The organism is Candidatus Electronema sp. PJ (assembly GCF_048287395.1).
Taxonomy (GTDB): domain Bacteria; phylum Desulfobacterota; class Desulfobulbia; order Desulfobulbales; family Desulfobulbaceae; genus Electronema.
In genome coordinates this window covers 1-44,461 of sequence record NZ_JBLWEO010000069.1, presented here as the reverse complement: position 1 = coordinate 44,461, position 44,461 = coordinate 1, and the positions used below count along the sequence as shown (strand labels likewise).

Genomic DNA, 44,461 nt, shown 5'->3' with positions numbered 1-44,461 from the left:
GTCACCGAGTCGTTTTTTGGAACTCTGAAGCGAGAGCTGGTTTGTCACTCTTCCTTCAGGGCTAGAGCAGAAGCACAAAGCCGAATCGGTACATCGAAGGCTTTTACAACCGACAACGGCGGCATTCGGCGATCAGTTATCAGTCGCCGGACAACTACGAGCCGCTCTTCTTCAAAAGGGCTACTTAGGGAATAAAACGTGTCCGCTATTGCGAAGACAGGTCACAGCAAACGCATCCAACCGGAATCCAGCCTGATCAAACGGCGGCTCTGCCAAGGAGAACTTGGCGGCCAGCAGCGGCAGAAAAAGACTTGCGCTTTCCCCAAGCGGCGGGTAGATATTTGGCACTGGGCAGCAACGAGATGCTGATAGAACAAGCAGATTCGAGAAGTGGACGGAGGAAATTCATGCAGGCCGCAGTACAGCATTTCATCACGGAAGAAGAATATCTTACAGCTGAACGCCAGCAGGACGAGAAGCACGAATGGCATCTAGGGGAATGCTTTGCGATGGCTGGCAGTATGCGCTGGCATAACTTGCTCTCCAGCCGGATATTGGCAGAGCTGGTGCAGCATCTTGATGGCAAAAAATGCACGCCGTACATGGCTGATCTCAGATTATATATTGAGGCGCATCGGCATTATGTCTATCCTGACGTGATGGTGATTTGCAATGAAGCTGCCTATCTTACCGATGACATGGCGAAGGATGCAGAAATCATTGTTGAGGTGCTTTCAGCAGGGACGGAATCATACGACCGGGGGCAGAAATTTCTGCATTATCAGTTTGTGCCGTCGTTGCGGGAATATGTGCTGGTCAGTCAGGATGTGATGCAGGTTGAGATATATCGGCGGCAGGATGGGAAATGGGAGTACGAGCGGCTGATGCGCCCGGAAGATGTGCTGCTGTTTGAGACGGTTGGCTGCACTGTTACGCTGGAGATGTTGTATTGTGGGATTCCTCTCGAAAATTCCTCCTTATCTCGGTCTATTCAAAAATTAAAGAGGCACAGCTTATGAATATCGTAGCAAAACTTATAGAAGAGTTTGATCCGCAGCATCCTACGTTTCGCTCAACTGCAATATACAACGAGGGCTGGTTATTAAGATGTCTTCTTTATCACTTCTCCAAGGCAGAAGTCAGCCATTTTCCACTTACTTTTCACTCTGATTCCTCGTGGGTTTCAGAAGCAATTTTACCGACAGCATTCAAAGCCGAAAAACGAGGGGATGAATCCGCTGAAACAGGAACAAATGCAGACGGTGTGATTGGGCATTTTCGTTTCAGAGATGGAACAAAAGCAGGGTTTGAGTTACTTTCTGATGCAAAACAGTTTGTAGTTATCGAGGCTAAAATAAACAGTTCTCTTTCTGGCAGAACCAAGAATGCGAAAAATTTTGATCAGGCTGCCGGAAGTGTGGCTTGTATGGCAGAAGTTCTAAAGCGAGCAAATATTCCTCCTGCAAGAATCGAACAGATTGCTTTCATAGTTCTTGCGCCAGCAATTAAGGATTAATTCTGGAAAGTTTGCAAAGGAAATGACAAAAGAATCAATACGTAATAAAGTTCAAGGGAGGATGTCTAACTACAACGGCGATCTTCATGACTGGTATCAGGAATATTTTGAACCGACCTTAGATGTGATTGATTTACACACATTGAGCTGGGAGAAGGCCATTGAGGAGCTGAGTAAAAAAAACTCTGATGCCGCAGATGAACTTCTGAATTTTTTTAAACTTTGCTTGCAATTCAACTGAATTGGGAACCAACATAACTGTAAATAGATCTCTATGATCCGATCACAACTGAAAAACCTTCTTGACCACTGCTTCCAGCAGGGCGTAGAGCAGAACCTCTGGTCTGCCGCTGCCGCTGGTCTGTACAATCTGGAATCTCCTCGCCATGAAGGCCAGGGTGATTTCGCCACCAACTTCGCCATGATTGTTGCGGGCAAGGAGCGGCGCAAGCCCCGCGAGGTTGCCGAACAGCTTGCAGCGATGCTCCGGCGCGATACCGATCTACTTGATAAAGTAGAAATCGCCGGGCCGGGCTTTGTTAACCTTTTCGTCAACCCGGCAATCTGGAGTTCCGTGCTTACGCCGATTGCCGAGAAGGAAGATAAGTTTGGCCTCTGCGATCTTGGCAAGGGCATGAAGGTGATGGTCGAGTTTGTCAGTGCCAACCCGACCGGCCCCTTAAGCGTCGGGCATGGCCGCAATGCCATTCTCGGTGACAGCATTGCCCGCTTGCTTATCGCGGCGGGCTACGATGTTACCCGTGAATATTACTTCAACGATGCCGGACGGCAGATGCGTGTTCTTGGCGCGTCACTCAAGGCGCGGTACCTGGAAAAGCTCGGCCTGCCGAACGAATTCCCTGAAGATGGCTATCAAGGCGGCTATATGTACGATATCGCCGAGAGCATAATTACTGAAGCGGGTGACGGATTCAAAGACGCGGATTTGGATTTCTTCCGCAAGCGGGCGCAGGAGGCGATTTTCGCTGATATTGATGCCACGCTCAAGCGCATCGGCATTGTCTTCGATTCCTACTACAACGAGCATGACCTTTACGAGAAAGGGCTGATTGACGACGTAGTGACAACGCTTCGCGCTAAAGGGCTAGTCTATGAGCAGGACGGCGCAACCTGGTTCAGAACCACCGAATTCGGCCAGGCGCAGGATCGGGTGATCATTAAGAACACCGGCGAACCCACCTACCGCCTACCAGACATCGCCTATCACCGCGAGAAGTTCCGCCGGGGCTTTGCTTGGATGGTGAATATCTTTGGCTCCGATCATATCGCCACTGTGCCCGATGTGTTGGCTGGAGTCGAGGCTTTGGGCTTTGACAAAACCAAGGTGCAGATAATTATGCACCAGTTTGTCACCCTGCTGCGCGATGGCAAGCAGGTCAAAATGTCCACCCGCAAGGCCACTTTCATTACGGTTGATGAGCTGGCCGATGAAGTGGGCACGGACGCGCTTCGTTTCTTCTTCCTCATGCGCAAGCCGGATTCGCAGTTGGAATTTGATCTGGAATTAGCCAAGGCACAGAGCCAAGAGAACCCGGTTTATTACGTGCAATATGGCCACGCCCGCCTCTGCTCCATTGAGCGGCTGGCAGCAGAGCGCGGCATCACTGTGCCAGAGTTGGCTAACGTGAATTTGGACTATCTGCGTGAGCCAGAGGAATATCAACTCCTCAAGACACTAGCCGCGTATCCTGGTTTAGTGGCCGAGGCCGCTGCTGATCTTGCCCCGCACCGAATCATCTTCTTCCTGATGGATTTGGCCGGGCAGTTCCACGCCTTCTACAATAAGCATAAGGTAATGACTGAAGACCCGCAGCTAACAGCGGCTCGGCTCTGTCTGTGCAGAGGGATTAAGACGGTCTTGGCGAATGGGCTAGGGCTGGTTGGCGTGAGTGCGCCGGAAAAGATGTAAGTACGCCCGGAGCAACCATTCTTTCCATCTCTTGACAGCAGGCAGTCGCAGGTCTATACTAGCGCACATGATCGCCGAATCTCGCTACGGCGGGAGCGGGGGACCCAGTTTTCAGGGGCGAATCGCAAATTTTGCGTAGGGCTAACTCTTCGGCCCGAGTCCGTCAGCTAACCTCGTAGGCGTCGAAGGGGCGAACCTCTCTTTGACCACGGGGGCTTATCTCCTTTTTTCGATAACACGTGGTCGTGCAAAAGGAGGTTTGCCATGCCGCAAGCCAAGTTGTCCGGTTCAGATCTGCCCGGCAAGGGGGAACTTTTGTCCAGCGAAAGCAGTTTCCTGCATCGTCTCTGGCGCACCCTGATTGGTGCGCCGCGCGGTCTTGGTGACAAGTCGCTCTTTCATCATCTCTCGCTGATCCCCTTTCTCGCCTGGGTGGGACTGGGTGCCGACGGCCTGTCGTCTTCATCCTATGGCCCGGAAGAAGCCTTCCGGGCCCTTGGCGAGCATCCCTATCTGGCAGTGCTGCTTGCGTTGATGACGGTCGTGACCGTCATTGTCATTTCAATCGCCTACAGCCGGATTATTGAAGCCTTTCCCAGCGGTGGCGGCGGTTATTTAGTGGCAACCAAGCTGCTGGGGCCGAGAGTCGGCGTGGTCTCAGGCTCGGCTCTCGTAGTCGATTACATTCTGACCATCACCATCTCGATTGCCGCTGCCGGTGATGCCCTGTTCAGCTTTGTGCCGCTCCATTTTCATCACTGGAAGCTGACGGTTGATGCCATGCTCCTGCTCGGCCTGGCCACGCTCAACCTGCGCGGCGTGCGCGAGTCAGTAGTTGCCCTGACTCCGGTCTTTATCGTCTTTGTCCTCACACATCTGCTCCTGATCAGCTACGGCATCATCGGGCATAGCGAGGAATTACCGAAGATGACGGCCAATATCTGCAATGGTTTTTCGCAAGGGATCTCTGATATCGGGGTGTTCGGGCTGTTGCTGATCCTCCTGCGTGCTTTCTCCCTTGGTGGCGGCACCTACACCGGCATTGAAGCGGTTTCCAACGGCCTACCGATCATGCGGGAACCCCGTGTACCGACCGCCAAGCGGACTATGCTCTACATGGCCTCATCCTTGGCCTTTACTGCTGCCGGGCTGTTGCTTTGCTATCTTCTTTGGAACGTCAGCCATGTGCCGGGCAAGACCATGAACGCAGTGCTGGCCGAGCGTGTGGCTGCGCAGCTTCCTTTCAGCAGCACCTTTGTCTTCCTGACCCTGTTTTCTGAAGGCGCACTGTTGATTGTAGCCGCGCAAGCAGGCTTTATAGACGGGCCGCGCGTTCTTGCCAACATGGCCGTGGACTCTTGGATGCCGCACCGCTTCTCTGCTCTTTCTGACCGCTTGACCACCCAGAATGGCATCCTCCTGATGTGCGGGGCTGCGCTTGGTGCGCTGCTTTATACGCACGGCAATGTCAGCGCGATTGTCGTTATGTACAGTATCAACGTCTTCCTGACCTTTTCGCTGTCCATGCTCGGCATGTTGAAGCACTGGCTCGACCGACGCACAGAGCAACACTGGCGACGGCAGGCAGCCCTATTCGCGGTTGGCTTGCTGCTCTGCCTCTCCATTCTGGCGGTCACGGTCTGGGAGAAGTTTTTTCTCGGCGGCTGGATGACCGTGGTGATCACAGGCGCACTGGTCGGGCTGGCCTTTATCGTGCGGAAGCATTACGGTATGGTGTATGCCAAAATCTCCGAGCTGTATCAGGAAGACATGGTGGAACTGGCCCATGTTCCGGCAGGTGAGGAGGAGAACAGCCGCCCTCTGGATCCCAGCCAACCGACCGCCATTCTCTTGGTCGGCTCGTACAGCGGTCTTGGCATCCATACCATGCTCAATATCTTCCGCATGTTTCCTGGCTATTACAAAAATCTCCTCTTTGTCACGGTTGGTGTGGTAGATTCCGGCGTGTTCAAGGGTGAAGAGACGGTTGAGGCCCTGCAACAGGAGACGGAGAAAATGTTAGATCGGTATCTGCGGCTGGCAAAACGGCTCCGCATTCCCTGCGAATGCGATTATGAGCTGGGCACGGATGCTGTGGATGAGGCGGAGAAACTTTGCCGCAGGCTGCATCGAGAATTCCCCAAGGCGACCTTCTTTGCGGGCAAGATTGTCTTCCGCCGCGAACGCTGGTATCAGCGGCTACTGCATAACGAGACGGCCTTTGCCATTCAGCGGCGGCTACAATGGAGCGGCCAGACGATGGTCATCATCCCCGCTCGGATGGCGTAGGTTTTTCAGTAGCTTCCAGTCGTATTTTCTTCACTGCCTCGGCGTAGTTGCCGGGGCAGTCTCTTTTTTACTCTCACAAGGAGGTCTATCATGTATGCACATCTCTTTTCTGCGCTGAAAATTGCCGACATCACCTTGAAAAACAGGGTGATAATGGTGCCGCTTTATCTTGCCTATGGCCATGAAGACGGCACGGTCAGCAATTTGCTGCTGGAGCATTACCGGCTCATGGCGCAAAGCGGAGCGGCAATGGTAGTGGTTGAAGGCGCAACCATAGATTATCCGGCTGGCATCGGGGCAGGCAGAATGTTGCGGGTAGATACGGATGCCCAGCTGGAAGGCTTGCGGCAGCTGGCCGAAACCATCCGCCAAGAAGGAGCTATCGCCTGCCTTCAGATCAATCACGCTGGGCGTTTTGCCCTTGCGCAGGAGCCTGTAGCCCCTTCTGCGGTTGCAGCCTTCGGCAGAATGCCCAGGGCATTGAGCACAGCGGAAATCAAAACCCTGATCAGGCAGTATGCAGAGGCTGCTTTGCGGGTGAAAAACGCTGGCTTCGACATGCTAGAGCTGCACGGAGCCACTGGTTATCTGTTGGCCCAGTTTATCTCGCCAAGAACTAACCAGCGCGAGGATGAATACGGCGGCTCCTTTGAGACTCGGCAGCGTTTTGCCCTTGAAGTGCTGGCGGCAGTTAAAGAGCAAGTGGGCAATTTCCCCATTGGCTATCGCTTCATGGCTGATGAGTTGCTGCCAGACGGTCTCCAGCTGGCTGAAGCGGTGCAGTTTGCCCGGTCGCTTGAAGCCGCAGGCATTGCCTATCTTTCGGTCACGGGTGGAACCTATGAGTCCTTCCATCTGCCGCATATTGTCAGCAAAGCAAAAGAGTGCGGTTATATGGCTGATCTTGCCGCAGCGGTTAAAAAGGAAGTCAGCATTCCAGTTATCGCTGCTGGCAGGATAGCAACTGGTTCGCTGGCAGAAAGCATCCTTGCGGCAGGAAAAGCAGATGGCATTGGCTTGGCACGAGTGCTGTGGACAGATCCAGCCTGGCTTGATAAGGTACAACACGGCCAAGAAGACCAGCTTATTCTTTGCAATCCCGACTGCGGCGATGCCTGCGTCAAGTGGATCATGCAGAACAAGCCCGCCATCTGCGCTCGCTGGTCTGCTGAGAAGATGAAGGAATGGAAAAACAAGATCAGCTAACCGCTAGCCAACAACTCAACATCTGCTTTCAACCTTTACCCAGGGATTCCTTACATGGATTTTCTTCTCAAACTCGTTGATTTCACCCTCCACGTTGACACCTATCTCGCAACCATCATTGCTGAGTATAGGGGATGGACGCTGGCCCTGCTTTTCCTCATTGTGTTCATGGAAACAGGCTTTGTGGTCACGCCTTTTCTGCCTGGCGACTCGCTGATTTTCGCTGCTGCCACCTTTGCCGCCCGTGGGGAGTTAAATCCCTGGCTGCTCTTCTTCCTGCTCTCCATTGCCGCTGTGCTCGGCGACACCGTGAACTACTGGATTGGCCATCGCATCGGAGCCAAAGCCTATACTGGCGAGGTCAAATGGATCAAAAAGGAATACATGGAGCGCACGCATGTCTTTTTTGAGAAGCATGGCGGCAGGACGATCTTTCTCGCCCGCTTTGTGCCGATCATCCGCACGTTTGCGCCCTTTGTTGCCGGGGTAAGCAGGATGCCTTACGGCTTCTTCATCCGTTGGAACATCATTGGTGGCGTTGTTTGGGTGGCGGTCTTCACTTTGCTGGGCGTTTTTTTCGGCAACATCCCCTTTGTCCAGAAGCATTTTGAGCTAGTGATCATCGTCATCATTGTCATCTCGGTTATCCCGGTGGTGATTGAGGCTGTGAAAGCACATCGGGAGTTCCGCAAAGAGAAAACCGAAAGTTAGGAGGCAGGTTCAATGAATATGAACGAGTGGATTGAGCCTCTGAAGCACCCGCTGGTGCTGGTTGGATTCGCCCTGTTTATTTTTGCCCTGGTTATCAAGCCGCTGTTTCTGAACAGCAAGAAGCTCTCCGGCCCGTTAATCGCGCCGCTGCTGCGCTGGGGGATGATTTTGCTTTTCATCCTCGCTGTAATAGCGGTTGCGGGCGGGATTGCTCTGAATTGGAAGGAAACTCCTGCGCCTGCCAAGCAACCTACTCAGCCGGCTAAGGAAGCAAATGAGCTGCGTTACAGGCGTGATCTGGAGATAAAGGAAAAAGCCCTGGGCAAAGAACATCCTGATACGGCAGAGAGCCTAACCAATCTGGCTGTATCGTATTATCAGCAGGGGAAATACGCTGAAGCGGAGCCACTGTACAAGCGTTCGCTGGAGATATATGAGCAAAAGCTCGGCAAAGATCATCCTTATGCGGTAAATACCCTGAACAATCTGGCCTTTCTGTATAATGCGCAAGGGAAATATCATGAAGCAGAGCCGCTGTACAAGCGTTCGCTGGAGATCAAGGAGAAAACGCTCGACAAAGACCATCCTGACGTGGCAACCACCTTGAACAATCTGGCTTTGCTGTATAAATCGCAGGGCCGATACGCAGAAGCGGAGCCGCTGTACAAGCATTCGCTGAAGATAGTGGAGAAATCTCTTGGGAAGGAGCACCCAAACGTGGCGGCAAGCCTGGATAATCTGGCTGTGCTGTATGGAACGCAAGGCCGCTACGAGGAAGCGGAGCCGCTGTACAAGCGTGCTCTGGATCTCTATGAAAAAACGCTCGGCAAAGACCATCCTGACGTGGCAACCACCCTGAACAATCTGGCTATCCTGTATAAATCGCAGGGCAAATACGTGGAAGCCGAGCCGCTGTACAAGCGTGCGCTGGAGATCAGAGAACAGAAGCTCGGCAAGGAGCATCCACATGTGGCTGCTACCCTGAATAATCTGGCCGAGCTGTATCTGGCGCAGAGGAAATACACAGAAGCGGAGCCGCTGCTCAAGCGTGCGCTGGAGATTTGGGAACAAACGCTCGGTAAAGACCATCCTGACGTGGCAACCACCTTGAACAATCTGGCTTTGCTGTATAAATCGCAGGGTAAATACGTCAAAGCCGAGCCGCTGTACAAGCGTGCGCTGGAGATCAAGGAAAAAGCCCTCGGCAAAGATCATCCCTTCGTTGCAACCACCCTGCACAATCTGGCAGGGCTGTATAAGGCGCAGAAGCGGAGCCGCTGTATCAACGTACCATTGCCATCATGAAGGCGAAGTTCCCCGGCGGCCATCCCAATCTTGATCTTGTTCAGAAAAACTACGATGGCCTGAAACGCAAGCTGGCAGGGCAGTAGTGGCGTTTCGCGAAACATCCTTGCAAGGCGGTTTGGCAGGTTCCGGCCCGGTTTTCCCTCGTTTCCCAGCTGCTGATAAACGTTTGTAGCTCAGTGAGACTTCTTTGTTGCTTGGCCAGAAAGGAGTTGAAGTCGGCAGAAGAGGAGTTCTGCCTAGCCAAACTCCTTTCCTGTTTGGCCACAAAGGAGTTTGGCCGACTAAAACTCCTTTCTTAATCGGCAGAACTCCTTGCCAAGTCGGCAAGACTCCTTTGCGGCTAACTCGAACTCCTTTGTTACTCGGCCAAACTCCTTTCTTGCCGAGTACAACTCCTTTCTTAGTCGGCAGAACTCCTCTGTTGCCGAGCCGCAACCTTTTTTCAGCTGGTTCAGCACGTCCGCAAGCAGAAGATAGTCTGTATGAGAGACCTTATGAATGATGTAAAATTAGGTGAAAACCATCCTGATGGCACGCACAGCCTGAACAATCTTGCCAACTTGTATTCTGAGCAAGGGAGGAATGTTGCGGCGGAAGCACTCTATCAGTGCGCTTTGTCCATCATGAAGGTGGAATTCCCTGGCGGACATCCGAATCTTGATATTTTTCAGAAGAACTACGATGAATTGAAACGCAAGCAGGCCGGGCAGTAAGGGCGTTTCGCAAAACGCCCCTGCGAGGGGATTGGCAAGGAATCATCCCTGCGTCAGCAAGGCCGCAACGCTACCATCCTGGAATTTTGTTTTGTTTCTTTGGGAGAAAATGGTAAAAAACAACAAGCACTCAAGCAACGATGCCGCTCCCGGCAACCTTTGCGCCTAAAGCCTGAACCCAGACTCCACTAGGGAGATATCATGGCACAGATTGATTCGTATTTCAGCCAGATGAAAGAGCGCGGGGCCAGCGACCTGCACATGGTCATCGGCTTTCCGCCCCTTCTCCGGCTGCGCGGCGAGCTGGTGCCCTTAGACGAGCCAGTGCTGACTCCTGAGAGCAACAAGCGCATCCTGTTTGAAATCCTTGACCAAGATCAGCAGGCAGTGCTGGAGAAGAACCGCGATTTTGACAAGGCCTACGCCTTAGAAGACGTGGGTCGTTTCCGCTGCAACTTCCTTTATCAGCACCGGGGCATCGGCGCAGTCTTCCGTATCATTCCCACGAAGATACTCACCGTCGATCAGCTGGGAATGCCAGATGTAGTCAAGAGCATTGCTGAGTATGTGCGGGGCATGGTCTTGGTTACTGGCCCGACTGGCAGCGGCAAATCAACCACAATGGCCGCGATTATCAACCTGATCAACGAAAAGCATCCCAAGCACATCATCACCATCGAAGACCCGCTGGAGTTTGTTCACCCAAATAAGCAGTGCATCTTCTCGCAGCGGGAAATCGGCAGCCATGCCAAGAGCTTTGCCAAAGCCCTGGGGGTTGCCAACCGCGAAAATCCTGATGTCATCTTGGTCGGCGAAATGCGCGATCTGGAGACGATCTCTGCGGCCCTGTCTTGCGCCGAGTTGGGTATCCTTGTTTTCGGCACCTTGCACACTAACAGCGCAGCTAAGACCATTGACCGGATCATCAATGCCTTTCCAGCGGAAGAGCAGGCCCAAACACGCACCATGTTAGCCGATGCACTCAAAGCGGTCATTGCCCAACAGCTTCTCAAGACCAAAGACGGCAAAGGCCGCTGCGCCGCATTGGAAATTTTAATCGGCTCAAACGCCTTGGCCAGTATTATCCGGGAAGGTAAGATCAACCAGATCGAGTCAATGATCCAAACCGGCACCTCTCAAGGGATGCAGACCATGGATCAGTGCCTACAACGGCTAATTGAAGAGGATAAAATCACCGTTGCTGCCGCACGGGAGAAGGCGATCAACAAGAGCCTGTTCCCCTTGCCAGACGATGCGATGGGAGCGTAAACAAATGATCGGGGCAATTGCGGGTGACATCGTAGGTTCCGTGTATGAATGGCACAACATCAAGTCCAAGGACTTTCCGTTCTTCACGGAGAAATGTTTCTTCACCGATGACTCGGTGCTGACCATTGCCTTGGCCGATACTCTTCTTACAGATACGCCGTATGTTGAGAATCTGAAGAAGTTCTATCGGTGGTATCCCGATGCTGGTTACGGCGGTAGTTTCCGCAAGTGGGTGCAGAGCAGTCAATCTGCACCCTATAACAGCTGGGGCAATGGCGCAGCGATGCGGATTAGCCCAGTTGGCTACGCATTCGATGATTTACAGACTGTGCTCAGGAAGGCAGAGGAGTTCACGGCAGTCACACATAATCATCCAGAAGGAATCAAAGGTGGGCAGTCCACCGCAGCTGCTATCTTCCTTGCTCGCACCTGTAAAACCAAGGAAGAAATCCGTCACTACATTGAATCCCAGTTTGGTTATGACTTGAGCCTGCATGTGGATGAGATTCGGCTCACCTACACCTATGATGAATCCTCGCAAGGAACCGTTCCACAAGCTCTGCGGGCATTTCTTGATTCCACAGACTTTGCAGACGCGATCCGCAACGCAATCTCTTTGGGTGGCGATTCAGATACTCTCGCCTGTATCACCGGCGGCATTGCTCAGGCCTTCTATGGCAGCGTGCCTACCTGGATCCAGGAAAAGGTCTATTCCATCTTAGATGAGCGGCTTCGAGCTATCACGCAACAGTTTGTCGCCCGATACTGCTAGCAATGAAGAGCGAACAGCAGAGACCTACAACCTACTGAGTTGGACTTTCTGAGTGTTGCAGCTAGCCCAGGTTATTCCCGGTGTTGGATGCGGAGGAGTGAGTTTTGAAAGCTCAAAAAACTGATCGTACTGAAAGGCAAGGAATTGGCATTGCCATAGACATTTTTGAATCTCTGGGATTTGCCTTTCGAGAACAAGCAGAAAGTGACTATGGTATCGACGCTCACATCGAACTCATCCAGGACGAACGACCAACAGGTCAGCTTCTCGCTCTTCAGATCAAATCAGGTTCAAGCTATCTATTGGATAAAGATGAACAAGGATTTGTATTTCGTACTGATGAGAAGCATACTAATTACTGGCTAAACCATTCTTTGCCTGTACTTATCTGCCTGTGTGATATAGACGCTAAAAATATTTATTGGCAAATCGTGAATCACGAAACAGCTGTATCTACTGGCAAGGGGTACAAGTTTATAATCCCATCAAGCCAGCGTGTTGATTCCTTATCTGTCGAGTCGTTACGAAAACTGCTGACTCCTGTTGTCCCTGCAAGTCGTTACACCATCTTTGAGTTCGATGATACCAGCAATACCTTTATAAAATGTTTCTATATCAAAGTAGTTATCAATGGAAGTGCTACAAGAGCAGAAATCGCTGCAATTGTGCGGCAGGTCACTCTTAAGGGTATAAAAAGCAGATATTCTGGAAGCCATTTACTTCAGGAACGGTGGGGTGATTCAGATGCCCATGTTGTTCGGATATTTGTTTATCCAACAGCAGAGGACTATAGTCGTAATCTTTGGATTTGCCGAAGCATTTGGATAGATGACGAGCTGGATGAGCAATGGAGACCTGCTGGATTTACGGGCGAGAATGTAGGTGATGGTATAACAGTAGATTGGAATGCTAACTATCATGAATGGTCTCATCTTCTCTCAGGGAGAACTGGATCAAAAGAGGAATATTTATCAGAAATTCTCCCGAAGGCTAAAGAACCAAAAGTGTTGTTTGATAAAATTGAAAAAATGCTAAGGAAATACAAAGAGACCTGTATTAGCGAGGAGGAATTTATTGTATTGAGCAAAGAATGCCTAACTCGTGTTAGCCATCTTTATCGCGAGAGCACAAACCTTCCATTCTCAGCGCCATTTGAATGTCGTGATGTCAATCAGAAATTTCACAGTTTCATCTCATCACTTGATAACATTTGGATACATTACGCCGAAGAATCCCGTAACACTTGGAGCAAAGAAAATAGGCTCTATTTATCTCTTCAGCATAGTTCAGAGGCAAAAAGAAAATTACAAGAATTTGAATATGAATTATCTAAGATAAAAGCCGGAGTTCAACTTGTCTGATTTGCTCTACCGCATCTCTATCGCCATTGCCCCTCGGCTCTACGTAGTTCTCTCCTCGCTCTGGTTCGGCACCTGTCGCTTGGAGGTACGCGGCCAGGAGAACATGGACAAGATGCTGGCGCACGGCGCAGGGGTGGTTCCTTTCTGGCATTATTCGGTGTTCTACATGATTTACCACCTGCGCCACTATTCAGGCGTGGCCATGGTCAGTGCCAGCAAAGACGGCGAATACCTTGCCCGCGTGGTGCGCCTACTCAACTTCGAGACTGTGCGCGGCTCATCAAACCGCTTCGGGGTTAGGGCACTGAAAGGCATGGTGGATCACGTCAAACAAGGTAAGAATGCGGGTATCGTCGCTGATGGCTCACAAGGGCCGCCGCTCAAGGCACAGCCAGGCGCAATCCTCCTGGCTGCTAAATCCGGCTCGCCAATTGTGCCTGTTGCCTGGGCAGTCAAATACGCCAAGGCCTTCAATTCCTGGGATCGCACCCTACTGCCTCTCCCGTTTAGCCCGATGATCTTGCAGTATGGTGAGCCGATCTGGGTTGAGCCAGAACTGACCGCAGAGACAGTGGAACAGTACCGCCAGCAGCTTGAAACCGTGTTGAACACGATGTACCGGCAGCTTTGGGGGGAGTTTGGCAGAGAGGGGCATGGGAAAGAGAACGAAAAACCGAAAAGGTCAGGATGAGAAAGGCTGAGGCTTGGATCAATGAATAACTCGACCCGCTGCATCGTCATCGCCGGACTGAGCGGTGGCTCTGGCAAATCTGTGGCTGCGGTCGCGCTAGCAGCCGCCTTGCAGCGGCGTGGAAAGCGGGTTATGCCGTTTAAAAAAGGGCCTGACTACATTGACGCAGGTTGGCTGACGGCTGCAGCCGTGCAACCGTGCTACAACCTCGACCCCTTCTTAATGAACGCGGAGGCGATCATTGCCTCGTTCCAGCAGCACGCAGTAGGCGGGGATTTAGCCCTAATTGAGGGCAATCGTGGCTTGTATGACGGGGTTACTGCGGAGGGCGAGTTCTCCACAGCAGAGTTAGCCGTGCTCCTTAATCTGCCTGTGCTGCTGGTGGTTAATTGCAGCAAGGCCACGCGGACGGTAGCAGCCATGGTTCTCGGCTGCCGCGAGCTGGATAAGCGAGTCCGCATCGCTGGGGTTATCCTTAATCAGATTGCCTCATCCCGGCACGAGCAAGTTGTCCGCCAGGCAGTCGAGCAGGACACAGGCATCCTTGTTGCTGGCATCATTCCCCGCCTCGAGAATGACATCTTCCCGATGCGGCATCTTGGCGTAGTTCCCCATCAGGAATACGGCGACAATAATGCCGAGGTAGCGGTCAGCCGCTTGGCAGCCTTAGCTGAGGCGCATTTTGATCTGAAGCTGATGAGCCAACTGGCCGAGCCACGTTGCTTCTCTACCCTGCCTGTTGCTCAGGTGAGCAACGCCGCACCAGTGACTATCGGCATCCTCCGCGATGCTGCCTTCCAGTTTTATTATCAGGAAAACTTGGATGCCCTGCGGGCAGGCGGCGCAGACTTGATGATGATCAACGCCCTGACCGCAGACAAGCTACCTCCGGGCTTGGACGCGCTGTATATCGGGGGTGGCTTTCCTGAAACCAGTGCCCAGCAGCTGGCCGCGAATGTTTCCTTCCGGGATTCTGTTCGGCAAACCGCAGAGCAGGGCTTACCTATCTATGCAGAATGCGGCGGCCTCATCTTTCTTGGGCGTTCAATCCGGGTCGATGACCAAGAATACCCGCTGGCCGGGGTTTTCCCCGTCACCTTTGTCATGTCGCGCAAGCCGCAGGCGCATGGCTACACCATCTTCACGGTTGAACAGGAGAATCCCTTCTATCCACTCGGCACCCAGGTCAAAGGGCATGAGTTTCGCTACTCAGTGGTGCAGAGCTGGGAAGGTCAGCCAGAAAAGGACTTGGCTTTGCGCATGGAACGGGGCACAGGCTTTCAAGGGAAACGGGATGGACTCCAGAAATACAACGTCCTGGCTCTTTATACCCATGTTCTCGCCCCTGGTGTACCAGCCTGGGCCGCAGGCATCCTGCAAGCAGCCAGGTTGTACCAAAAAAAATAGGCAGGCCCTCGGTTACGGAGAGCCTGCCTTTAGGTAGAGAACAGCTGGTTACTTGTTGAGTACGTCCTTCCGCACGCTGTTGGCGACCTCAGCGGCTTTGGCAATCAGTTCATCCTTCACCTTCAGCTCTTTCAGGGTTGCGCCCAGGTGTTCAATGATGATGTCAAAATGTTTATCGCCCAAACCCTTCTGTACCAGGTGCGCATGGGCTGTCCGCAGGTCACGGCCAGCGTAGGCATTTGGGCCACCAAAGGCGAAGGTCAGGAAGCCCTTCTGCATTGCTCGCTGGCGATCCATGTCAACCCCTTTGAAGAAGCCGTTAACCCGGTCATCAGCCAGCACCTTCTTGTAGAACAGATCAACAGCCGCCTCAATGGCCTTCTCACCACCGATCTGCTCATAGAGTGATGGTTCAGCTGGTTTTGCCGCTTCGGTGGCAGCAGGGGCCTCGGTCTTAGCTGCCTCAGCAGGGGCGGGCGCAGCTTTGTCTTCAGCAAAGACAGGATACCCAGCAGCAACGGTCAGAAAAGCAGCAGCGGCAGTTGTAAACAGAATAGTTTTCTTCATAAAACAAAGCTCCTGTATTGGCTAGTAAGAGAGTGTGAAGCAATTAAACAGGCCTCCTGCTTCTACGGGAGGCATATCTTGGTATGACAAGATTGTAGGGCTAGGTGAGGAGGAAGGCAAGGAGATTTTTTGCCCAGGTCAGACTGAAAAGATGCGCAGCAAAAGTGGCAGCCCTGCTGATCCAAAAGGAGGGAGCGCACCGGTTATTGCTCTGCGCCAAGAATAACCAAAAATTCTCCAGCGAGCGACTTCTTTGCCCCTGGATTGCCAAGAAGATTAACTCGTTTTTAAAGAAAACAAAGTCGGTAGAACTCCTTTTCGAGTAAACAGAACTCCTTTGGCAGTCGGCAAGACTCCTTTCTTGCCAAACAGAACTCCTCTTTGGCCGAGCCAAACTCCTTTCCGGCTTAACTGCAAAGGAATGCGGCCAGACAAAACTCCTTTTCTGCCGAGTAAAACTCCTTTCCAAGTTGGCAGAACTCCTCTTTGGCCGAGTACAACTCCTTTGCTACTCAGCCAGACTCCTTTTCTGTTTAGCCAGAAAGGAATGCGGCTGGACAAAACTCCTTTCTAAGTCGGCAAGACTCCTTTGTTGCCGAGTATAACTCCTTGCCAACCAAAGCTACCAACGAGTGTTTCGCCCTTCTTTACCACCCACCTCTCGTCACAATTCGACCGCAGTCACTTTTCATTTGACCCTCATGAGAGAAACTCGTAGAATTCGACTGGGGTCAAAATCGACCAGAGTCGTTATTTCTTTTTAAGGACAAATTATGGCAGGATTGCGGGAGCAGAAGAAGCGGGAGACCAAGGCAGCCATTATGGAGGCGGCACTCACCCTTTTTGGCGAACGGGGTTACGAGAATACCAGCATTGCCGCGCTGGCGCGGGCAGCTGGAGTCGGTAAGGGCACGATTTACTCCTATTTCAGCTCGAAAAGCGAAATCCTGCTGGCCTTCTGCGAGGAGGAACTGACCTGCCTGCATCTCGAACTCCAGCAAAAAGTTCCCTCGGATGCGCCGCTGGAGGAAAAACTGTTGCTTATCTTCATGTACGAGTTCCGTTACGTCACCAAGAACAAAGGTTTTGGCCGTACTCTGATGCGAGAAATCATTTTCCCCAAAGAGCTGACCATTGAGAAATCCCAGGAGATTGAAAGCCAGTTCATACATCTCTTTGTCATCATGTTTAAAGAAGCGCAGGAAAAAGGTCAACTGCGCTGCGACATCGAATTGACCATGACCTGCGGCCATTTTTACGCTTTGTACTTAATGGCCCTTTCTGCTTGGTATTCTGGTCGCCTGCACAGCGAGGAAGATGTTCAAGCTACTCTCCAGGTCATGTTTAGCCAAGCCCTCAGTGGCTTACGGCCCAACAATGCACTCCAGTAAACAATCATGAATCACCCTGAACCCAAAACACTACGGGGAAAAATCCTCTGGTTTTTCCTGAACAATCTCCTCGGATTTCTTTTCATCCTGCTGCTGCTCGGTGTGGCTTTGTTTCTAGGCGAGAAGATCAAAGCGAAAAAGATCTTGCTCGAAGAAGAACTTAAAGCTGCTTCAGCAGGCAGCGTGCCAGCAATCAATGTGGTCACACTCAAGCTCCAACCAATCACGCTCAGGGATAAAATTAACCTGCCTGGCATCGTTGAACCGTGGACGCGCTTAGAGGTGAAAGCTCAGGTCGCGGGCAAAATTGAGGAGATCTTTGTGCAAGAAGGCGAGCAGGTAAAAAAAGGCCAGCTCATCGCCCGAATTGAAGCCAAAGACTACCAAATTACCCTTGATTCAGCCAAAGCAAACTATGCCTTGGCCCAGGCCAATCTTGCCCGCAACGAAAGTCTGCGCAGCAAGGGCATTTCCACGCAGGCGAACTTAGAGGAACAGCAGAACCAGCTCCGGCAGGCCAAGGCATCCTTAGAGCAGGCAGAACTCCAGCTTGCTCGCTGCCAGATTACCGCGCCAATGGCCGGAGTGATCAGCCGTCGTGACGCTGAGGTCGGCCTTCTACTCAATGCGTTAGCCCCAACTCCGGTTGTGGAAATCCTTGCCCTTGATCGGGTCAAGGCTGTGATCGCCATTCCTGAATCTGATGTCGCTGCCGTGCGCAAACTGAGCAAGGTGGAAGTAGAAATTCAGGCTCTTGACCAGGAAAAGATCATGGGCAGCCTCCATTTCCTGGCTCCAGCCCCGGAATCGCAGGCCCAAGCCTACCGCCTGGAGCTGGCTTTAGATAACCCGAAGCAGCGGATTCTGCCCGGCATGTTTGTCCGGGCCAATTTGATCAAAACAGTGCAGGAACAGGCCCTGGCCGTGCCGCTCTATGCGGTTATTTCGCGCAATAATGAGCAGTTCGTCTATGTAGAAGAAAAGGGTATCGCCCATAAAAAAGCCGTGAAAATCGGTTTCATGGAGGGTTGGCAGGTCTTGATCACCAGCGGCTTAAAGGCAGGCGACAAAATCATCCTTGAAGGCCATCGCAGCGTGGAAGAGGGCCAGGCAGTCAAAGTGGTCAAAGCTGTCGCGGATATCAAGGAGCTTCTGCCATGATTATCTCTGATTTTGCAGTCGAGAACCGCATTACCGTGCTGGTTTTATCAGCCTTGATTCTGATCATAGGTACCTATAGCTATCTGACTCTACCGAGAGAAGCCGAGCCAGATGTGAGTATTCCCTATGTTTTCATTTCAACAACCTACCGGGGAGTGGCTCCTGGCGATGTAGAAACGGCGATCACCATCAAGATTGAAAATAAGCTCAAGGGACTGAACGGGGTCAAGAGCCTGAAATCGGTCAGTGTCGAAGGGCAATCCCAGATTGTGGTGGAATTTACCACGGGTATCGACATTGACGATGCCTTGCGCAAGGTTAAAGACAAGGTTGATGAGGCCAAAGGCGAGTTGCCGAGCGATCTGGAAGATGATCCCTCAGTTTTTGAGGTGAATCTCTCGGAAATGCCGATTCTTGTCTTTTCGCTATCCGGTACCTGCGGCCTAACCTGCCTTAAGGAGATTGCCGACAAACTTGAAGACGAGCTTGAAGGCGTGCCTGGTGTACTTGATATCGAGATCACTGGCGGGCGGGAGCGGGAAATTCGGCTTGAGGCGATGCCGGAGAAGCTGTCTTATTACGGCCTGACCATCAACTCCTTCCAGGGGGCGGTGAAAGGCGAGAACAGCAACACCTCCGGCGGGGTTATTCATCTTGGCGACGGCAAATTCCAGGTCAGCATTCCCGGCGAATTTGCCACCCCGGAAGAGTTGTACGGTCTGGTTCTGACCACCTATAAAGGCGAGCCAGTGTATCTAAAAGATGTCGCCAAGGTGCTGGACAGCTTTAAGGAAGAGTCGAGCCGCTCCCGTTTGAACGGGATGCAGGCCGTCAATATTGCGGTGAAGAAGCGGTCAGGGGAAAACATCATCGCCATTGCCCAGCTGGTGGATGAGATCATCAAAAAACGGCAGCCCGGCTGGCCCAAAGGCACCGCGATCACCAAAATTCTCGACAAGTCCAAAGACATCGACTTGATGGTGGCAGACTTGGAGAACAACATCTTAGCTGGACTGGTGCTGGTGCTGCTGGTGATCCTTTTTTCGATGGGCTTCCGTGATGCCCTGATGGTCAGTTTAGCCATCCCCTTTTCCATGCTCATGGCCTTTACCATCCTCCAAATGCTGGGGGTCACGCTGAACATGGTTGTCCTCTTCAGCCTGATCTTGGCCCTGGGAATGCTGGTCGATAATGCCATTGTCATTATCGACAATATCCACCGCTTCATAGAGCAGGGCGTGGGCAAGGTGGAGGCGGCGATGAAAGCCACCTCGGAAGTGGCGATGCCAGTCATTGGCTCCACCCTGACCACCGTAGTCGCCTTTCTGCCTATGCTTTGGTGGCCGGGCATTATGGGCGAATTCATGGGCTATCTGCCCCTGACCCTGATCGTTACCCTATCTGCCAGCCTCTTTGTCGCCTTGGTGATCAATCCTGCCTTGGCTGCTTTGTTCATGAAAAGTCCGAGGAGAAAAACGATCATCGCCGCAGACATGTCTTGGGAAAAGCCCCGCGAAATAAACGGGCCGGTGCTGCGTTCCTATGCTGCATTGCTGAGATTCTCTCTCCGGCATCCCCTGGCTCTGGTTGCCTGGTCTGTGTTTCTCCTGATCTTTATGGTGCAGGGCTGGCTCTTGGTGGTGGGTCTTAAAACGCCGGTGGAATTCTTCCCGGCCACTGACCCCAAGGGCATTTATGTCAATGTCGATTTCCCAGAAGGGGCGGATCTTGATTATATGGACCGCATTCTCCGCCAGATTGAGACAGCAGTGGCAGGTGACGAGAAAGGGCCAATGGTCAAGAAGCAGCACGGAAAGAATGGCGAGGTCTTTACTGGGCCAAGCGATCTGCGCAACATCAGCATTATCTACACTAAGGCGGTATCTTCCAGCGTTGGCAGCTCGGCCTTTGAGGCCAACACGCCTAATTATGTCGGCGTGCGCTTTATCGACATGGCTCAACGGCTTGAGTCCAGCAACGCCACCGTTGAGGAGATCAGGAAACGGATTGCCAATATTGCTGGAGCGAAGATCACCGTGGCTTTAGAGGCAGAAGGCCCGCCCACTGGCGTGCCGATCAACATCGAAATTGCTGGCGACAACTTTGCTGTGCTCGGCACCCTTGCCAAGGAGATCAAAAATGCCTTGGCCAAGCTGCCCCATGTCGAAGACATCCGGGATAATTATGTCGAAGGCACGCCTTCGGTGCGGATCAAGGTTGACCGGCAGAAGGCAGCCCTGTTCGGCGTGAACACCGGCATGATTGGCTTTGCCCTCAAGACCGCCTACAACGGCCTGGCCGTCTCCTCCTTCCGGGACGGCAATGACGACTACGACATCACCGTGCAGTTGTCAGACAACAACCGCCGGGTGGTTGATGTGCTCCGCGAGCTGATTATTGCAGTGCCGGGTGGCATGTCTGTGCCGCTTTCCACCTTGGCCACACTTGATTTCACCGGCTCCATCGGCAATATCAACCGGATCAACAACGAGCGGGTGGTAACAGTCAAGGCCAATGTGGATGAGACCAAAGTACCTGGCCCAGTGGTTAGGGAGCAGGCCGAGAAGCTGCTCGCTAAAATGCCCTTGCCGCCTGGTTACAAGGTCAAGTTCACCGGTGAGAACCAGGATCAGCAGGAATCGCAGGACTTCCTCAGCAAGGCCTTTGCCGTGGCCTTGCTCTTGGTCTTCCTCGTGATCGTGGCCCAGTTCAACTCGATCAGTCAACCCTTCCTGATCATGAGTTCAGTCATCTTATCAATGGGCGGGGCGTTCTTCGGCATGATGGTTTACAAGATGCCCTTTGGCATCATTATGACGGGCATTGGCGTAATCTCGCTCGCAGGCGTAGCAGTGAATAATGCCATCGTGCTGATCGATTATACCAACAAACTCCGGGAACGAGGCTTTGCCCTCAAGGAAGCCCTGGTTGCTGCTGGGGCTACGCGGCTGCGTCCAGTCTTTCTAACCGCAGTCACCACCATCCTTGGCTTGGTACCGATGATCACCGGCGTTTCTTATGATTTCCGCAGTTTTTCTATCTCCTGGGTGAGCGAGTCTGGTCAGTTCTGGAAATCGATGGCTGTGGCAGTCAGCTTCGGCCTCTTGGTAGCAACCTTTCTGACCTTGGTGGTCGTGCCCACGCTCTATTTCCTCTTGGAGCGGAGTAAGGAGGGCTTGGCCGAAGGCTGGCAGTGGCTGGAGAAGAAAAAGGTGGAGGCGTATCGAGCGATGGTGAGGGAATAGGGAACGAGGGAAATCAGGGGCTGATGCTAGTTTTCCGCTGTACCGTGTAGCTACCGTCTCACCTGGCAAAAGGCAAGACGGTATCTCCTCATTCCTCTTCCGCACAGGCCTCGGCAGAACACGTTGCGCAATCGCCGGAGCAGGAATCGCAACTACCTGCGCTGCCACAGTGAAAGGAGAAGTGTTCGCCATTGATACTGAAGCCGCCATTCCGCCCGCTGCATGGGCAATGATCATGTTCTTTGGCGAAATCAACCGTGATGCTGCCGCATCGCGCCGAAAGCTCTTGAGCAACGAGAAAGGTCAGGCCGTCAAAAGAAAAGATCAGGTCGTTCAGCTGTAGCTCGCCGAGAGTGAAGCGCAGATTCTCGCCGCTACAGCTGCCATGCAGCATGGCAATGCGAATTGCGGAAGTAATATTCCGCTCGTGCAGGTGTTCTTTAAGGGCAGCAAGAGCTGCTTGGGTCACAGTCAGCATGTTGTTCTGTCTCGCTATCAAGAATGAGGCGGAATATCCCACTACGTACCAGCGCGGCAGAATATACCTAACATTTTTTGGAACGAGAACAAAAATTGTTACTCCGCATCAAAAAAAGCGCATCATTAAACCAAGACAGCCAAGATCTGCAACACCATTGTGTCGCCTGCTCCAATGCCAGATTTACTGAACAGTAGATTCGGTTTTGCTGAATACTGTTTCGTGGCAGCTGACGGCAAGTTTACCTCGGTTCTCGTTGGCCCTGCTTTCAGTTTTCGGCCAAAGAACGAATGAACGGGCCAACTGCGGCTGCGCCTTCACGATCAACCAGCTTAATGGTAGCAGTGCCAATCACGGCCATGTCAGCTTTGCCTTCCAGCAAGGCCACATCCTCGCGGCTGGCAATACCAAAACCTACAGCTAAAGGCAAGTCTGTGGCCTTGCGGCAACGAGCAAGATAGTCGGCAAGACTGGTGTTCACCTCAGTGTGCTGGCCAGTCACGCCCTTGCGAGCCACACAATAGATAAAGCCACTGCCCTGCGCGGCAACTTCTCGCATCCGCGCCTCTGTGGAAGTGGGCGTAAAGAACATGATGACTGCCAAGCCGTTTTCTTTGGCAAGACGCAGGTATTCACCGCCTTCTTCTGGGGGTAAATCAGGAATAATACACCCTTTCATGCCCATATTTGCTGCGCGTTGGAGAAAACCTGCCAAGCCATAACGGAAAACTATGTTGTAGTAAGTCATGAAAAGGAAATGTACCTGCGGAAAAGCAGCAACCATCTCTGCGGCAAAAGCGAGGCAATCCTGCACCTTGATGCCAGCAGCCAAAGCCTCCTGATTAGCCTTGAGAATCACTGGCCCATCAGCCATTGGTTCGGAAAAGGGAATCTGGAGTTCAATGCAATCAACTCCATTCTCTGCCATTTGCCGAATTACCTCCCGATTAACGGCCAACGAAGGATAACCAAGCACCAAATGGGTCATTAAGAGCACAGGCTTCTGGCGAAGACGCTGCTGCAAATCGTGCTGCATATTCATAATAAGCTGTTCCTCGATGAAAAAATAGCCCTCTTGCAGAAGTCAACAATGAGGTTGAAGCGGAGAGCAAACCGGTTTCTTCTGCGGCGGTGTTTTTTACGTAACCCTGAGTTAATACTCCTTTCTTGCTCGCTTGCCAAGCAGTTCTATTCGGCAGAAGAGGAGTTCTGCCGACTTGGCAAGGAGTTGGAGTCGGCAGAAAAGGAGTTTGGCCGAGTAGCAAAGGAGTCTGGCCAAGCCGCAGAGGAGTTTTGCCGACTAGCAAAGAAGTTTGAGTCGGCCAAACTCCTTTGCTAGTCGGCAGGAAAGCAGTTTGGCCAAGCCAAACTCCTCTGTTACCGACTACAACTCCTTTCTGGCCGAGCTAAACTCCTTGCTCAACGAGCAGGACTCTTCCCTTGCTTATTGGCTCATCAGAAAGGGAATTTTGATAACCTTGATTTCATGTCGTGATACCACGTGGATTGGCTCACGATCAGGGGTAATATGTAATCTGGCGATGATTTCGACAGGGTATTTCCCAGCTTTATCTGCTGATATCTCCCAGTGATAGACAGCAGGTAACGAGCTGAGTTCATATACCTGAACTTGCTCGCCCGTAATGTGTAGGCCTGGAGCGTGGAGTTCTATTGCCAGCGAAGGGCAGGATTCATCATTGCAGTAAATAAAATTGCTCACGCTGCCGCATTCATCGTCAGCAGCTTGCAGCGGCCTTTGCCAAGGAAAACTCAGGGTAAGCTGGGTAGAAGGGGTACCAAGATACAGCCGAGTTGGTATTTTTCCACCGACTATGCCCGCGTAATGCGGAATTTTGTAGCAGCAGCTCATGCTGGAAGAAAATATTTTTTTACCCTTCCTCCAAAACGACTTGGGCAGACGGAAAAGGAGAAAGAGCGGCAGCTCAAAGAAGAGGTTGAACTGGCGTTGACGCTTTGCCAATTGAATTCCCTCTGTGCCGCCCTTGTCGGTCAGTTCAAAGAGTTCGCAAAAGATGTACTGCGGAAATGCAATCAACCAGAACAGCAAGGCAGCTGCGCTGACAAGCAGGAGCAAGATGGTGAGCTGCATAATCAAGGTTGTTCACTGTACAGCAGCTCCAAACAGGCGGCTTTCAGCGGCGTAAGTTTGTTCTGCGCAATATCCCAGACCATCGGCACACTCACGCCGAAATATTCGTGAATCAGAATATTCCGCAGGCCAACGATCTTGCGCCATTCAACAGACGGAGCATTTTCCCTGACAGCATCAGGCACTTTTCCGGCAGCCTCGCCGATGATTTCGAGGTTGCGGATGACGGCATCCTGCTTTTCTTCATTCAGGACGAAAAATTCCTGACTCTGACCTTGGAGATATCGTTCTATTTTCTCAACCGCAGCAATGATATCTTCAAGATATACTCGCCAATCTCTATACATAGACCGCTTCCTGCTGAATGACGGCTTGCAGACGTTTTTTCACTGTATTTTCCAGCACCAGATCAACCCGGCACCCCAACAGCTCTTCGAGATAGAATTTCAGCTCCATGTAATGATCAAAGGTCGGCTCAAGCAAGGAAACCAGAATATCAATGTCGCTGGCCTCATGCGCATCGTCACGGACATGCGAGCCGAACAACGCAATATTGCTCACGGAAAAATGATTTTGCAGATATGCCCTTTTTCCTTTCAATACGGAAAGAATCTTTTCTTTACTCGCCATCGCTATCTCCACTTCGCCGGAATAATTTTGTCAAACTTGCTGTCAACCAAGGCTTTCGTGGCCGGATCAACATCCAGCACCTCGGTGTACCACGGCTTCATCCGGCAGTCAAAGACGATGGGCGGAGTCAGGCCGACATGGAAGCGGCGTACCTGCTGCTCGTTAGCGTGGATATCTGCGGCTGGCTCAAAGCGGGTGAAGAACGTCCAGAGGAATTCCTGCAAATTCTCCGTCGCGGCGGCGGTTGAATCCACCAGCACCACGACTGGCCATTCGGCAAGGCCGGGCCAATTCGCCAGCGTTGCGCCCAGCTTCGGCTGGTCGGCATAGCTTTCCCCTTGCACCACTAGTGTTCCGGGCAGGAAAACTTTGGCCGGGCCGCAATCCGGCGGCAGACTGCCATTGAACTCCCTCGGCAAATCGTGCCGCTGCTCGCCCAAGCCCAGCAGCATCGCCTTTGAGCCTTTGTTCACCGACGGGCCGGTGTAATCCAGCGTGTCCTGCGAGACATTGGCAAAGACGAACAAATCCCGCTCCCATTGGATGCGCTCCAGCACGTGCTGCCAGAGCTTGGGGAAATCGGCGACATCAAGGCTGCCATCCGTGATGATCAGGAACTTGGTCAGAGAAAGCTGTCCTTCGCCGAGAATGCGCAGCCCGGCGGCGAACGCCTCGCGGGAATAGCGGTTATAGACTTTGGCCGCCGCCAAGCAGTGAAAGCCGGTCTCGCCGAAAGTTTTAAGCTGGCGCACGCCGTTCAAGGCCAGCGGGAAGATCGGCGAGAGCAAATCTTGCAAGAAATCGCCGATGAAATAATCTTCCTGCTTGGGATGGCCGACCACCGTGGCCGGATAAATCGCGTCTTTGCGGTGATAGAGGTGCGTTGTCTGGAAGACCGGGTAGTCGTGCGCCAGCGAGTTGTAGCCGTAGTGATCGCCAAATGGGCCTTCCGGCTGCCGCAGCTTGGGTGGCACTATGCCTTTCACCGCAAACTCCGCCTCCGCCACCAAGCGGTGGCCGCCGAACGGATCAGTAGCCATCGCCAGCCTGCTGCCCTGAAGCAGCGAGGCCAGCATCAGCTCCGGGATATTCTCCGGAAGGGGCGCGATGGCGGCCAGCATCAGGGCAGGCGGCCCGCCGATGAACAGGGTCATGGGCAGGCTCTGGCCGCGCTGCTCGGCCTCGAAGTAATGGTAGCCGCCGCCCTTGTGAATCTGCCAATGCACACCAGTCGTGTGATCATCGTTGCGTTGGATGCGGTACATGCCAAGGTTGTGGCCGCGCCCGTCCGGGTGTTCGGTGTACACCAGTGGCAGGGTGACGAACGCCCCGCCGTCGCTGTGCCATGAAGTGAGCATGGGCAGGCTGCTGAGGCGGGCGGGCTTTTGCAGCCGCTCCAGCACGGGCGCGTCGCTGCGGCTGACGTTTTTCAGGCCGACCTTGAGGGCTTGCAGGCCGACTGAGCGAGACTGCCAGAGCTTGCCGAGTGTTGGCGGCATGATCTCTTCCGCCAGGCGCACCAAATCGCGGACGAAATCCAGTGGCCTGCGGCCAAAGGCCAGCTCCAGCCGCCGGTTGGTGCCGAAAAGATTAGTGACCACTGGAAAGGTTGAGCCTTTGACCTTGGTGAAGAGCAGGGCAGGGCCGCCCGCAGCGATCACCCGGCGGTGGATTTCCGCGATTTCAAGGTACGGATCAACCTCGGCATCAATAACGAGAAGTTCGTTTTCCCGGCGGAGGATGTCAAGGAATTGACGGAGGTTGGTGATAGGAGGCATGGAATAACTTTTGCGCAATATTTTTTACCGCCGCCAGCGGCTGACAGCCAGCTCCAGCGTTTGCAGAAAGACTTTCAGCTCTGGAGAAGCGTTGAGCTGAAGCAGCCTGCGTGCAACCAAACGAAGGAAATCTTCTTCTTGATAATGAAATTCACGGGCCAAGTCATACATCATATTTTTATAGATGTTGCTTTGTTTGTCCGCAGCATTAGCATACGCTTGTTTGATTCGCTGCATTATGCTGGAAATCATATCTCCAGACTCACCACGTTCCAGCAAATCACCAAGCTGATGCTGATTGGTTTCCAATGCTTTCCAGAGAAATGGTTCAGGTCCAGATTCACCGGGAAGAAAAAGTGGCTCAAGCGGAATACCAAATTTCAATGCTTCCGCCTGTAGAGACTCTTTTAAATCGCGGGCATCACCATCTAAAACGAAAAGTGTCCCGTCTAACTGCTGCACTTTGCCGAATGCTCGGATATGTTCAGCAAACTGATTTTTTCCTGTGTCTGTTCCAATCAGAATATCATTGGTGGGCAGGCCAAGTTTTGGCATCAGCACATCCAAGCAGCCGTGCAGCACAGCTTTGGCCTCCGAGTCCTCGCAAATGATGCTGAGTTTGTTCAGAGACTGACCATACAGCACACGTTGCAGCACATCTTGATAGGCGGGCTTGCTTACGACATTTCGGTAATCGCTGCTGCGCTCCAAAAAAATGCGGGCATCTCTGGGCACCGACTCCAGCACCGCCGGACTGTGAGATGTGACTACGATCTGCAAATCGTTGCGCAGGGCAAGACGTTGCAGTTCAAGCATGAGCTGCTGCTGAGTGTAAGGATGCAGACCAGCTTCCACTTCGTCAATCAGAACCAAATTATTTTGGAGATTTGAGAGCTGCATGGAAAGCCGCAGGATGGCCCGTTCGCCTGATGACATGTGAAACTCGGAATAGCGTCCGCTGGCATCTGACCGTTCAGCCACCAGCAGGTCGCGTCCTCCAGAAATTATTTTGCTCATCCGCACATATTTAAAAGGCAGCACGTTTTGGGCAAACGCTATCAAATCTGCAGTCACCTCCTGAACTTTTTCATATCTGGCACCTATGTTCAATACGCTTCGCACTTCGGCGGGATTGGAGAGATTTGCCAATGTACGTACAATTACTTCACGTTTAGGTTGTTGGACTCCTTTTTGCCCCTGAAAATTTGGATTCCATCCTCCCTTTGTCAGCCGCCGCCAAGTCATCGGCAGCGGTCCCAATGAGGTATTGAACAGGTAGCTGATTTCAGCATTGGTTATTTGGTCGTCCAAGTCTTCCCCGGCATCTGTCCTCCTGTTCCTGAAGTTTGGAAAAAGCGTGGCAGGCTTAAAATCACGTAACCCGGCACTCGGCACATCATACGCGCAGGCTAAAGCCATCAGCACGGTCGTTTTGCCACAGGCATTAGGTCCTGCTATCACGGCAACAGGATAATTAAATTCAACGATCAGATCTTCAATGCCGCGCAGATTTCTAATCCGCACCTGCCGGAGCATGTCCTGCTGCGGACTTCTTTTTCCTCTTAGCTGCTCCCAAATTTGCTCCAAATTGCGCTGCAAAGAAGACATGACTGTTTTCTCCTATGATTCATTTTTTCCCTGCTCTTGATTGACACACAATTCTATATTCACAGCATCCCTTCCCTCGCTCCAGCAGCGTAGGAAGGGGTGTCTAATACAGGGCCTCCTTCAGACTCTGCTTCAACTGCCTCACAGCACCGCCGTCACCGTATTGCTCGGATTACTCTCGCCCGCCTTGTTCACCGCGATGACCCGGTATTCATACTCCTTGCCGCGCTCCTGATCGGTCAGCATGACCTCGACTTCAAGGGCTGTGCCGGCCATAGCCCACGTCCCGCCGGGCAGCTCGCGCCGCTCAATCCGATAAAAGGCTGTCTTGCCGCCGTCGGTCGCCTTCTTCCAGTCCAAGAACAGCCAGCCCGGCCCCTCTTTGGCCGTCTCCAGCGAACGGGGCTGGCCCGGCACCTGAAGCGCGGTCGGAGATGCCGTGCCGCCCCAGCCCAGCGCGGCTAATTTGGCATCATTGCCGTTGACCGCATCTTCGGCATAGTGCAAATCTTTTTTCATCGCCGCAGTCAGCTGGTCCAACTTGGCCTGTTTGGCCTCGGTGGCCTGCTGCGCAGCCGCCTGAGCCGCACGTTGCGCGCCATCCAAGGCGTTGAACTCATCCAGCAATTGTTTCAGCTCGTTCTCGTTGACCGGCGGAGCGGGAAAATCTGGATTGTTGTGCAGCCCGGCAATCATGTTTTGGGCTAATGCCTTGATGTCTGCCTCACGGCGGGGAAAGTTCGCCATTGCAAGCTCCTTGGTTGGTGTTCCTGCCCTTTTTCAGACCTGCAACGCCTCATCGTAGATCAACAATGCCTTATGTGCGGCCTGCATCGAGGCGTTGCAGACTGACAATGCCACGATGCAGACTGAACATGGGGCATTGTCAGTCTGCAATACCGTGTTTCCGGTCTGCAATGTCTCGTTGTCAGCTTGCAACGCCTCGATGTAAACCGCATCTGACCTGCTGGCGACTGACAACGCCATAGTGCCGATCAGCAACGCCGCATATTCAGTCTGCTCTGCCCCATTGTTAGTCGTGAATGCCTCGTTGCAGGCATTCAATGACGGCATCACAAATGACGACATCAGTGATGATGCCCGTAATCGCCAAGAAACAGCTCGTGATATTCCTTTTCCGTCAAATGGTTGCGTAAAAGGCCGGTGAAGTAATCAACCAAACCGCTAATTTCCTCATCCGCAAGACGAGATACCAGCACATTCAGCAGCTCGTCGCGGCTGAAGAGGCGGAGAAAAAGGGCCAACGACCGCTCATCGGTCGCCCGGTTCAAGCCAAAGCAAATCTGCTCAAAGCCGGTGTCCGGCGGCTGCGCGCTCATCCGGCCAGTACTTTCCAGAACACCTTGCGGCTTCTGGGGCCGTCGTATTCACAAAAAAAAATGTGCTGCCACGTGCCAAGCCGCAGCTCACCCTTGGTGATGATCACCGTGACTGAGCTACCGGTTAGCGTTGCCATCATGTGCGCAGGGGAGTTGCCCTCGGCGTGGCGGCAGGGATAGGACTGAGGGAGCATTTTGCGGAAGAGTCCGAGTATGTCCTGCTGCACCGCCGGATCGCAACCCTCGTTGATGGTCAGCCCGGCAGTGGAGTGCGGGTTGAAAAGACAGAGAATGCCCTCATCAGTCCCTGCCACTTTGACTACTTGCCTGGCCTGATCGGTGATATCCACAAACTCCGCTGCGGAGTTTGTGGACACTGAAAAGCTGCCTGAGCGCATTAATCACCCTAACAGCTTACTGAAGCTGCCATTGGCCGTTTATGTCCCGGCAGGCGGTGCTGTAGGTTCGCTCGGTCTTGCCGTCAATGACCGCAACGATCTCTGCCTTGCGGCAGGGCTGATTATTGGCACTGGTGTAAGCGGGCTGCGGGATTACCTGATACTGATTGTGGCTGTCCGGGTTCGTCCAAGCAACCGGCTGACCAGAGGGAGCACTCTCATAGGCCCTTGTCAGCTGCTGCTGGTCGAATTTGTCCATCTCATTGCCGACAATATAGCCCAACATTCCGCCAACTGCTGCGCCGATCAGAGTGGACTCGGTGTTGCGACCGATAGCCTGTCCGGCAAGAGCGCCTGCGGCTACGCCACCTGCACCGCCCATCTGCGCTTTATTGGCAAGACAGGAAGAGAGCAGAAGAACAGAAAGAGTTGCCGCCATAAGATGTGTTTTTTGCATGATATCCTCTAGGTATTAGTTCAGTGAGCGCAGCAGACCGCCCACTGCGGGGCGGGTAGGGAAATCTGCTGATGATTGGCGAGATTATACCCTATGCAGTCTTTCCTTTTCAATCTCAATACGTTTTTTCTGCCGACCAAGTGCTACAGTTGGAAAAAAAAGTTTAACTAGTGCCCGTTTTAGGCTAATCTGAGAGTCTGCGACGAACGGAAAAACAGCCTGGCTGATTTTTCCCGCCGCTCGTTTTCATTCCGGCCAAAACCATGGCCAGCGCGATGCAAGGAGGCAACTGTGAGAGTAGGGATGGAACCCTTGTCCTTTGTCAGCTCCGCCTTGGCCGGACAGCTGCTCAAGCGGCTAGGCCGTTTGGCCGGAGACCGGGCGCAGGAACTCAATCTGCTGCGGGACGAATTTGGCGATCATGAGGAGCTAGTCAGATTCTACGTTGAGCCGCATCTGCAAGAACGCAATCCAGCGGCCCGGCGCAGAGGGGGCTTTCAGCCGGTGCCGCAGCAACCTGCCTTTGCCCTACTCAACCGCTTTCTTGACGGTGGTCAGCCGCGCAACCGGGACGGCAGCCATCAAATGTTCCTCATTGCCGATGCAGGCGCAGGCAAGACCTCCTTACTGCTGATGGTCAAGCTGATGCAGCTTGCTGGATTCTGGCCTGTGGGTTGCCGTTGCGAGCTATTTCGGTTAGGCCGGGACACCTTGGCCCAAATCGCGGCGGTGGACGGCAAATCCGACACAGTTCTCCTTCTTGACGGTCTGAATGAGGACTGCACAGCCCGGAATCGGGTTGGCGCACGCTTGCTGGAGATACTGGAAGCAGGCTGGGAATTCCGCCGGGTGATCATCACCTGCCGCACGTACTTTTTTCCAGATGTAATCTCTGTACCAGCAGGTCACATGATTATCCGGGGCCTGGCTGGATACAACTGCCCGGTGCTGCATCTTTCGCCTTTAGATGACCGACAGGCGCAGGACTTGGTGCGGCGGCGGCTATCCTGGAGCGGCAGCAGCTATCTGGGTTTGCAGAGCTTTGGCGCGGCCCGCTTACGGACACGAGCCTTTCAGCTGTTAGATCAACTTGAAGAACTGCGGCTACGGCCTCTGTTTCTCCAGCAGATTGAAATCCTGCTTGAGGCCGCAGACGAACGGCGGCACTGGAATCTTTACACTATCTATGAAGCTCTGCTTCAGCATTGGCTGGAGCGCAAGTTGCGCACGCTTCAGGAGCAGCAAAGCGGCTATCTTCGTCCACCAGAACGGGCAGAGATGTTCAACGCCTGCGTCCGGGTGGCCCGCTGGATGGAAGGACAAGGTCAGCAGGAGATCGCAGAAAAGGATTTATGGGAGTTACTCTGTGAAGATGCCAACACCTGCTGGTTAGACCGGTTTGAACCTGATCAATGCTCCCTGCTTTGCAAGACCTCGGAGCGGGCCTTTCGTTTTCGGCATTCAACATTCCGCGAGTTTCTCCTTGCCTACGCCCTGGTCAACGACCGCCAGCCCCTGCCTTTCCCTGTGCGGGCTACAGATCAGCTCGTTCGTTTTCTGGAGCTGTCAGGCGGGGTTGATGCCCATCTTACTCGGCTGGATTTTTCCGGCTTCAACCTACTCCGTTATGCCGACTACCACGGCACCCTTTTTCGCTGGCAGGATCAGCTTGTCCGTAAAGGCGGTAGGCCGCCATATGCCGGGCCGGAAATGATCATCTTGCCTGGTGGTCGTTTTCGTATGGGTGATATCCAGGGCGATGGCCCTGAAAATGCCCATCCTGCCCATGAGGTGGAATTGGACAGCTTTGGCATAGGCCGCTTTCCGGTTACGTTTGCCGAATACGAGGAATTTTGTCTAGCCACAGGCCGAGCTAGGCCGAGAGACGAGGGTTGGGGCCGCGACCGCAGGCCCGTGATCAATGTCAGCTGGCAAGATGCGAGCGATTACTGCGAGTGGTTGACCCGACAGACCGGGAGAAATTACCGCCTACCCTCTGAGGCCGAATGGGAGTACGCTTGCCGGGCCGGAAGCAGTGCCTCTTACTGCTTTGGTGACGACGAGGAGCAGCTCGACCGCTATGCCTGGCACGTCCGTAATTCTGACCGGCGAACCCAGCCCGTGGGCAGTATCCAGCCCAACGCCTGGGGCCTACATGACATGCACGGCAATGTGTGGGAATGGTGCGCAGACTGGTATGCCAAGGACAGCTACACAATTTATCCGGCTCGGAATCCTTCTGGCGGCGAACAAGGCGCGGGCCGAGTGCTGCGGGGCGGCTCTTGGGACAGCAGCGCCAAGTTTGCCAGCTCCTATTTCCGCTTCTGCTTGTCACCAGGCCTGCGGATTATTCGAGCCGGGTTTCGAGTTGCGCTAGGCGGGTAAGATGAATTTTTCTCAACAGAAAAGACTTGGGATTTGCCGGTACACTCTAATCTGCCGGAACAAAAAACGATGGATCACAGATTCTACGAAGGAAAGTTGGTGCGTTGGGATGATGAAAAAGGCTTTGGCTTTATTCAATCCAACAATCGGGGCCATGATATTTTTCTGCATATTTCTGCTTTGCAGAACAGGAGCCGCCGTCCTGTAATCGGGGATGTTGTTTTCTAGCAGCTGCATGTTGAAAAGGACGGAAAATGCAAAGCCCTTGCTGCGCGTATCCAAGGGGTTTCGGAAAGTTGGTATCAGCCAAGCAGCGGTACGAGAAAAAGATACACGCCGCCCGGTCGTTCCTCTCGTTTCCCGTGCTTTGTGATCCTCGCGGTTGTTGGTTTTGCCGGATATACTCTTTATGGCAAATTCAATACAGGCAGCTATCAATCCCTTGTCGATTCGTTCAAGCGTTCTACGGCAAAAGCACAGAGTCACGCTCCAGTTCGTGCAACTGCAGCAACAAAAACACAACCTCGCTACACTTGTGCAGGCAAGGTGCACTGTTCGCAAATGGCTTCCTGCGAAGATCGATGCGGCCATTGACGATCAGACAACATGCAAAATACAACTCTCGTGCTTTGTTCGCAGCTCGCTAACAAAAGGTTCCTGTTAAGCCGCACAGGAGTTTGGCTCGGCAAGAAAGAGTTCTTGTTTGGCCAAAGAAGGTTGTGGCCGAGCAACACAAGGTTGCGGCTCGGCAAGAGAATGTTCTTGCTCGACAACAACCTTCTCTTGTTAAGCAACAACCTTCTTTGGCTCGGCAGGAACATTCTGTTGTCAAGCAGAAGAAGGTTACGGCTTAATAACAACTCTTTCTTGCCGAGCAACAACCTTCTCTTGCCGAACTAGAACATTTTGTTGCTCTACAGCAGGAGGTTGTTATTAAGAAGCACATGAATGAAAGCAGGTGTTAAGCCTCTACGGAGAACACCAAAACCAAACACCCTCAACGTGGAACTATGAAACAAATCATCGACTCCGAACGAAGACCGATCAAGCTGTGGTTGGATGATATTGAAGCGACTGCCTTGGCGCAGGCGCGCAATCTCGCTAATCATCCTTTTACGTTCAGCCATGTGGCCATCATGCCTGATGCCCATGCAGGCTATGGAATGCCCATTGGTGGCGTGTTGGCCTGCGATGGCGCGGTGATCTGCAACGCGGTAGGCGTTGACATAGGGTGTGGCATGTGCGCGGAGCAGACTTCTCTCTCCAGCCTTGACCGCGAGACCTTGAAGAAGATACTCGGTTTGGTGCGCACAGCAGTACCAGTTGGTTTTGACCACCACAAACAGCAGCAGGAGCGGAGTTTGCTGCCTGATCTGGCCCGGCTCGATCAAGTGGAGAAGTCTATCGTCCGCGAGCAGTTTCAAGCAGGCTGCAAGCAGATCGGTACCCTGGGTGGCGGCAATCATTTTATCGAAATCCAGCAGGGCGATGACGGGCATGTCTGGCTAATGATTCACTCTGGCAGCCGCAACCTTGGCCTGAAAGTGGCTGAATACTACAACCGCTTGGCTGGCCGTCTCAATGAAGAATGGGGCAGCCTGGTTCCCAAGCAATGGCAGCTCGCTTACTTGCCCTTGGAGACCCAAGAGGCACAGGATTATCTGGCTGAGATGCACTGGTGTGTTGATTTTGCCCTGGCCAGCCGAAAGCTGATGATGGAACGGTTGAAAGAGGCAGTGCAGGAAGTTGTTGGTGAGGTTGCTTTCTTGCACAGCATCAACAAAGCCCATAACTATGCGGCAATGGAAGAGCACTTTGGCAAAGAGGTGCTCATTCACCGGAAAGGAGCCACTCGCGCCCGCGCTGGAGAATACGGCATCATTCCTGGCTCGCAGGGCAGTCGCAGCTTCATTGTGCTCGGCAAAGGGAATGCGGAGAGTTATGCTTCGTGCAGTCACGGGGCAGGGAGAAGGATGGGGCGCGGTCAGGCGCAGCGCGAGCTGGATTTGGCAGCTGAGGTTGAGCGGCTGAATGCTATGGGCGTAGTCCATGCAGTCCGCAATCAGAAAGACTTGGACGAAGCCCCTGGTTCGTACAAGGATATTGAGAGCGTGATGGCCAATCAGACCGATTTAGTCGAGATTGCGGTCAGCCTGTTGCCGCTGGCCGTGATTAAGGGATAGCGTGCAGCCCAACAGCAGCGGAGGAACTGGAGAATGAAAATCTGTCCGAAGTGCAAACAACGCAGTAATGATGAGCAGTGTGCTACCTGCAAGATCATCTTTGCAGAATATGAACTGAAGAAGCGGGAACAGACTTCCCAGGTCTATAAGCTCATCAGTGCGGGCGAGCTGGAAAAGGCGAAAGAGCTGGCGCAGACGCTCTCGAATGAGTTCCCAGATAGTAAAGGCGACTTCATCTTACTCATTTCTAACATCAACCGTGATCTGAATATCGCGGGCAAGTACCGATACGCGCAGGAGCTGCTCACCAAGGGCGAGTACATCGAGGCCATCCAGCTTTTGCGCAACCTCAAAGCCTTTGATCCCGGGCTGTCAGAAAAGATTATCGCCCTGCGCCGTAAAGCCGAGCGCCAGATTAGCAATAACAGTAAACTCGACCAGGCTGTCGATCTCCTCAAGCAGCAGCAGTACGGCGCAGCTAAAACTTTGCTCCTGAATCTCAGCAGCGATAACTATCATAAGGATGAGGTCAAGAAACACCTAAGCAAAATTGAGGAGATCAAGAACGGCCTGCTGCGAGAGGTGGCTGACTGCCTGAGTCAGGGTCTGTTTAATGCGGCTCGCGAACACCTGAGTCGCCTGATCAGTCAATTTCCCGAAGCAGAGCAGGAGCAAGCCCCGCTCTATGCTCTATTGGCGAAGAGGAAGGAGATCAGCGAACGCCTGACCGCAGCAGCGCACAAAGCACGAGAGGAGAAACGCTCTCTGGAAGCCAAGGTGCTGTATGCCTTTCTTATCTGGCAGGATCATGAACTCAAGTCAAGCCTGCTGCCATATTTGCACGAGATCGGCGGTAAAGCGGTGATCAGCTTGGCTGACTGCCCTGAGTACGAGTTAACCGCTTGGGCAGCCTTGGGAATCACAGTCAAGGAAGATGGCTTTTTGAAGTCCGTCTTGACCGAGCAAAAGGGTGAACAACTCGCCAAGATCTCGCCGGTCTTGATCAGTCTGCCGTCTCGAGCAGATATTGCCTGCGAGCCAGTGCATATCGATGGTGAAGAAGTGGCTGACTTTGCCTGAATGGTTCATTTGAGAGCAAACAGCAGGTACGGGCAAGAGTAGGCTGGCAGCTTAATCGTCATCATCATCGCTGACCATGTTGGCCGCATCTGCTAAACCGCCACCCAGGGTATCAAAGAAGTCCTTATCCTGCTCATCTTTACTCGCGGGTGGGTTTACGCCGACGTACTTGTCCTGCACCCACCAGCCCTGTTTGCTCTGGCCATTGACCACGGTTAACCGGCCTTTGCCATGCCGTTTGTCATTCTCCCAGGCACCGGTGTAGCTGTCGCCATCCAAATCCGTGTAGGTGCCTTCACCATGCCGGAGATTATTCCGCCATTTCCCTTTATAGACAGACTTATCTGCGTAGGTGTAGGTGCCGTAGCCATTCTGCATATTCTCCCGCCAAGTCCCGGCATACTTTGCCCCATCAGGATAGGTGCAAGTGCCTTGGCCATGCTTTTTATCCTCCAGCCACTCCCCTCGATACACCGTGCCATTGGGGAAGGAGAGCGTGCCTTCACCGTGCATGTAACCGCCTCGCCAATCCCCTTCATAGAAGGTGCCGTCTGGCATGGTCAGCGAGCCTGAGCCTTCCATGACTCCGCGTAGCCATTGCCCCGCATAGACATTCCCGGACAAGAAGGTGAAGACCCCAGAGCCATGCCGGTGGTTGTGCTGGAACATCCCATCATAGCGTTCGCCGTCAGCTGAGACATACACCCCTCTGCCGTGCATCCGGTCATGCTGCCATTCCCCGGTGTACTTGCTACCACTTGCAGCCAGATAGGTACCAGAGCCGTGCTTGCCACCATTCACCCATTCGCCATCATAGCGGTCGCCATTGGTATGAGTGTAGGTGCCATAGCCGTGCCGCAGGTCTTGGCTCCAATGCCCTATATATTCCTCGCCGTTCGGGTAACGATAGGTGCCTTTGCCGTGCCGCAAATCATCCCGCCATTGCCCTTCATATCGAGAGCCATCAGGATAGGTGCAGATGCCTTGTCCATGTCGGCGGTTGTTTTGCCACGAGCCTGTATAAACACTGCCGTCGCTGTAGGTGTAGGTGCCCCAACCCCCACGCTCGTCTGCCAGCCATTTGCCAATATACTTGGTAGTATCCGGGCTACTAAAGACCCCGTGTCCGTGGCGTTTATCGTTCTGGAATGCCCCAAAATACTTACAGCCATCGGGAAAGAAAACCGTGCCCTGTCCCTGGCGAAGATCCTCTTGCCACGAGCCAATATACTTGGTTCCGTCGCGTAACATCAGGGTACCTTGGCCGTGCTTGCGGTTCTCTTGCCATTCCCCGTCATAGACCGAGCCTGCCGGGCAAGTGAGCTTCCCGTGCCCGTGCCGCAAGCCGTGCTGCCATTCCCCGTCATAGACCGAGCCATCCATGCCTGTCCATGCGCCTTGGCCGTGCTGCTCGTCATCCTGCCATTCCCCATGGTATTTGCCTGCGCACTCCAAGCAGCCCTTGCCGCTGCGCTTGCCCTCGTGCCAATGGCCTGTGTAACTGCTGCCATTGATGTCGAGGTAGGCTCCTTCGCCGTGTCGCTGGTCATTTTGCCATTCGCCCTCGTATTGACTGCCATCAGGATACAGGCAGAGACCGTGGCCATGTCGCTTGCCGTCCTCGGACAGCTCGCCAATGTACCGTTCTTTGCTCGTGCAGGTGATTTCTTGCGCCATGAGAGAAAAATCGTTGTTGTTGAGAAGGTATCCACACAGCACTGAAGCAGCTCCGCTCGTTGAATTATCCCTGGTCTGGGTAATTTGTTCAAGTCCTGAATGCAAGACCACTGGCCAGCAAGGGCGAGACAGCCCCTCGAGCGAGAGGCGCAGCAAACGTCGCTCGAGAAAACTCAATTTCCTCGAGCGACAAATTTACAAAACGTCGAGCGAGAGAAGGAGGGACTCTCGCTCGAGAGTGAGAGCCTGTCTCGAGCGACAGAGGGTGCTTCCCTCGCTCGAGATAAGTAGCAAACGTCGAGTGAGAAAAATAAATTTCCTCGAGCGAGGTTTTTGGAAAACATCGAGCGACAAATTTTAAAAATCTCGCTCGACGTTTTTCGGCAAGCTCGAGCGAGGAAGCACCTTGTATTATGCGCTGCGGCTGGATAGGATAGTTCATCATGAGGTCAGGAGAACCGGCTACCGCCTCTTGTCTTCACCACGAATGAACCAGGACAGATCCATGGATATTAACCGCTGTGCCCTGATTAATCTGCCGAAGATTGTTGATTGTCGTGGCAACCTGACCTTTATCGAAGGCGGCAACCACATTCCCTTTGCTATTCAGCGCGTTTATTACTTATACGATGTCCCTGGTGGCTCCGAACGAGGAGGGCACGCGCATAAGGAGCTGCATGAGTTTATCATTGCTATGTCTGGCAGCTTTGACGTAATTCTGGGCGACACGCACCAGCAGAAGCGGATCCATCTCAACCGTTCATACTATGGCCTGTATATCTGTCCAATGATCTGGCGAGAACTGGATAACTTCTCCTCTGGTTCGGTCTGCATGGTGCTGGCCTCAACCCGGTATGATGAATCAGACTACTACCGTGATTATGCACAATACCACTTGGCCATGCAGCAGCTACTATGAGCATAGATGATACAGTCATCTTTGTTTATGGCACCTTGCGGCCTGGTGGTATCGAGACCTTAATCGTCCGCATGGCCAACGCGCTTGCTGCTACAGCGCAGCAGGTCGTGATCTTCGCCCATTCCTTTCAGGCTTTAGCGCATTGTGTTGATCAGCGCGTGCATCTGCAAGAGTACGCATCCACCAAAGAGATTATCTCTTTTCTCCGTAAGGACACGCTGCATCTCCAAGGAAGGCGTTTGCTGCTCTTCAGCTTTGATCCGATCTCGGCAGGCCGTTGCCTCTTGCTTGAATCAACACTTGCCAACCTCTTCCAGATCAAGCATCTGTCAGGGGTGTTTCATCCACGGGCTTACTTTATGACTGGCGAGCGCAAGGATAGAATAGCCCTGAACTATCTTGTGGCCTTAGCGGTCGGCAAGGAACGGCTCTTCTTCATGAATAAGGAATGCAAACGGAGTCATGAGGAGCTGTGGCACACGGATCTGACTGTCAGTCCAATTATCGCTCTCCCGATAGAGACAAGAGCGCAGTGCTGGCAGCCGGTCGCTGGTAGCGGCTTGCGGGGGATATCCGTGGGACGATTAGTGGATTTTAAGGCGTATAATCTCAGTCTCCCTGGTATCGTGCGCAGACTCAACCAGGCAGGAAGAGAGGTGTCTTGGGATATCTATGGCGATGGCCCACTCTTGGCGGCGGTACGAGAGGAGATCATGCGGCAGCAGATTGATGCCCAGGTCAAGCTGCGGGGCAACTTGGATTACAGCCAGTTCGCCAGCACAGTGTCACAATACGACCTGTTTCTTGGTATGGGTACAGCTGCTCTGGAAGCAGCTATGCTGGGTGTTCCGACGCTTTGCGCCACTGTTGACGAGCCGCTGCGCTGTTATGGTTATCTGCATCAGCTTCCCTTGGGCAATGTCGGTGAGTTGCAAGCCGTGCCACCGGAATTTGACCTGGCAGAGCTGATTAGCAGCTATGCCGTAAGCACTGTGGCAGAGAAGCGGGTGCTTTCCCAACAGTGTCGCTCGACAGCAGAGCAGTATGATATGGAGCACTTCTTTGCGGCCATGACTGTTCTCGCCACCACAGGACACCGTGCTCCACCCAGACTTATGCAGCGTGCGGTGGCAGAACTGTATCAGTTTGCTACCGAAAGCCGCCTCGTGCAAACGTTGCGCTTCGTCCGTTCGCAAATCAGAGAGAAAAGCAAGAAGATTAAACTATGCCAGCCGAGCCAAGGAAACCAGTAATAGCTTTGCTCTTGCCGAACCTCGCTGGTGGCGGGGCAGAGCGCGCGAACTTGTATCTTGCCCAGGAATTCCTTGCGCGGGGCTATGAGGTTGATCTTGTTCTTATGCAGCGCAAGGGCGAACTCCTGCCGCTCCTGCCAGCGAGAGTGCAGGTCATTGATTTGGCTACGCAGCAGATTCGTAAGTTACTGCGCCCCTTGACGGCCTATATACAGCAACGGCAGCCTGACGCAGTATTGGCAACCATGTGGCCGCTTACGTCAATGGCTGTGCTGTGCCACAAACTCGCGCGGCTGCAAGGTCGTTTGGTGGTTGCCGAGCAGAATGTGTTATCGCCCCAGTATGCAGAGTGGGGCCATCTGCACAACCTGCTTCTTCGTACCAGTATTGCCAGCACCTATCCTTGGGCCGATGCCAGGATAGGTGTATCTGAGGGCGTGGTTGATGACCTTGCTGCCTTGTCAGGGATCAAGAAAGCGAGATTCGAGGTTGTCTATAATCCAGTACCTCGACCAGAGCCAGCGAGCAACACCGCTTTAGCTCAGGCGGAACAGTGCTGGGGGAAACGGCGTGGCCCGCGTATCCTCACGGTTGGCAGCTTAAAAGCCCAGAAGAACCAAGCCCTGCTCATCAGAGCCTTTGCCCAGGCTTTTGCGCAAAGTAATGCGGACTTGCTGATCCTTGGCGAAGGCCAGTTGCGCCACGACTTAGAAGCACTTGCTGCTCAGGAAGGCGTGAGCAATAAAGTGCACCTCCCAGGCTTCTTCTCTGACCCTACGCCCTTCTATCAGACCGCCGACTTGTTTGTTTTATCATCAGACTATGAAGGCTTACCAACGGTACTGATCGAGGCACTTGCCTGTGGTCTGCCTGTGGTGGCAACGCAGTGCCCAGCTGGACCTGCTGAGATTCTCGACAACGGTCGCTGGGGGTGCCTGGTACCAGTTGGGAATGTTGCCGCCTTAGCTGCGGCCATGCTGAAGGCCTTATCTAGGCCGCATGATCGCGAGGCCTTACAGCGTCGCGCTGCAACCTTTTCGCCAAGTACTGCCGCAAACAGATACTTGGAGCTGCTATTCCCAGGTACAAGGGTGCGGTGAACTATGCTGCCCCGGATTCTCTATCTAAGCTATGATGGTATTCTTGAACCACTCGGTCAATCGCAAGTCCTGAGCTATTTAGAGCAGCTAGCAAAGAATAATACGATCATTCTGATCAGCTTTGAAAAGCAGGAGAACTGGCAGCACGTTGAACAGCGCAACAAGGTACAGGCGCAAGCAGCAGCGTGCGGTCTTGTCTGGCGACCATTACGCTACCATAAACGCTTCAGCGTTGTTGCCACCTCATTTGATATTCTGCAAGGACTGGCGTTCAGCTTATGGTTGGTCAGGTATTACAACATTCAGATCATTCATGCTCGCAGCTACGTAGCCTCCGTGATTGCTTTACTACTGAAGAAGCTCTGTCGCATCCATTACGTCTTTGATATGCGCGGCTTCTGGGCTGATGAGCGGGTAGATGGTGGACTTTGGCCTGCCAATGGCTCGCTCTACCGACTAGCGCAATGGTTTGAACGACAGTTCCTGCTTCATGCTGATTGCGTGGTCTCGCTGACTCAAGCCGCAGTAACTGAGATGCGCAGTTTCCCCTATCTTCAAGGTCGCCTCCCCTGGTTCGAGTGTATCAACACCTGCACTAACCTAGAACAGTTTCAGCCAGCAACCACGAACCAAGCTCGTCCCTTTACCTTAGGCTATGTTGGCTCTGTGGGAGTTTGGTATCTCTTTGACGAAGTACTGCGCTGCTTTCAGCTGCTGCACGCAAGGCTACCAACAGCCCGCTTGCAGATTCTCAACTGTGGTGGGCATGAGTATATTCGTGAGCGCATGGCAGCTCTCCAGATTGATCCAGCCTTGGTGCACATTAAGGCGGTTGCTCATGCTGAGGTAGCCCAGTATATGCAGCAGATGGATGCAGGTATCTTCTTCATCAAACCAGTCTATTCCAAGAAAGCATCAGCACCGACTAAGCTGGGGGAGTTTCTGGGCTGCGGCGTGCCTTGCCTGAGCAACAGCGGGGTGGGAGACCTGGCTGCCCTTTTCGCTGATGAGCAGGTAGGCGTGGTGCTGGAACAATTTGGTGAGCCAGAGATGCACGAGGCCCTCAGCAAGTTGCTGCAACTGACCCAGCAGCCTGATATCAAGGTACGTTGCCGTCAGGTGGCCTTGCGTTATTTTGCCTTGGATGATGGAGTGGCCCGCTATCAACACATCTATGACCAGCTGGCCAGCAAGCCAGCATGATTAAGCTGCTTGGCCTGGCTCTTTATGGCCCCTTAGCTGCCAGCACCCGCTATCGCCTGGAGCAATACAAAACAGGCTTGGCCGAGTATGGGATTGACCTGCATCTCCAGTACTTGCTGGGCGATGAATATCTGCGTCGCCGCGTTATGGGTACCACTAGATACCTACCTTTCGGTGCCCTGCTTCAATCAGGATCGGAGCGCATAGCACTGCTGCTTCGTCAGCAGCATTTTGCCGGGGCCATTGTCTATGCTGAACTGTTTCCCTTCCTGCCTGGTTGGCTCGAACGACTGCTGCTCTCCAAGCCATACCTGTATGACTTTGACGATGCCTTCTACCTGAAATACCGACAAGGTAAATGGGCTATCCTGCAACCATTGCTTGCGAACAAGTTTGATACCTTAATGGCTGGTGCTGCCGCAGTTACCGCAGGCAGTGGCATCTTGGCTGATTATGCTCGGACCAGAAACCGCAACACTTTCCTCCTGCCAACCGTAGTAGATACCGAACGATACCGGTCTATCCCCCGCACAGATAATCAAACCTTTACGGTTGGTTGGATTGGCTCACCTACCACCGCTCCTTATTTGGCGCAACTCAGCAGCCCACTTACCATATTAGGTAAGGAAGCCCCTCTCCGCTTGGTGGTTGTGGGCGGTAAGGCTCCAGCAATTCCAGGTATTATAGTAGAAGAAATCCCGTGGTCTGCGCAGACCGAGATTACCTTAATTAATTCCTTTGATGTTGGCATTATGCCCCTGACGAATGACGCATGGGCCAAAGGCAAATGCGCCTTTAAGTTGATTCAGTATCTGGCTTGTGGCATACCTGCTGTTGCCTCGCGGGTTGGCGGGAATCTTGATGTGCTGACCTCTGACTGCGGTATGCTGGTAGATACTCTGGATGAGTGGGTTGAAGCTCTGCGCTTCTTCCGGGATAAGCAAGAGAGTCGATTGGCAATGGGACAGGCAGGCCGAGCAAGGGTAGAGCAGCATTATTCCCTGCATCGCAATATCCCTATTCTTGCCGAGATCATCTGTAAGACGGTGGTGAAGGAGACATAAATCTAACCCAAGTTGTGACCTATAACATTGTTTTTTCAATGCCGTAAGCCAAGATAAAAAGAAAAACCTTCAATTCAAAGCCATGCGAGGTGACAGCATGAATATGAGCTGGAAATCTTTGAATGATGACGCTGAATGCCGATTCGATGCGCTTTCGGATGAATTTGACTCCATCTCCTGTAAATGACTCGTATTTTCTTTTTGAATTTTTCTTTCTGACAGGATTCAGATGAATGCCTGACTGTTCAAGCTCATCTTCAATATTATAGGCATTATATGCTTTATCTCCATAAACGACACTTCCAGATGAAACAGGAAAAGAAAAATCATAGAAAAAATTAACGTCGGCATATGGTCCTGGAGACAGAAAGATTTTCGCAGGAATTCCTGATTCTGTCATCAGAGCATGAACTTTTAGCCCGTAAAAGTATTCCTTCCGGCTTGAAATATAGCCCCTGAAGCATTTGTCCTGATATATTTTGCAGCGTCTTATGCGGATGTTCCGGCAGAGAGGGACAGGAAAACTGTTAGTTGTATAATTTTCCAATGAATCCGCGCTATCAGCGGCATCTGCAAGCCAGCCTGCCAAGCCGCCGACTGAACCGGTCTTTTGAAATCATGCGGGAGATATGCCTGTATTACTTGAGAAAATTGCAACTTTCCTCATAATGTCCGCCGCGAAAAAGGCCGCCGCTGTCATGACTTCCGCAGCACTCATCCGGCATTGAGAATGACCCTGATAATTCAAAGAGTTCAGCAAATCATCGCAGACGCAGTAAAATGCAGTGATCTCGATATCCATAGTTCCTCTCCGCATGTGTTTGTTCTGACTTTGACATCAGCAATATAACTCATGCCGGGGAACTGTGCAATTTTATTCAATAACAGATAGAAACCTGGGTTAATATCAAGACACCGTGATGTGGCTCTTATCAAGTTGTTTTACAAGACCTCATTTATCCACTAGACCTCTTGCATAAGTCGAGCCTGCCGTGTACCTTGTGTGAATGAGATACGAAAAGGTAACAAACAGAGGCGGGGGAAATGATGGGGTGTCTGCTGCGTGCTCCCAAGGAGCGAGCGCAGCAGAACCGTGTTTATGAGCAGAGTATCTTCACTTATTATAGCCGCAGCGATATAAAATGATCAAGCAATCATTTTCATCCTATGAGTTGAATCTTATGGCCTATTCAGTAGATTTTCGCCGGAAAGTATTGGAAATCAAAGAACGTGAAGGTTTGAGTTTTGAGGAGGCGGCAGT

Annotated in this window: 44 protein-coding genes and 1 riboswitch; of the genes, 27 read left to right on the top strand and 17 right to left on the bottom strand. The window is 52.8% G+C overall.

The annotated features are described in order from the left end of the window. Nucleotides 1-311: 311 nt before the first annotated feature. From ACNKIB_RS11325 to ACNKIB_RS11290, 8 genes are all read left to right on the top strand, one after another. Nucleotides 312-1,019 (top strand): Uma2 family endonuclease, encoded by a 708-nt coding sequence (locus tag ACNKIB_RS11325; protein WP_417910667.1) that lies wholly within the window; start codon nucleotides 312-314, stop codon nucleotides 1,017-1,019. Then, on the top strand, nucleotides 1,016-1,516 hold the full coding sequence (locus ACNKIB_RS11320) for a hypothetical protein (protein ID WP_417910666.1): 501 nt from the start codon (nucleotides 1,016-1,018) through the stop codon (nucleotides 1,514-1,516). The genes ACNKIB_RS11325 and ACNKIB_RS11320 overlap by 4 nt, the downstream gene beginning before the upstream one ends. A 22-nt stretch (nucleotides 1,517-1,538) precedes the next feature. Beyond that, a complete protein-coding gene (locus ACNKIB_RS11315; RefSeq protein ID WP_417910665.1) occupies nucleotides 1,539-1,757 on the top strand; it encodes a hypothetical protein in 219 nt (72 codons plus the stop codon). 33 nt (nucleotides 1,758-1,790) lie between these two features. Continuing rightward, entirely contained in the window at nucleotides 1,791-3,446 is a 1,656-nt protein-coding gene (gene argS, locus ACNKIB_RS11310; protein WP_417910664.1) for an arginine--tRNA ligase, read from the top strand. Nucleotides 3,447-3,508: 62 nt separating this feature from the next. After that, nucleotides 3,509-3,643: riboswitch (cyclic di-AMP (ydaO/yuaA leader) on the top strand. 67 nt (nucleotides 3,644-3,710) lie between these two features. Continuing rightward, entirely contained in the window at nucleotides 3,711-5,735 is a 2,025-nt protein-coding gene (locus ACNKIB_RS11305; protein WP_417910663.1) for an APC family permease, read from the top strand. A gap of 90 nt (nucleotides 5,736-5,825) precedes the next feature. After that, complete coding sequence (locus tag ACNKIB_RS11300; protein ID WP_417910662.1) at nucleotides 5,826-6,941, top strand: tRNA-dihydrouridine synthase; 1,116 nt, start codon at nucleotides 5,826-5,828, stop codon at nucleotides 6,939-6,941. Nucleotides 6,942-6,995: 54 nt separating this feature from the next. Beyond that, nucleotides 6,996-7,652, top strand: coding sequence for a DedA family protein (locus tag ACNKIB_RS11295; protein WP_417910661.1), 657 nt, complete (start codon nucleotides 6,996-6,998; stop codon nucleotides 7,650-7,652). 12 nt (nucleotides 7,653-7,664) lie between these two features. After that, nucleotides 7,665-8,957, top strand: coding sequence for a tetratricopeptide repeat protein (locus ACNKIB_RS11290; protein ID WP_417910660.1), 1,293 nt, complete (start codon nucleotides 7,665-7,667; stop codon nucleotides 8,955-8,957). A 284-nt stretch (nucleotides 8,958-9,241) separates the two neighbouring features. Here ACNKIB_RS11290 and ACNKIB_RS11285 read toward each other — a convergent pair whose 3' ends face one another. After that, nucleotides 9,242-9,418 carry a hypothetical protein gene (locus ACNKIB_RS11285; RefSeq protein WP_417910659.1) on the bottom strand — a complete coding sequence of 59 codons (177 nt, stop codon included), beginning with the start codon at nucleotides 9,416-9,418 and terminating at the stop codon, nucleotides 9,242-9,244. A gap of 36 nt (nucleotides 9,419-9,454) precedes the next feature. Here ACNKIB_RS11285 and ACNKIB_RS11280 point away from each other — a divergent pair, with 36 nt between their 5' ends. The 6 genes from ACNKIB_RS11280 to ACNKIB_RS11255 all read left to right on the top strand — a co-directional run bounded on the left by ACNKIB_RS11280 (nucleotide 9,455) and on the right by ACNKIB_RS11255 (nucleotide 15,173). Further along, nucleotides 9,455-9,673: a tetratricopeptide repeat protein gene (locus ACNKIB_RS11280; RefSeq protein ID WP_417910658.1), complete on the top strand. Its 219-nt coding sequence runs from the start codon at nucleotides 9,455-9,457 to the stop codon at nucleotides 9,671-9,673. A gap of 201 nt (nucleotides 9,674-9,874) precedes the next feature. Beyond that, on the top strand, nucleotides 9,875-10,942 hold the full coding sequence (locus ACNKIB_RS11275; RefSeq protein WP_417910657.1) for a type IV pilus twitching motility protein PilT: 1,068 nt from the start codon (nucleotides 9,875-9,877) through the stop codon (nucleotides 10,940-10,942). Nucleotides 10,943-10,946: 4 nt separating this feature from the next. Beyond that, nucleotides 10,947-11,714 carry an ADP-ribosylglycohydrolase family protein gene (locus tag ACNKIB_RS11270; RefSeq protein ID WP_417910656.1) on the top strand — a complete coding sequence of 256 codons (768 nt, stop codon included), beginning with the start codon at nucleotides 10,947-10,949 and terminating at the stop codon, nucleotides 11,712-11,714. A 104-nt stretch (nucleotides 11,715-11,818) separates the two neighbouring features. Next, nucleotides 11,819-13,075: a DUF4365 domain-containing protein gene (locus ACNKIB_RS11265; protein WP_417910655.1), complete on the top strand. Its 1,257-nt coding sequence runs from the start codon at nucleotides 11,819-11,821 to the stop codon at nucleotides 13,073-13,075. Next, nucleotides 13,068-13,766, top strand: coding sequence for a lysophospholipid acyltransferase family protein (locus ACNKIB_RS11260; RefSeq protein ID WP_417910654.1), 699 nt, complete (start codon nucleotides 13,068-13,070; stop codon nucleotides 13,764-13,766). Before ACNKIB_RS11265 ends, ACNKIB_RS11260 begins: the two co-directional genes overlap by 8 nt. Before the next feature lie 21 nt (nucleotides 13,767-13,787). Beyond that, complete coding sequence (locus tag ACNKIB_RS11255) at nucleotides 13,788-15,173, top strand: cobyrinate a,c-diamide synthase (RefSeq protein WP_417910653.1); 1,386 nt, start codon at nucleotides 13,788-13,790, stop codon at nucleotides 15,171-15,173. 48 nt (nucleotides 15,174-15,221) lie between these two features. Here ACNKIB_RS11255 and ACNKIB_RS11250 read toward each other — a convergent pair whose 3' ends face one another. Next, nucleotides 15,222-15,740 carry a group I truncated hemoglobin gene (locus tag ACNKIB_RS11250; protein WP_417910652.1) on the bottom strand — a complete coding sequence of 173 codons (519 nt, stop codon included), beginning with the start codon at nucleotides 15,738-15,740 and terminating at the stop codon, nucleotides 15,222-15,224. A 773-nt stretch (nucleotides 15,741-16,513) separates the two neighbouring features. Between ACNKIB_RS11250 and ACNKIB_RS11245 the strand changes: the two genes are divergently transcribed. From ACNKIB_RS11245 to ACNKIB_RS11235, 3 genes are read left to right on the top strand one after another with little or no spacing between them, the layout of a single operon-like run. Beyond that, nucleotides 16,514-17,131: a TetR/AcrR family transcriptional regulator gene (locus ACNKIB_RS11245; RefSeq protein ID WP_417910651.1), complete on the top strand. Its 618-nt coding sequence runs from the start codon at nucleotides 16,514-16,516 to the stop codon at nucleotides 17,129-17,131. Between the two features lie 6 nt (nucleotides 17,132-17,137). Then, nucleotides 17,138-18,292, top strand: coding sequence for an efflux RND transporter periplasmic adaptor subunit (locus ACNKIB_RS11240; RefSeq protein WP_417910650.1), 1,155 nt, complete (start codon nucleotides 17,138-17,140; stop codon nucleotides 18,290-18,292). Continuing rightward, nucleotides 18,289-21,537 (top strand): efflux RND transporter permease subunit, encoded by a 3,249-nt coding sequence (locus ACNKIB_RS11235; RefSeq protein ID WP_417910649.1) that lies wholly within the window; start codon nucleotides 18,289-18,291, stop codon nucleotides 21,535-21,537. Before ACNKIB_RS11240 ends, ACNKIB_RS11235 begins: the two co-directional genes overlap by 4 nt. A gap of 88 nt (nucleotides 21,538-21,625) precedes the next feature. Here the strand turns inward: ACNKIB_RS11235 and ACNKIB_RS11230 are convergent, their stop codons facing one another. Both ACNKIB_RS11230 and trpA read right to left on the bottom strand, forming a co-directional pair. Then, a complete protein-coding gene (locus tag ACNKIB_RS11230; protein WP_417910648.1) occupies nucleotides 21,626-22,015 on the bottom strand; it encodes a hypothetical protein in 390 nt (129 codons plus the stop codon). Between the two features lie 268 nt (nucleotides 22,016-22,283). Beyond that, nucleotides 22,284-23,057 carry a tryptophan synthase subunit alpha gene (gene trpA / locus ACNKIB_RS11225; RefSeq protein ID WP_417910647.1) on the bottom strand — a complete coding sequence of 258 codons (774 nt, stop codon included), beginning with the start codon at nucleotides 23,055-23,057 and terminating at the stop codon, nucleotides 22,284-22,286. Between the two features lie 48 nt (nucleotides 23,058-23,105). Here trpA and ACNKIB_RS11220 point away from each other — a divergent pair, with 48 nt between their 5' ends. Continuing rightward, complete coding sequence (locus tag ACNKIB_RS11220; RefSeq protein WP_417910646.1) at nucleotides 23,106-23,354, top strand: hypothetical protein; 249 nt, start codon at nucleotides 23,106-23,108, stop codon at nucleotides 23,352-23,354. A 105-nt stretch (nucleotides 23,355-23,459) separates the two neighbouring features. Here the strand turns inward: ACNKIB_RS11220 and ACNKIB_RS11215 are convergent, their stop codons facing one another. The 10 genes from ACNKIB_RS11215 to ACNKIB_RS11170 form a co-directional block, all read right to left on the bottom strand. Continuing rightward, a complete protein-coding gene (locus ACNKIB_RS11215; RefSeq protein WP_417910645.1) occupies nucleotides 23,460-24,125 on the bottom strand; it encodes a hypothetical protein in 666 nt (221 codons plus the stop codon). Between the two features lie 2 nt (nucleotides 24,126-24,127). Further along, on the bottom strand, nucleotides 24,128-24,472 hold the full coding sequence (locus ACNKIB_RS11210) for a DUF86 domain-containing protein (RefSeq protein WP_417910644.1): 345 nt from the start codon (nucleotides 24,470-24,472) through the stop codon (nucleotides 24,128-24,130). After that, nucleotides 24,465-24,755 carry a nucleotidyltransferase family protein gene (locus tag ACNKIB_RS11205; RefSeq protein WP_417910643.1) on the bottom strand — a complete coding sequence of 97 codons (291 nt, stop codon included), beginning with the start codon at nucleotides 24,753-24,755 and terminating at the stop codon, nucleotides 24,465-24,467. Before ACNKIB_RS11205 ends, ACNKIB_RS11210 begins: the two co-directional genes overlap by 8 nt. A 2-nt stretch (nucleotides 24,756-24,757) precedes the next feature. Further along, the gene (locus tag ACNKIB_RS11200) at nucleotides 24,758-26,533 is read right to left on the bottom strand and encodes a UbiD family decarboxylase (protein ID WP_417910642.1); all 1,776 of its coding nucleotides are present in this window, start codon (nucleotides 26,531-26,533) and stop codon (nucleotides 24,758-24,760) included. Between the two features lie 24 nt (nucleotides 26,534-26,557). Next, nucleotides 26,558-28,069 carry an AAA family ATPase gene (locus ACNKIB_RS11195; protein WP_417910668.1) on the bottom strand — a complete coding sequence of 504 codons (1,512 nt, stop codon included), beginning with the start codon at nucleotides 28,067-28,069 and terminating at the stop codon, nucleotides 26,558-26,560. 213 nt (nucleotides 28,070-28,282) lie between these two features. Beyond that, nucleotides 28,283-28,888: a fibronectin type III domain-containing protein gene (locus tag ACNKIB_RS11190; RefSeq protein WP_417910641.1), complete on the bottom strand. Its 606-nt coding sequence runs from the start codon at nucleotides 28,886-28,888 to the stop codon at nucleotides 28,283-28,285. A 33-nt stretch (nucleotides 28,889-28,921) separates the two neighbouring features. Then, a complete protein-coding gene (locus ACNKIB_RS11185; RefSeq protein WP_417910640.1) occupies nucleotides 28,922-29,230 on the bottom strand; it encodes a hypothetical protein in 309 nt (102 codons plus the stop codon). Then, nucleotides 29,230-29,481, bottom strand: a complete 252-nt coding sequence (locus ACNKIB_RS11180) for a hypothetical protein (protein WP_417910639.1) — start codon at nucleotides 29,479-29,481, stop codon at nucleotides 29,230-29,232. The genes ACNKIB_RS11185 and ACNKIB_RS11180 overlap by 1 nt, the downstream gene beginning before the upstream one ends. After that, nucleotides 29,478-29,858 (bottom strand): secondary thiamine-phosphate synthase enzyme YjbQ, encoded by a 381-nt coding sequence (locus tag ACNKIB_RS11175; protein WP_417910638.1) that lies wholly within the window; start codon nucleotides 29,856-29,858, stop codon nucleotides 29,478-29,480. Before ACNKIB_RS11175 ends, ACNKIB_RS11180 begins: the two co-directional genes overlap by 4 nt. Before the next feature lie 37 nt (nucleotides 29,859-29,895). Continuing rightward, entirely contained in the window at nucleotides 29,896-30,336 is a 441-nt protein-coding gene (locus tag ACNKIB_RS11170; protein WP_417910637.1) for a glycine zipper domain-containing protein, read from the bottom strand. A gap of 291 nt (nucleotides 30,337-30,627) precedes the next feature. Here ACNKIB_RS11170 and ACNKIB_RS11165 point away from each other — a divergent pair, with 291 nt between their 5' ends. From ACNKIB_RS11165 to ACNKIB_RS11150, 4 genes are all read left to right on the top strand, one after another. Then, nucleotides 30,628-32,721 (top strand): SUMF1/EgtB/PvdO family nonheme iron enzyme, encoded by a 2,094-nt coding sequence (locus ACNKIB_RS11165; protein ID WP_417910636.1) that lies wholly within the window; start codon nucleotides 30,628-30,630, stop codon nucleotides 32,719-32,721. Nucleotides 32,722-32,790: 69 nt separating this feature from the next. Beyond that, nucleotides 32,791-32,949 carry a cold shock domain-containing protein gene (locus tag ACNKIB_RS11160; protein ID WP_417910635.1) on the top strand — a complete coding sequence of 53 codons (159 nt, stop codon included), beginning with the start codon at nucleotides 32,791-32,793 and terminating at the stop codon, nucleotides 32,947-32,949. 782 nt (nucleotides 32,950-33,731) lie between these two features. Continuing rightward, nucleotides 33,732-34,904 (top strand): RtcB family protein, encoded by a 1,173-nt coding sequence (locus ACNKIB_RS11155; protein ID WP_417910634.1) that lies wholly within the window; start codon nucleotides 33,732-33,734, stop codon nucleotides 34,902-34,904. 33 nt (nucleotides 34,905-34,937) lie between these two features. Then, nucleotides 34,938-35,984 (top strand): hypothetical protein, encoded by a 1,047-nt coding sequence (locus ACNKIB_RS11150; protein WP_417910633.1) that lies wholly within the window; start codon nucleotides 34,938-34,940, stop codon nucleotides 35,982-35,984. A gap of 51 nt (nucleotides 35,985-36,035) precedes the next feature. Here ACNKIB_RS11150 and ACNKIB_RS11145 read toward each other — a convergent pair whose 3' ends face one another. Continuing rightward, a complete protein-coding gene (locus ACNKIB_RS11145; protein ID WP_417910632.1) occupies nucleotides 36,036-37,703 on the bottom strand; it encodes a hypothetical protein in 1,668 nt (555 codons plus the stop codon). A 463-nt stretch (nucleotides 37,704-38,166) separates the two neighbouring features. On the opposite strand from ACNKIB_RS11145, the gene ACNKIB_RS11140 reads away from it, so the two are divergent. The 5 genes from ACNKIB_RS11140 to ACNKIB_RS11120 are packed head-to-tail and all read left to right on the top strand — an operon-like array spanning nucleotide 38,167 to nucleotide 43,200. Beyond that, nucleotides 38,167-38,580, top strand: coding sequence for a sugar 3,4-ketoisomerase (locus tag ACNKIB_RS11140; protein ID WP_417910631.1), 414 nt, complete (start codon nucleotides 38,167-38,169; stop codon nucleotides 38,578-38,580). After that, entirely contained in the window at nucleotides 38,577-39,833 is a 1,257-nt protein-coding gene (locus tag ACNKIB_RS11135; protein WP_417910630.1) for a hypothetical protein, read from the top strand. Before ACNKIB_RS11140 ends, ACNKIB_RS11135 begins: the two co-directional genes overlap by 4 nt. After that, the gene (locus ACNKIB_RS11130; RefSeq protein ID WP_417910629.1) at nucleotides 39,806-40,933 is read left to right on the top strand and encodes a glycosyltransferase; all 1,128 of its coding nucleotides are present in this window, start codon (nucleotides 39,806-39,808) and stop codon (nucleotides 40,931-40,933) included. Before ACNKIB_RS11135 ends, ACNKIB_RS11130 begins: the two co-directional genes overlap by 28 nt. A 3-nt stretch (nucleotides 40,934-40,936) precedes the next feature. After that, entirely contained in the window at nucleotides 40,937-42,136 is a 1,200-nt protein-coding gene (locus tag ACNKIB_RS11125; RefSeq protein ID WP_417910628.1) for a glycosyltransferase, read from the top strand. Further along, nucleotides 42,133-43,200: a glycosyltransferase family 4 protein gene (locus tag ACNKIB_RS11120; protein ID WP_417910627.1), complete on the top strand. Its 1,068-nt coding sequence runs from the start codon at nucleotides 42,133-42,135 to the stop codon at nucleotides 43,198-43,200. Before ACNKIB_RS11125 ends, ACNKIB_RS11120 begins: the two co-directional genes overlap by 4 nt. Nucleotides 43,201-43,219: 19 nt before the next feature. Here ACNKIB_RS11120 and ACNKIB_RS11115 read toward each other — a convergent pair whose 3' ends face one another. After that, nucleotides 43,220-43,789, bottom strand: coding sequence for an IS982 family transposase (locus tag ACNKIB_RS11115; RefSeq protein ID WP_417910626.1), 570 nt, complete (start codon nucleotides 43,787-43,789; stop codon nucleotides 43,220-43,222). 27 nt (nucleotides 43,790-43,816) lie between these two features. Then, the gene (locus ACNKIB_RS11110) at nucleotides 43,817-44,002 is read right to left on the bottom strand and encodes a hypothetical protein (protein WP_417910625.1); all 186 of its coding nucleotides are present in this window, start codon (nucleotides 44,000-44,002) and stop codon (nucleotides 43,817-43,819) included. Nucleotides 44,003-44,461 lie beyond the last annotated feature (459 nt).

What these genes read in the sequence shown, in the direction of transcription:
- ACNKIB_RS11290 (WP_417910660.1), top strand. Translation starts at nt 7,665, where the DNA reads ATGAATATGAACGAGTGGATTGAGCCTCTGAAGCACCCGCTGGTGCTG.
- ACNKIB_RS11160 (WP_417910635.1), top strand. Translation starts at nt 32,791, where the DNA reads ATGGATCACAGATTCTACGAAGGAAAGTTGGTGCGTTGGGATGATGAA.
- trpA (WP_417910647.1), bottom strand. Translation starts at nt 23,057, where the DNA reads ATGAATATGCAGCACGATTTGCAGCAGCGTCTTCGCCAGAAGCCTGTG.
- ACNKIB_RS11200 (WP_417910642.1), bottom strand. Translation starts at nt 26,533, where the DNA reads ATGCCTCCTATCACCAACCTCCGTCAATTCCTTGACATCCTCCGCCGG.
- ACNKIB_RS11270 (WP_417910656.1), top strand. Translation starts at nt 10,947, where the DNA reads ATGATCGGGGCAATTGCGGGTGACATCGTAGGTTCCGTGTATGAATGG.
- ACNKIB_RS11280 (WP_417910658.1), top strand. Translation starts at nt 9,455, where the DNA reads ATGAATGATGTAAAATTAGGTGAAAACCATCCTGATGGCACGCACAGC.
- ACNKIB_RS11305 (WP_417910663.1), top strand. Translation starts at nt 3,711, where the DNA reads ATGCCGCAAGCCAAGTTGTCCGGTTCAGATCTGCCCGGCAAGGGGGAA.
- ACNKIB_RS11210 (WP_417910644.1), bottom strand. Translation starts at nt 24,472, where the DNA reads ATGTATAGAGATTGGCGAGTATATCTTGAAGATATCATTGCTGCGGTT.
- ACNKIB_RS11240 (WP_417910650.1), top strand. Translation starts at nt 17,138, where the DNA reads ATGAATCACCCTGAACCCAAAACACTACGGGGAAAAATCCTCTGGTTT.
- ACNKIB_RS11235 (WP_417910649.1), top strand. Translation starts at nt 18,289, where the DNA reads ATGATTATCTCTGATTTTGCAGTCGAGAACCGCATTACCGTGCTGGTT.
- argS (WP_417910664.1), top strand. Translation starts at nt 1,791, where the DNA reads ATGATCCGATCACAACTGAAAAACCTTCTTGACCACTGCTTCCAGCAG.
- ACNKIB_RS11275 (WP_417910657.1), top strand. Translation starts at nt 9,875, where the DNA reads ATGGCACAGATTGATTCGTATTTCAGCCAGATGAAAGAGCGCGGGGCC.
- ACNKIB_RS11215 (WP_417910645.1), bottom strand. Translation starts at nt 24,125, where the DNA reads ATGCAGCTCACCATCTTGCTCCTGCTTGTCAGCGCAGCTGCCTTGCTG.
- ACNKIB_RS11135 (WP_417910630.1), top strand. Translation starts at nt 38,577, where the DNA reads ATGAGCATAGATGATACAGTCATCTTTGTTTATGGCACCTTGCGGCCT.
- ACNKIB_RS11315 (WP_417910665.1), top strand. Translation starts at nt 1,539, where the DNA reads ATGACAAAAGAATCAATACGTAATAAAGTTCAAGGGAGGATGTCTAAC.
- ACNKIB_RS11130 (WP_417910629.1), top strand. Translation starts at nt 39,806, where the DNA reads ATGCCAGCCGAGCCAAGGAAACCAGTAATAGCTTTGCTCTTGCCGAAC.
- ACNKIB_RS11250 (WP_417910652.1), bottom strand. Translation starts at nt 15,740, where the DNA reads ATGAAGAAAACTATTCTGTTTACAACTGCCGCTGCTGCTTTTCTGACC.
- ACNKIB_RS11140 (WP_417910631.1), top strand. Translation starts at nt 38,167, where the DNA reads ATGGATATTAACCGCTGTGCCCTGATTAATCTGCCGAAGATTGTTGAT.
- ACNKIB_RS11180 (WP_417910639.1), bottom strand. Translation starts at nt 29,481, where the DNA reads ATGAGCGCGCAGCCGCCGGACACCGGCTTTGAGCAGATTTGCTTTGGC.
- ACNKIB_RS11230 (WP_417910648.1), bottom strand. Translation starts at nt 22,015, where the DNA reads ATGCTGACTGTGACCCAAGCAGCTCTTGCTGCCCTTAAAGAACACCTG.
- ACNKIB_RS11220 (WP_417910646.1), top strand. Translation starts at nt 23,106, where the DNA reads ATGAGGTTGAAGCGGAGAGCAAACCGGTTTCTTCTGCGGCGGTGTTTT.
- ACNKIB_RS11205 (WP_417910643.1), bottom strand. Translation starts at nt 24,755, where the DNA reads ATGGCGAGTAAAGAAAAGATTCTTTCCGTATTGAAAGGAAAAAGGGCA.
- ACNKIB_RS11295 (WP_417910661.1), top strand. Translation starts at nt 6,996, where the DNA reads ATGGATTTTCTTCTCAAACTCGTTGATTTCACCCTCCACGTTGACACC.
- ACNKIB_RS11190 (WP_417910641.1), bottom strand. Translation starts at nt 28,888, where the DNA reads ATGGCGAACTTTCCCCGCCGTGAGGCAGACATCAAGGCATTAGCCCAA.
- ACNKIB_RS11155 (WP_417910634.1), top strand. Translation starts at nt 33,732, where the DNA reads ATGAAACAAATCATCGACTCCGAACGAAGACCGATCAAGCTGTGGTTG.
- ACNKIB_RS11170 (WP_417910637.1), bottom strand. Translation starts at nt 30,336, where the DNA reads ATGCAAAAAACACATCTTATGGCGGCAACTCTTTCTGTTCTTCTGCTC.
- ACNKIB_RS11245 (WP_417910651.1), top strand. Translation starts at nt 16,514, where the DNA reads ATGGCAGGATTGCGGGAGCAGAAGAAGCGGGAGACCAAGGCAGCCATT.
- ACNKIB_RS11320 (WP_417910666.1), top strand. Translation starts at nt 1,016, where the DNA reads ATGAATATCGTAGCAAAACTTATAGAAGAGTTTGATCCGCAGCATCCT.
- ACNKIB_RS11150 (WP_417910633.1), top strand. Translation starts at nt 34,938, where the DNA reads ATGAAAATCTGTCCGAAGTGCAAACAACGCAGTAATGATGAGCAGTGT.
- ACNKIB_RS11185 (WP_417910640.1), bottom strand. Translation starts at nt 29,230, where the DNA reads ATGTCGTCATTTGTGATGCCGTCATTGAATGCCTGCAACGAGGCATTC.
- ACNKIB_RS11300 (WP_417910662.1), top strand. Translation starts at nt 5,826, where the DNA reads ATGTATGCACATCTCTTTTCTGCGCTGAAAATTGCCGACATCACCTTG.
- ACNKIB_RS11125 (WP_417910628.1), top strand. Translation starts at nt 40,937, where the DNA reads ATGCTGCCCCGGATTCTCTATCTAAGCTATGATGGTATTCTTGAACCA.
- ACNKIB_RS11110 (WP_417910625.1), bottom strand. Translation starts at nt 44,002, where the DNA reads ATGGATATCGAGATCACTGCATTTTACTGCGTCTGCGATGATTTGCTG.
- ACNKIB_RS11120 (WP_417910627.1), top strand. Translation starts at nt 42,133, where the DNA reads ATGATTAAGCTGCTTGGCCTGGCTCTTTATGGCCCCTTAGCTGCCAGC.
- ACNKIB_RS11255 (WP_417910653.1), top strand. Translation starts at nt 13,788, where the DNA reads ATGAATAACTCGACCCGCTGCATCGTCATCGCCGGACTGAGCGGTGGC.
- ACNKIB_RS11195 (WP_417910668.1), bottom strand. Translation starts at nt 28,069, where the DNA reads ATGCTCCGGCAGGTGCGGATTAGAAATCTGCGCGGCATTGAAGATCTG.